We start from the raw sequence: 42,047 nt of genomic DNA, 5'->3' as shown, positions 1-42,047 counted from the left end.
ACTCCCCCATGGGGGAGTGAAGAAAAAGGAGACTTTCGATTGTAAGACTTAATGCCACTATTCTGTTTGAAGATTTAAATGCAATCACCCAGTAATGTATAGGTTGCATTTACAAAGTCAATTGAGGCGAGAGACGAATGAATTGAACTGTAGGATCAACTGATTGACGAATATAAGGAAAAATGCTAAAATGTTAGAACGTGGTGGCTTCTCACCACAACCGCACTTATTAGGTATGAACTGGTTTCTTGCCGTTTATGCGGCAGCGGGCCGACCTACGCAGGCGAGTCTGGGACTGGGAGGTGTAGAAAAATGTATGTAATTATCGAAACAGGAGGCAAACAGTACAGAGTCAAGGAAGGCGATGTCGTCAATGTTGAAAAACTTGATGCAGCTGTCGGCCAGGTTCTCGACCTGAATCAGGTACTGCTTGTTGAAAAAGATGGTAATGTAACGGTTGGAGCTCCAGTTGTTGCCGGCGTGACAGTTGTCGCAAAAGTTCTGGAACAGGGCAAAGGCGACAAAGTCATTGCATTCCGTTATAAACCCAAAAAACACGTTCGTGTTAAAAAAGGCCATCGTCAGCCTTACACGAAGCTTTCAATTGAAACAATCAATGCTTAATGGTTGAAAATTAGAATACGATCAGCATGTTCTTTTTAGGAGGTGATCTTCATGGCCCACAAGAAAGGTGTAGGAAGTACACGAAACGGCAGAGACAGTAATGCGCAAAGACTCGGAGTCAAACGCTCTGACGGACAGTACGTTTTGGCAGGAAATATTCTTGTTCGCCAACGTGGAACCAAACTCCATCCTGGCAAAAACTGCGGCATTGGCAAAGATGATACGCTGTTCGCGCTCACAGATGGTTACGTAAAGTTCGAACGCAAAGATAAATTCCGCAAGCAGGTAAGTGTTCATGCGGAAAACGGGATTACTCAAGCCCAATAACAGATTACACGTCATACCCCTGGGTTAGCCCGGGGGTATGTTTTATTGTTAATTATCTTTGGTGAGGAGAAGAAAAATGGTCAATCTTGATAAAAAGATCCTTTATGAGCAGTTGGATAATTTCCAGATCCTTCGGCATGATTTTCTGAATTATTTTCAGGTCATCAAGGGGTATTTGCAGCTGAATATGCCGGACAAAGCGTTGGCTTATATTGATGAAGTCTTGGTGGAGATTCGGCCGCAGCAAGATATTTACAAGATTGGCCAAAAAACACTGCTTGGTATTCTCCTGGGATGGTATTTTAAGCTGCGTCTGAAAGGTGCAGAATTTGTGTTGGATTTTCCTCCGGAAATGAAAAATGAAGAATTTTGGCTTGATCATTGGCAGGAAGAATATGCCCTGAGTTTTTCTGGATACACTAAAGACTGTTTAGACCTATTCGTGCAGGGAGATCAGGATGTTGAAACATTAACGGCAAAGATCCAGTTCGGCGTTGTCGGCGGAGGATTTTCCTGCGAATTCAGACTATATAAAGAAGACAATCTTTTTGAGCAGAATGTATATTCCCCAGTCTACCAGAAAGCATGAGTTACTTTCTGATAGGTCTAAGCGCAGCTAAGGCTGACGTCAAAGGCTTGGCGCCAGCCAAGTTTTCTTTAGAAAAATCCGAATGAAGGGGTTAACGAATGTTTTATGATCGCGCAAAAATATATGTAAAAGCTGGGGACGGCGGAGCAGGAGCTGTATCTTTCCGCAGGGAGAAGTATGTCCCGTTGGGAGGGCCTAATGGCGGAGACGGTGGCCGTGGCGGGGATATCATCCTCGAAGCGGATGAGGGCCTGCGGACCCTGGTGGATTTCCGCTATCGCCGCCATTATAAGGCAGACCGCGGCGAACACGGGCAAGGCAAGGATATGCACGGGAAAGGAGCAGAAAACCTGGTGTTGCGTATACCGGCGGGAACGATAATCAAAAATGAAGGTACAGGCGAAATTATGGCTGATCTTACCCGGCATGGGCAAAGGGTCACCATTGCCAAAGGCGGCCGCGGCGGCCGTGGAAATGCCCGTTTTATGAGTAATACAAACAAGGCTCCTACAGTGGCGGAGCGCGGAGAACCAGGGGAAGAGCTTTGGCTTCTGTTTGAACTGAAGCTTCTGGCAGATGTCGGCCTGGTCGGATTCCCAAACGTCGGAAAATCCACACTGATCTCGAGGGTATCGGCTGCCCGTCCGAAAATCGCAGACTATCATTTCACGACCCTGGTACCGAATCTTGGCGTCGTTCAGGTAGAGGATGAGAGTTTTGTCATGGCGGATATCCCGGGAATTATCGAAGGGGCTCATTCCGGCGCAGGACTTGGACATGAATTTCTGCGTCATATCGAGCGTACCAGACTGCTTCTTCATATTCTGGACATTTCGGGTTCCGAGGGCAGAGACCCGCTGGAAGACTTTAAAATCATCAACCAGGAACTCAAACTGCACAGTCCGGCTCTTGCTGAAAGGCCGATGCTGGTTGTTCCGAACAAAATTGATGTTAACGGTTCCGAGGAGAATCTCCGGCGTCTCCGCGAGGAATTTGGGGATGCCTATGAAATCTACCCAATTTCGGCGGTAACCGGAGAGGGAATCGATAAATTACTGCATAAGATGATACAAATTCTTCCTGAGGTACCGCTGATTGGACTTTCAGCTGATCCTGATGAACATCGCATGGTTCAGGTCCAAAGCGAGGACAGATTTGTCATTACGCGTGAAGACGGCATGTATATCATTACAGGCAAAGAGATTGAAAGACATGCGGCGATGGCCTACCTCGATACGGATGACGGTGTCATGCGCTTCCAGAATATCCTTAAAGTGATGGGAGTCGACGATGCACTGAAGGAACAGGGGATCAAAGAAGGCAATAAAGTATCGATCGGAAAGTTGGAGTTGGAATGGTCGGAGGGAGGACAATAGCATGCTGACAGGCAAACAGAAAAGGTTTTTAAGGGCTATGGGGAATGAAATGGAACCTATTTTAATCGTTGGCAAAGATGAAATTACAGATAATATGATTAAACAGGCCGCCGATGCGTTGGAGGCAAGAGAGCTGATTAAAGGACGGGTGCTCCAGAATTGTGCCGATGCCCCGAAAAATATCGCCTCCGGGCTGGCCGAAGCTACCCATTCAGAATTGGTTCAGGTGATCGGGCGGAATTTCCTGCTCTATCGGAAGGCCAGCGAAAAACCAAAAATAGAGCTGCCCTGACATATTTTCTTGGTAAATGAGGACAATTTGCAGGCGGGATATTTCTCAGCATATTTTACTTAAGTATTCTCCTGAGATCAGTCTCCGTTATAGACAGTGTTACGGAGACTTGTCTAATAATAAAAATTTAGGAGATAAATAATGGAACGGAGTGTTCGCGAGTCAATCGCTGGCGGATGCCGGATTGGCATCATGGGAGGAACGTTTAATCCAATTCATTACGGCCATCTGGTGGCTGCGGAGACAGCCAGGGTCGAATTTGCGCTTGATAAGGTCTTATTCATCCCCACAGGCATTCCTCCGCATAAAGTCCATCATCAGATTGCAAATTCGGATCTGCGTTTTGCGATGGTCGAAATGTCTATCCGCGACAATGAGAATTTTATCGCATCCAGAATTGAGATCGACAGAGAAGGCCCTTCATACACCTATGACACTTTAAAAGCCTTGCATCTGTTGTTCCCCGAACAGGAACTTTTTTTTATCACCGGTTCCGATGCGCTCCGGGATATTTTGAGCTGGCGGGAAGCAGAAGGAATTATTGGAATATCCAAAATTATCGGGGCTTCAAGACCGGGGTATGAAATTGGTGGTTTTTTGGGAGAATTATTTGACAGATATCCTTATGCCCAAAACAGAATATTCGAGATGGAAATTCCCGCTCTGGCTATATCTTCGACAGATATCAGAAAAAGGATCTGGAATAACAAGTCTATTCGTTATTTGCTTCCAGAAGAAGTACGGCGTTTCATCATAGAAAATAATATTTACATCAGTAAATAAACATTTGACTTCCGATAGGATTGTATACTATAGTAATAGTTGTTTCATACTATAAACAAAATTATTTTAGAGGTGAATTCCATGACAAAAACCCTGTACGTGGGCAATCTCCCCTGGAGTACGACTTCAGAGGAACTGACTGAGTACTTTGCTCGGTTTGGCAATGTAATCGGCAGCAGAATCATTACCGACAGAGAAACCGGTCGCTCAAGAGGCTTTGGCTTTGTAGAAGTTGCTTCAGAGGATGCCGAGCGCTTAGCAGAAGAACTTAACGGTAGTGAGTTCAATGGCCGTTCATTGACAGTAAACGAAGCGAGACCTCGCCAAACTGTCTAATGTTTTTGGTTGGGGGTTTCTGTTAAGATAAATTCTGATCTTTAATGAGTCGTAGGACTCTATATAAATAGCATGAAGAATCCTGGTTTATCTTACATTCTCAGACCCTGGACCCGAGAGAATACGGTACAGCAAACTGTACCGTATTCTTGTATGACGCCCATGGATGGCAAGGAGCGGTAAAATAAGAGAGGTTGAACGTTGTGAACGACCGGCTGGAATATTTCAGAACTTTAGCCTCACAAAAACTTTCGCTGGAAAGATTTCAGCACACGCTTGGGGTAGAGGCTCTGGCCGTGGAACTTGCCCCGAGGTTCGGTGTAAAAGAGGGAGATGCGGGCTTAGCTGCCCTTACCCATGACCTGGCTAAGGAGTACACTTATTTGGAGCAGCTGAAAAAAGCCCGGGAATGGAACCTTATTCTTTATCCGGAAGATATGGAAATTCCCCAGGTCATTCACGGAAGAGTCGCAGCTTATATGCTGCAGATTCTTTACGCGATAAAAAACGAGGATGTCCTGAATGCGGTTGCGAATCATACCTTGGGGAGACCGGGGATGTCCCCTCTGGAAATGTTGATCTACAGTGTCGATCTCACGGAACCCGGGAGGAATTTCCCCGGTGTAGACAAGCTTCGCCAGAAGTTGTATCATGACCTTAAGACAGGTACACTGGCTTGTGTGGAGCATACCTTGTACTATCTGAAGGAGAACAATAAACCGATTCATCCGCTGACAATTCTGACGTATGAAGATTTGAAAAATGGAAAAGCGTCTAAAGGAGGTTAGAATTTGGAAATAAGTCATGACCAGCTGCAGAAAGTAGTTGACTTTATTGACGATAAAAGAGGCGGAAATATTCTGACCCTTGACTTAAAGGGAATATCCGTCATTGCAGATTATTTTATGATTGCCACGGGAAACAGCACGACTCAGACCAAAGCAATTATCGAGTACCTTGCAGAAAAATTGCCCGAGGTCGGGATTCCGGTTTTAAGGATAGAAGGGCTTCCTGAAGCTCAGTGGGTGCTGATCGACTGTGGTGATCTGGTTATACATATTATGACACCAGATACCAGAGAGTTTTATAGTCTGGAAAGACTGTGGGGCGATGCCCGGGAAGTCGTATTATATAATTAGATTTTAATTTGGATATCCAATCTAATATTTTTACGCTTTGAAGGAAAGCAGTACCTGAAAGGGATGGATCAGAGAGACGGCGGTTGGTGTGAGCCGTTTTCACCAGGCGGGGAACTCGTTCCTGAGCAGTGTCCGGGCAGCAACGGATGCCGGTGAGAACCGTTATAATCTTTAAGCGCACAGAATTAGGGTGGTACCGCGGGAGCAAACTCTCGTCCCTTGGGGATGGGGGTTTTTATCTATTTTTGGACTAGTAATATCTACCAGAAGAATGAACATTTGAAACATAAGGCAGGACAACTAAAGGCTGTTCTGTTGGAAAGAACTTTGGAGGTCGGATCTATGCAGGAAAGATATTTATTCAACGAGATTGAGTCAAAATGGCAGAAAGCCTGGCTGGAGAACAAAGCAGGAAAAACTGAGGAGAATAGCGGTAAAGAAAAGTTCTATGCACTTGCCATGTTTCCATACCCATCTGGAAACTTACATATGGGACATGTCCGCAATTATTCGATCGTTGATGTGATTGCCCGCTTCAAAAGGATGCAGGGCTATGATGTGCTGCACCCGATTGGCTGGGATGCCTTCGGCCTTCCCGCTGAAAACGCCGCGATCAAGCATCAGACACCGCCGGCAGAGTGGACCTGGAAAAATATTGCGAACATGAAGCGACAGCTTCAGGAAATGGGTATTTCTTACGATTGGGATAGAGAAGTTGCAACCTGCCACCCCGAGTATTACCACTGGACGCAATGGATTTTTAATCAGTTCTATCAACATGGTTTGGTCTATAAGAAGAAAGCCGCTGTAAACTGGTGCCCGTCCTGCGCGACAGTGTTGGCTAACGAACAGGTCGTGGACGGTGCCTGCGAGCGTTGCGACACACCTGTTACCAAAAAAGATCTTGAACAATGGTTTTTCAAGATTACGGATTATTCGGAACAGCTCTTAAACGACCTTGATAAGCTCACCGGCTGGCCGGAAAAAGTAAAAACCATGCAGCGCAACTGGATTGGCCGCTCTGAAGGGGCCGAAGCCAATTTTAAAATTGAAGGCACCACAGATATGATCACTGTATTCACAACCAGAGTCGATACGATTTTTGGCGTGAGCTATGTGGTTCTTGCCCCCGAACATCCGCTGGTTACACAGCTCGTCAAAGGAACACAGTATGAACAAGGCGTGCTCACTTTTATCGAGAAGATGAAAGGTTTGAACGAAATTGCGAGAACCTCATCGGAAGCAGAAAAAGAAGGGATGTTTATCGGACACTACTGCATCAACCCATTAAGCGGAGAAAGGATCCCGATCTGGATTGCCAATTACGTTCTTCTCGAATATGGAACCGGGGCTGTTATGGGGGTCCCGGGACATGATGAAAGAGATTTTGCCTTTGCCGGGAAGTACGGTCTGCCGATTGCGAGAGTCATTCTTGATCCTAAAGTTTCCGCTGCAGATAAAGATATGCCGATGAAAGAAGCTTATATTGAAGACGGGACCATGGTCAACTCCCTTGATTTTGACGGACTGGATAACCGGACGGCCTGGGGCAAGATGGCTGCCAAACTGGAAAAGCTGCAGCTTGGTGAGCGTAGAATCAATTACCGCCTTAGGGACTGGCTGATTTCCCGTCAGCGCTATTGGGGTGCGCCAATTCCGATGATTTACTGTGATACGTGCGGCGTTGTGCCTGTGCCGGATGATCAGCTGCCGGTGATGCTGCCCGATGATGTCGTGTTCAAGGCCGGTGAGAATCCGCTGACCACTTCCCAGAGCTTTGTGCAGACAACTTGTACGAAGTGCGGAGGCCCTGCCAGAAGAGAAACCGATACGATGGACACCTTCATGTGCTCTTCGTGGTACTATCTGAGGTATTGTGACCCGCGGAATCCGGATAAGGCTTTTGACGAGAAAAACGCGGCCAAATGGATGAACGTCGACCAGTATGTCGGCGGTGTTGAGCATGCGATCCTGCATCTGCTCTATTCACGCTTTTTTACTAAAGCCCTGAGAGATTTTGGCTACCTCCAGGTGGATGAGCCGTTTGCAAATCTGCTTACCCAGGGAATGGTCTGCATGGACGGTTCCAAGATGTCCAAATCCAAAGGAAATGTCGTCAGCCCTGAGGAGATCATCAGCAAATATGGTGCAGACACGGCCAGAATGTTCATTCTGTTTGCTGCCCCGCCTGAACGGGATCTGGAGTGGAGCGAACAGGGTGTTGAAGGTTGCTACCGCTTTTTAAACCGTGTCTGGCGGCTTATTGTCCAGTATCAAGCTGCCTTGGCTTCTGCAGGAAATGGCAGTACTGCACGTGAATCCTTCACGGAGCTCGATGCCAAAGCCAAACAAATGCGTTTTACCACACACAGTACCATCAGAAAGGTTACCAATGATGTCGGCAGCAGATTTAATTTCAATACCGCGATCAGTTCCATTATGGAATTGGTTAACGCACTTTACCTGTATAAAGAAGAAAAGGATGCCAACCTGGCCGTTGCCAGAGAAGGCATTGAAACACTGCTGAAGATCTTGGCACCGTTTGCCCCGCATATCACCGAAGAGCTCTGGGGAGAACTTGGAAACACCGAAAGCATTCATAAACAGGCCTGGCCCATTGAAGATGAGACGGCGCTGATCGAAGAGGAGATCACGATTATTCTCCAGGTAAACGGAAAAGTTCGCGACAAGGTTCAGGTCCCAGCCGAAATTTCTAAAGAGGAACTGGAAAAGATGATTCTGTCTTCAGAAAAAGTCAAACAGCACCTTAAAGGAAAAACCGTCATCAAAGTGATCACGGTTCTGGGTAAACTGGTGAATATCGTTGTGAGGTAAGACAGTTTAAGAAAATAGCTGTTCAAGAGGGACAGACAAGCCTTCAAAATATAGAGACTTGATCGTATCACTGCTCTGATAAACGCGGTATTCCCTGATGTCCAGTTCGGCAAAGCAGTATAAATAGACTTCTTTGCGCCAGGGATTCACAATCCAATATTCCGATATACCGGCCTGCAGATATAAATTTAGTTTTTTCAGCAGGTCTTTTTTTTGTGTGGAATCGGACAATACTTCAAGAACTAGGGTAGGTACGCCGGTATACCTGCCTTTTTCATTGATATTTTCAGTATCGCAAATCACAATCATATCAGGCTGGACAACATTTTTATTGTCACTGACTGAAAGGGTTACGTCGAACGGAGAAGTCAACGGACGGCATTTCTTGCCTTTGAAATAGTTGTACAGGACATTGGATATTTCCATGATGATGCACTGGTGGTCATAAGTAGGTGAAGCCAAAAGGTAGACCTCTCCGTCAATATACTCGTAGCGGTTTTCACTTGATTCAGAAAGCATTAAAAAGTCTTCATACGTGATCTTCTCTTGGTCCCAGAAATAGATTTCAGCTTTTTCAGCAACGACTGAAACATCTTTTCCGGGCTCCTCATAGCGTCTAACAACTACTGTTTTTTTGCCGTTTTTCGTGATGATAATGTCTTCAAACCAGGCTAGCTTCAGATAGCGGCCAAAATTATTCTGGGCTTCAGTTGAGGTAATTTCCATTAGAGCACCTCCGCGTTAGCTAATATAAAAAATTAGCTAATACAATTGTAACATATTTACCAGTTGTGTCAAATTAAAATAATACAGTTAAAACCAGCCACGATTCGAATAGAGAATCGTGGCTGGTTTGCCACGGACAATGACACGAAGTGCCTGGTGTCAACACGTTAGGGATAACAAAGTGTTCAACTGGCCTAATGCTGCGGTGCAATTCAGAAGATCAGAATGAGGAATCAATAATAAGGGTATGGCCTGTAAGGCCCGTACGGGTAGGGGCCATAAGCAAAACGGGAACCGTAGGCCAGGCCTGCGCCGTAAGCAAAAGGAACACTTAGTGCTAAAGCGGCTATAGCCAGGAACGGAAGAAACAGAAATCCTGGGTTATTGGAATGAAACAGAATACCGTCCTGACGGACTTCAACAATTTGTCCGTGGTAGCTTTTACCGTCAAAGAGACTTACTGTGGCCTGATTCCCTGCATAAGGAGCAACAAGCTCATAATTCAGATGGGTTCCTCTAAATAATGTCATTGGGAGTAAGAGCACCTCCTTGTAAAAATTTGCCAGTTTCGGCTGATATATTCTATGTTTTGGAATAGAAATGGGAACATTCTCATGATCAGGTTTAAAGTTTAAGCGCGCTGATTAACTTGGAAACGGCAAAAAAGTAATCCACACAAAGGAATTTGAAAATAAATGGAGAATAATGGAAAAAGAGGAGGTATGGACGATTGGAGAAAAAGCTGAGGCTGCTTTGGTGGGGCATTTTGGGTGTATTACTGGTTCTGGCCGCTGTGAAACTGTTTTTGCCAGTAAACAGTCCGGTTGAAGTTAATCAGGCAGAAGAAAACAGGGAGATTGTAGTTTATATTTCGGGTGCAGTTGTGCATCCCGGTCTTTTGCACCTCTCTTTGAATGCCAGGTTGGATGATGCGCTGCAGGCAGCGGAACTGACAGCTGAAGCTGACCTTGAAGTATTGAATCCTGCCCAAAAGCTCAAGGATGGACAAAAAATAATTGTGGCCTCAAAGAGTACCGGAACGGGTCAATTAACCGGAAAGACCGAAAACAGCGCAGCTCAGCCGGGTACAACAGGTGGATTATCGACAAAGGTCAATATCAATACCGCAGGTATTAATGAACTGGATACTATTCCGGGGATCGGTCCGGCCTTAGCCCAGCGAATTATTGATTATCGTACGGAAAACGGGTGGTTCTCCGCACCGGAAGAGATTCAAAATGTTTCGGGGATCGGTTCAAAGACCTATGAGAAAATGGAGAAGTATATCTCTGTCGGTTCGTAACGTGATAAAGCAGTATGTTTGAGGCAAGTCTGCGGGCCACAATATCCGCATGCCATGAATGGCACAATCCGCAAATAGCTGCGCTGCGTTATCCTATTCCGCTCATAGCGGAACTGTAGCTCTCGGACTGAGCATAGGGTGTTTGCATACCAAAATGAGAAAAAGGTCATGAAGGGGCATGAAAGCGTCATGAAAGATAAACTGGTCAGTCAGGCTATAGCTGTGCTGACAGGTGGATTGCTGGCCGTTCAAAGTGAAAAAGAAGTAAGAATATTCATATTGGCCATTTGCTTGCTTTTAGCTATAGGAATTGTGGTTATATGGAAACCGCTCGATTTTTTTGGTAGGGCTTCCAAACCTGAAGCGGTACTGCTGGCCTGCGGGCTTTTAACAGGTTTTTTGTATGGGATGCCGGCAGAGAACAATATCGCTTCTCCGCTGCTTATAGAAAGAATTGAGATACAGGGCAGATTATCGGATTGGCGGATTAATGATAAGACCGGCCAGGGTATTTTCATCCTGGAAGATGTCTATCCCGGAACGGAAGAACGCTTGGGGGAAAAATACAATTTTCGTGTTTATCCCGAAAAAGATGGGGTATATATGAAGGGATGGGATCGAGTTAAGCCCGGAGACACCATCTTGGTCACAGCCAGACTGGAACATCCCAAACCTCCGGGAACAGAGGGCGAATTTGACCTTCCGCTTTATTATGCCGTAAGAGGCTTAAGCGGTACGATTACAGCCTTCGGGGAAGCTGATGTACTGGAGGAAGGTGTTCCGGGTTTTACCTGAAGGATACGTCAGCATGTACATGATATTCTGACCGCGTCCTGGCCGGAGCAAGCCGGTATTCTTGAAGGAATTTTGTTTGGGGATTCCAGCGGGATATCTGCGAAAACACTGGAGATGTACAAGGCCGCAGGAGTCATGCATGTTTTTGCGGCTTCGGGATCTAATGTGGCCTTTGTGATGGCCCTGGCATGGCTGTTTCTGTTTGGCCTGCCCCGGAAAGCCAGGATTGTCGCAACGATTGGAGTTATCTTGTGTTATGCAGTCTTATGCAACGGTAATCCGCCTATCTTACGGGCAACCATTTTAGGAACCTCAGTCTTAATCGGCCGCTTAGGCAGTGGAAAGATGTCGCCGCTTAGATGGCTTCTCTTTGCTGCGTTGATTCTTTATTTATGGAATCCTTTATTTTTGCGTGATATAGGTTTTCAGCTTTCCTTTGCTGCTACTTGGGGAATGCTGGTTCTATCACCCCAGTTGATGAAAAATGCCTGGTTCGGCAGGCTGCCTGAATTACTGAGACTGCCTGCAGCAGTATCATTTGGGGCTCAGATTGCCGTGATACCCATTATGATGAATGTTTTTCACAAACTGTCTCTGGCTGGGCTGGTCACCAATATATTTATCCTTTTTATGCTCGGCGCAGTTCTGCAGATCGGGCTTATTGGAACGGTACTGATTTTTGTTCCGGGTATCCCATCCGTTTTTTTTCAAGCTGCAGTATGGCTGCTTGAGATCTCTGACCGTATATTGACGCTGATTGCATCTTTCCCTTGGGCCTATTTCTGGGTATTAAACCCCGGCCTGGCCTTTTGGATAGCCTGGTATGGATTTTTGGCAGCGATGCTATTCGGTACAGAAAGAATACAATTCATTTCGAACGTACAGGTCAGAAGACTCAGAACGACAGCGAAGAGATTACAATTTCTGCCCTACCTGTACAGAATGGTTGACACGCTCAAACTTGGAAAGAACGAAAATAAGCCACACCATATGGGATATTCTAATCTGTGGTCTGCAAAGTTCCTAGATTCTGCCAAACAACTAATTCCTGCGAAACTGTTAAGTTTTATCAAATTTAGACATGTCTTTGCTTTGCTTATGATGCTGCTGCTCTGGCACCCCTGGTCGGCCGGCAATGCCCTGGAAATTTCGTTTATTGATGTGGGCCAGGGGGACTGTATCCTAATTCAGACAGCCCGAGAGAACCTGCTTGTCGATACCGGTCCCCGTAGGGAGAACTACAATGCAGCGGAAAAAATTGTGCTTCCTTATTTGATGGAAAAAAGGATAGGTCAACTGGATTTTCTTTTTATCACGCACGAGGATGCTGATCATTTGGGAGGGGCGCAATATCTGCTGGCCAATTTGCCTGTGGCAAAAGTCGCAGTACCCGAAGCGGGTGATAGAATAACAAATGAAGAATGGCAGTCGGGAATTCCAGCGGAATACTACCGGAACGAAGAAAAGTTTGTAACGCTCAAGGCAGGGGATTATATCCATTTTTCTTCCGGTTTGCAGATTGAGATTATGGCCCCGGTCGAAGAAATGAACAACACCGGCGCTGATTCGAATAATAATTCTCTGGTGATACAGATGGAATATCTGGGAAAGAAAATCCTATTGACGGGAGATATGGAAGCAGAAGAAATGGAATCCATCTCAGACAGAGGAACTGACTGGAATTCGAATTTTATAAAAGTTCCACATCATGGCGGAAAAGGCTCTCTGGATACAGCTTGGTTTGACAGTACCAATCCCCGGGCGGTGTTTGTTTCTGTAGGCAAAAACAGCTTTGGTCATCCTTCCCGGGAGGTTATCAACTACTGGGAAGAAAGAGGTGTACCTATATATCGGACAGATATGGACGGGACAATACAATTGATGATCAATAAAAAGGGCTGTCAGATAACGACAGGCAGGTGACAGCTGCAAATTTCTTTTTTATCCAAATTTATGCTATAATCAACAACTGAACGAATAATTCACACGTTGAAAAGGAGTTATCGATCATGGAAAAACCGATTGTAACAATTGAAATGGCCAACGGGGATGTCATTAAGGCCGAGCTTTATCCTGAAATAGCCCCAAATACTGTCAATAATTTTATTTCATTAATTAAAAAGGGCTTCTATAACGGTCTGATTTTTCACAGAGTCATTCCTGGTTTTATGATTCAGGGAGGATGCCCGCAGGGTTCGGGAATGGGCAATCCAGGCTACAGTATTAAAGGGGAATTCTCCGGTAACGGCTTCAAGAATGATCTGAAACATAGCCGTGGAGTCCTGTCTATGGCCCGCTCCAGAATGGAAGATTCAGCCGGTTCTCAGTTTTTTGTCATGGTTAATGATGCACCTCATCTTGACGGTCAATATGCAGCTTTTGGCAAGGTGATCGAAGGCATGGAATCTGTTGATCATATTGTTTCTGTCGAAAGTAACTATCAGGACAGGCCCAATCAGGAACAGGTAATGAAAAGCGTAACCGTCGACACCAAAGGTGTAGATTACGCTGAACCAGAAACCGTCTAAATATTTTGGTCTGAAACATCAAATTAGTCCAGTAAAGACTAATTTTATACGGAAATACAAAAAATATCAAAGAACATGAATAAAAAGAGGAAGTGCATGGAAATAATACCAAATGAACATCTCTTTTCTCCTCCTCTTTCTTTCCCCTTCATCCGTTGAGGGGGACTTTTTTTGTTGTAAGATCCCAATGATCTTTGGTTGAAAAGTTATTTGTTCTGCGTTATAGTAGAGATAATTCAAAATAATTACTAAATAGGTCATTTTGGGAAGAGAGAGGAAGATATTTTAATGGATTTTGCAGAAAATCATGTAAAAAGCTATGAAGAAATCTTGGAAGCCTACGTGATGGTATTAGCCGATTTAAAAGAAATAATGCAGGAAGACATCATGGTGCTGATAACAAATAGGACGGACGCGCTCTGTCATTACTCCGGCTATAAACTTCATACGAAGGTGGATCAAAGTTTTAAGGTTAGTGATCACGCTCACCTTGTTGAAGCGATGAGAACAGGTAAAACCAGATCGGATATTATGTCCAAAGAGAGATACGGTATTCCGTTTGCGTCATTCACATACCCAATTAAAGCACCCGATGGAGAAATCATCGGCTGTGTCGGAATCGGTAAAAGCCTAGAAAAAGAGGGTAGAGTTGAAGAAATTTCTCAAGGTTTAGCAGCAACGCTTCAGCAAGCAAACGCTGGATTGCAGGAAGTTGCCTCAGGATCACAAGGGCTTTCTTTCAAAATCAGCAATGTGGTAAAATCCGCAAATGAATCCGCCGTGAAAATTAAAGAAATTAATAAGGTCATTAGCGCTATTTCGGATATATCCTCACATTCCAACCTGCTGGGTTTGAATGCTGCAATTGAAGCGGCTCGCGCCGGTGAACAAGGTCGCGGCTTTGCAGTGGTTGCAGAAGAAATGCGCAAACTTGCTGCCCAAAGTAACGACTCAGCTAAAATGGTTACCGAAATACTTACCCAGATGAGAGAATCTATTGAAGGCATTATTATGGAAATCAACCAAATTGGCGGTATTGCTGAAAATCAGGCCGCAGCGACTCAGGAAATCACCGCTGCAATTGAGGAAGTAAGTGAAAATTCACAAAACCTGGTTGAATTATCAAAAATCACATTGGGTGGCAAGTAAGAGAGTTTCTTCTTAACTTCAAGGAGAAAATAGGATATGACATTAGATATCATCAAACTGGATATAAAGAACCGCGATATCCCCTCCGTTTATCTCTGGTACGGCGAGGACCGCTATTCTCTAACCGAGGCTTTAAAACTGCTAAAAAACTATTATTTGCTGGATGATCCTTCCGGCAGCAATACAGAACTTCTTAACGGAAAAGAACAAACCCGGGAAGAAATGATCCAGGCTGCCAATATGACAGCCTTTTTTTCCGGAAAACTCGTGGTTGTTGATGATCTTCCATATTTCAGTACGGGCAGGAGCAAAGGCACTTCCGAATCGGAAAACAGCGCCGAAGAAACAGAACGATCCGATTCAGGGAGAGGCAGCGACCCGGATATCCTGCTGGAATACTGTCTGAACCCCAATCCGTCCACCTGCCTGGTCCTGATATCGGAAAAAGTGAACAGAGGCAGAAAACTGTTTAAGGAAATTAATAAAAATGGAAAAGCAGTGGAATTTGCATTTCCGAAGGGCCAGTCGGAATGGACGGCCTGGTTGCAAAAAGAAGCGCTTCAAAACGGAAAGAACCTGAGTGTTCCCGCCGCTTTGTTTCTTCTGGAATGGGCTGGCCATCAGACGGGGGTACTCAGTCAGGAACTGGCCAAATTAGCTTTATATACTGGAGAAAAACAAAACATAGAAATTGAAGATATCCGGAAGATATGTCTGCCGATGATCGAGACGACGGTCTTTGCGATGCTGGATGCCATCGCGGCAGAGAATACCAAAGATGCCCTGACCAGGCTTTGTGAAGTGCTCAGTCAGGAACATTACCTCAAGGTGCATACTATGATCGTCCGCCATATCCGGCTGTTGCTGGTAGCGAGCATTTGGCGGGCCCGCAGGGGCACAGTCAATGATTTTATGGACACTGCAGGGATCAGGACGTTCTTTGAAGGGAATAAGCTTTTTCAGCAAGCGGACTCTTTTTCAGCCAACAGATTGGCTGAAGCCATGGAAGATTGTCTTCAGACTGAACTGGCGTTAAAGAGCAGCGGAGGGAGCCCTCAGCTGCTGCTGGAAATAATGGTTATACGATTATGTAAGAAATAACGTAATTATAAAAAGAGGATGCCTCAGGGTTCTGAGATATCCTCTTCAATGTCTATGGAGCGTGAAGCGTTTAAATAGCCTTCACGGATGCTGCGACGTCCATGGAGGGACTAGTGCAGCGTTGTTAGCTGGCTTTATTATTCAAAGCCTGAAATTTTTTGGCCATTCTGGATTTTTTGCGAGCTGCTTTGTTTTTGTGGATCAAACCTTTGGCAGCAGCTTTATCAAGTGCACGGGAAGCTTTTTGCAGAGCTTCAACAGCATTTTCAGGATTATTGTTTACAACTTCCTCAAAACGACGAATAGCGGTTCGTAAGGAAGATCTGGCAGCAGTATTCTTGGCATTCTGTAATTTGCTTAGTTGGACCCTCTTAATTGCTGATTTAATATTTGGCATACAGTCACCCCCTTCGAAACATCTAACTACCGCACGTTTTTTAGACAAAAGTTATTTTATCATATTTTAGCAAGACTATGCAACTAAATTCTAAAAAAAGAATACCTTGCCTTTACTATTGCCATGTCAATCCTAAATCTTATACCATCCTGAAATATATTTTTACTTTTACTATAGTGATACAGAACAAATATATTTCTAATGATATTTCTAATTGACGAATCTCAAAGCCCTGTGATAATATAGATTCAAATCAACACCATTATTGTATAAAAGTAATGATGGGGTAAAGTAAACGGTATGAGCTTTCCAGGGAGGAAACGTCTTAGACTGAAAGCGTTTCTATCGCATTGATCGTTGAAGGTTCACCCCTGAACTTCCGGACTGAAACCTTTGGGTAAGTAGGTCTGGACGGAGGCTCCCGCCGTTAAAAGGGAGGGGGTATAAGGAAGAATAAAGTCCTGTACCTATTGAAAAGTGGGGTCTGCTTAGACCCAAATAGGGTGGTACCGCGAAGCACTTTCGTCCCTTCAGGGATGAGAAGTGCTTTTTTAATTGGCTGCAAGGAGCGGCTAGCAAGGCCACGGATGGCCACGGACCACACTAAGTTTCAGTAGGGAAAGATTTCTTTATTCGTACTCTTAAGAGAGGGTTGGAGTGATCCAGCTAACTGGGGTGGTACCGCGGAAGGCCACAGCTTTCGTCCCGGCGAAGGCTGTGGCTTGTTATTTTCTGGTGTATCAGAAAAATATGAATGTAGGAGTGAAGGATGATGAAAAGAAAGTTCAAAGGTTTCACAGGGAGTATGGTAGTAGCTTTATTATTGGCGGTCAGCCTGATATTGGGGGGGTGCAGCTCCGGGAAAAGCAGTAAGGCAGGCAGTGAGACAGCAGAACCTTACAAAGTGGGTGCGGTTCTCGATATCAGCGGGACTTCCTCTTCTTTGGGCACACCTGAACGCGATACGCTGCTAATGATGGTGGACAAAATCAATGCCGAAGGCGGTATTCAAGGCCATCCGATTGAACTGATCATTGAGGATAATAAAAGTGATGAGATGGAGGCTGTACTTGCTGCAAATAAGCTAATAGAAAAAGGCGTCCTTGCAGTTTTGGGCGGCAGCTCCAGCGGGACCTCGATGGCCATCATGAAAACTGTCCAGGACGCGCAAATTCCGATGATTTCTCTGGCAGCAGCCAGCAGCATAGTTGAGCCGGCGGCTGAAAGACAATGGGTATTTAAAACAGCCCAGAGCGATATCGTCATGATCAATAAAATCATTGAATATCTCAAGAAGAATAACATGACGAAGATTGCCTTTATGTATATGAACAATGCTTATGGCGACAATGGCAAGAAAGCCATCAGCGCAGCAGCTCCCCAAAATGGGATCACCATCGTCGCCGAAGAAAAATTTGATGCGACAGACAATGATATGACACCGCAATTAACGAATGTTAAGAGCAGCGGGGCTCAGGCAGTCGTCGTATGGGCGATTCCGCCTTCGGCCTCCATCCTGACGAAGAACTATAAGGATCTTGGACTGACGATTCCGCTCATTCACAGCCATGGCGTCGGCAATCAGAAATTTATTGAACTTGCCCAGGACGCCGCTGACGGAGTGATCCTTCCAATCGGCAAGCTTCCAGTGACCGATCAGATTGCGGATTCTGATCCGCAGAAAGCAGTGCTTACAAGTTATATCAATGATTACCAAAACAAATACAATACCGCGCCCAATTCATTCGGCGGTTATGCGGCAGATGCTTTAAGTCTCCTGGTCAAGGCGATCGAAAAAGCTGGTCCGGATCGCAGCGTCATTCGGAATGAACTGGAAAAAACGCAGGGACTTGTCGGTGTATCCGGGGTATTTAATATGTCCGAACAGGATCATAATGGCTTAAGCGAAGATTCCGCCGTTTTGGTGCAGATCGAAGACGGCAAATGGAAAATATTACAGTAACGAGGGCAAAATTACAGTAACGGAGTGAAACCTGATGGGAGAACAACTACTGCAGCTATTATTCAGCGGGCTTACGCTTGGAAGTATTTATTCTATTATTGCCCTTATCCTGGTCATTACCTATAAAGTAACAGGCATATTAAATCTAGCCCTTGGGGAATTCCTGGTTATCGGGGCACTTTTGACGGTTAGTTTCAAATCGATGGGGATGCCGCTAATAGCGGCCTCCCTTCTTGCCATCATTATTGTCGCCTTGTTGGCGGGGGTACTCGAAAGGCTGACGGTCAACAAAGCCAGGGGAGCCAGCAGCCTGACGATGCTGATCATTACAATTGGTATTTCGATATCCTTAAGGGGACTGGCCCTTCTGATCTGGGGAACGGATACCTACTCTCTGCCCTCCTTTACGGCTAGTGGACCAATCATGGCAGGCGGGGCGGCACTCAATCCTCAGAGTATCTGGGTATTTTTGCTGGCAGCGGCAACACTGATCTGTGTCAACACTTTTTTTGGACGGACGTACTGGGGAAAAGCAGTTAAAGCTTCCGTCCTCAGTCCCATCGGAGCCCAGCTGCAGGGGATCAATCTGAGTACGATTTCCCTAGCCGCATTTGTTTTTTCAGGGGCTTTGGCTACCGCCGCAGGAATCTGCATTGGACCGGTGACGATGGTCACGTATGATATGGGTTTTATGTTAGGCGTCAAAGGTTTTATCGCGGCAACAATTGGCGGATTGGGCAGTATATCCGGAGCTGTTCTGGGGGGATTAATCCTGGGGCTTTTGGAAGCCTACAGTTCAGGACTGATTTCCTCCGGGTTGAATGATGCGATCTCTATTGTGATTCTTCTTGCAGTCCTTTTAATCAGGCCGGAAGGGATCCTGGGTGCAATCAGCGAGCGTAAAATTTAATCTTAAAACAGGGTTTCCTTTTGGTATAGATTTGATTTCTTTTGAGTAAGATTTACAGCGTCATATGGTAAGGAGCGTATCTTTGGTGAAAAAGATTATATTTAAATTCAGCGGAGCTGTCATCATGCTGGTATTGTTGATTATCCCGCTCCTGCTTAACAGCAATTATCTTTATGGATCACTGATTGTTATCGGCCTGTATGCGATCGTTGTCCAGGGCTTGGGAATGCTGATGGGTTATGCGGGGCAGGTGTCGTTCGGTCATGCGGCGTTTTTTGGTTTAGGCGCTTATACGGCCGCGATATTAACCACGCGTTTTCATTGGCCGTCACTGTTAGCCCTTCTGGCAGCAATTCTTCTTCCCGGAATTGTTGCGGCCCTAATTGGCCGACAGACCCTTAAGTTACGCGAGCTATACCTTGCCCTCGCGACGCTCGGCTTTGGGATTTTAGTCCATATATTATTTACCGAAGGCGGAGAAATAACCGGAGGGCCATCCGGGATCAGCGGTATTCCGCATCTGGGCATTGGCAGTCTTATTTTAAACAGTGACAGGAAATTTTATATCCTGATCTGGATCATTCTGGTCCTGATACTGCTGGGAATACGAAATTTAGTCCGTTCCAGAACAGGCAGGGCCTTATGTGCGATCCGAGAGAGTGAGTATGCGGCAGAAAATGCCGGTATTGACTGTATTAGGCTTAAGCTGCAGGCCTTTATTTTCAGTGCGCTGCTTACGGGTTTGGCAGGGGGCCTTTATGCTTTTTATGTGACCTTTATCAGTCCGTCACCATTTACTTTTCATGCTTCCGTCCAGTTTGTACTGATGGCAGTGATTGGCGGCCTGGGTACCTTTTGGGGGCCTTTGCTTGGGGCTGTGGTCGTCGTGGCCTTAAACGAGATCTTAAAAGAGTTGATACCGCTCATCGTTCCCGGAGCCGGCGGTGAATACCAGATCATTATTTACGGAATCATCCTGGTTGCACTCATGATATACCGTCCGCAGGGGTTAAGCAGTATCGGGGAATTCTTTCAAAGTTCAAAAAAGAGTCTGGTTCAAGATGGAAATGAAGTCAATTAACCTATATACAGAACGATGATTCAAATATGAAATAAGAATTATAGATTGAGTATCAATCCTATAGAAGGAGGGAAAAGGCCATGCTTCTGGAGTTACACAGAATTACAAAACATTTTGGCGGCATTATGGCTGTCAAACATGTGTGCTTTGGGGTTGAAGAAGCAAAAATTACAGCGCTTATAGGACCTAACGGGGCAGGAAAAACGACGATTTTTAACTTGATTACCGGAACGTATCAACCGGATGAAGGTGAAGTGTTATTGGAAGGAAAAACGATCACTGGAATGAAGCCGTATAAGACAGCTCAGGCTGGAGTAACCAGAACTTTTCAGAACCTGCAGCTTTTCGGCAGCATGACCGTGCTGGAAAATGTTATGACTGGTGCTTACCTGCAGGGGAAAAAGGGCTTTGTCAAGTCGTTTCTTTCTTCCCCTGAACGGTCTACCGAAGAAAAAAAAATCAGGGCTGAATCCCTGAAACTGCTTGAAGAGGTTGGTTTAGCGGAGTCAGCTGGTTTGCCGGCAGCAGTTTTGCCGTTCGGACAGCAAAGACTGTTGGAAATTGCCAGAGCCCTTGCTTCTCAGCCCAAACTGATCCTGCTTGATGAACCGGCTGCAGGATTAAATGCTGCTGAATCTGAAATCCTGACAGAATATTTGAAAAAACTTCGCAGTCAGGGTATGACCATGATAATGATTGAACATGATATGGAAACGGTCATGGAAGCTGCTGATGAGATTGTTGTCCTAAATTTCGGGGAGGTGATCACCCAGGGAACCCCGGCAGAAATTCAGGCTCACCCGGAAGTGATCAAAGCCTATCTCGGAGAGGATGAGCAAATTGCTTAGTGTAAATGGTCTCGATGTTTATCATGGCTATGTGCATGCGCTCAAAAATGTATCCCTGAATGTCAGGCAGGGAGAATTGCTGGCGGTTCTTGGAGCCAATGGTGCAGGCAAAAGTACCCTGCTAGGGACTCTCGCGGGGTTATACAAGCCTGCTGCAGGAGAAATCATTTTTCAGAACAAAAAAATAGCCGGCCAGTCACCGGAAAAAATCGTCAGAGCCGGTATTGCTCTTATACCGGAGAAAAGAGAGATATTCAGCGGGCTAAGCGTGATGGATAACCTGATGATGGGGGCTTTTCACCGTTATCGTCAGGACAAGGCGGATATCCCAAACGATGTGGAGGAAGTCTTGGAATTATTCCCTCTGCTGCAGGGAAGAGAAAAGGATTTGGCCGGTTCTTTAAGCGGTGGTCTACAGCAGATGCTGGCAATAGGCAGGGCCCTTATGGCCAGGCCCTCACTGCTGCTGCTCGACGAACCTTCCATCGGGCTGGCCCCGCTTGTCGTACGCGAGATCATGGCGATCCTGGTCGGGATGAAAGAGTCCGGCGTCACAGTCGTACTGGTCGAACAAAATACAAAAGCCGCCTTGAGAGTGGCGGACAGTGTACTCGTCATGGAGCGGGGTAAAATTGTTCACCACGGAAGCTCCAAAGAAGCAATCTCGGATTCTCTGCTTCAGGAAGCTTATCTGGGCCGGACCCGGATGTGACCAGCCAATAATGCGGGATCTCGATCTTCTTTGACGATTCGTTTTTGTCGCCCCGAAACGTAAAATATGTCAGACTGGACTACGTTGATCTCGTATAAGATTCTGAAAAATATTCGTCTGGTTTTTCCTACACTGAAGAAGCGGTGTTTTAAGTGCGTAAATGACATCTGCCAGTATATAGCGGTACTTATAAATGATAGCAGAAAAATTAGATCTCAAATTCTTTACAGGATTGCTTAATGGACGAGATATTAACGGCATGGTGCTGTCCGCGCCAAGTGGAGCTGGATGCGGAACGCGGCTGTTTGTGCCATGGATGGCACAACAGCTGAAAAGCGGATGGCACCACGCCGTTAGCCTCAGCTTAAAAAAATAATGCTAATGATGGTCTGTGTTAACTATTATCAGCATTATTTCAGTTCAAGGTTACTTATTTTAAAAAATTCAGCTTAACGGAGCCAAAGCATTTAGATCCGTTCTACCCTGACGCCGGTATCGTGGTCATTCAGGTTCACCTTAGTCAGGTCTGCGGTACTCGGTGTTTTTTCGATGCTTTCAGCGAGCGTTTCTACTTTGATGTATTCTTGATAGCTTTGAATCGCACTCGTGACTTGGTCATCCCCATCGAAATAGATCCGGATGCGGTCCATCATTTCAAAATCATTGCTCTTGCGCATCTGCTGGACTTTGGAAACGAGCTCTCTGGCCAGACCTTCATCGATAAGCTCTCTGGTCAGCGTGGTATCAAGAATAACGAACAGGTTGTTTTCCATTGTGACCGTGAACCCTTCTTTGGCGGAAATCGACACGATGACATAGTCCTTGACGATATCTAGCTGTTCTCCATCCACATCCACTGAGAGCGATTCTCCAGCCTCCAGGGCAGCCACAGCCGTTGAAGCCTCCAGGCTTTCCAGTGCTTTGCCAAGGAGTTTGATTTTCGAGCCGAAGACGGGTCCAGCAGTTTTGAAGTTTGGCTTCAGAATGAAATTCATAAAATCGCTTAAGTTATTCGCAAAAATAACTTCCTTTACATTGAGCTCTTCCTGAATCAGTGGAATTAAATCGGCGATCAGGACTTCATATTTCCCGTCAACTAGGATTTGCTGGATCGGCTGACGGACTTTGATCCTGACCTGTTCCCGGGCAGATCTGCCGAGGGTGACTAAATTCCTGACCAAATCCATTCTGTTTTCGACGTTCTGATCGATCATAGTCGAGACATATTCCGGATAATCTGCCAGGTGGACCGAAGTCTCACCGGTCAGGTTACGGTAGATTTCTTCCGCCAGATAAGGTGCGAACGGTGCTGAGATTTTGGCGATGCCGACCAGGATTTCATACGTGGTGTTATAGACGGCCTTCTTGTCGTCCGATAGGCCGGAATCCCAGAATCTGCGGCGGGATCGCCGGATATACCAGTTGGAGAGGTCCTCGCTGACAAATTCTTGTATTTTTCGGACCGCTTTAGTCAGATCATAGACAGCGAGATTGGTTTCAACGTCATTGAGCAGGGCGTGATATTTGGAGAGGATCCACCTGTCGAGCTCCGGCCGCTTTTTGTATTCGATAAAGAAATCTCTCGGGTCGACCTCATCGGTATTCGCATAGAGCGCAAAAAAGGTATAGACGTTGCGGAGTGTCCCGAAGAACTTGCTCTGGACTTCCTTAAGGCCTTCGATGTCAAAGCGTTTAGGTGTCCAGGCCGGAGACACATAAAGCAAATACCATCTGAGCGTGTCGGCACCGTACTGGTCAAACAGTTCAAACGGGTCTACCGTGTTGCCTTTGGATTTGGACATTTTCTGTCCCTGCTTGTCTAAAACCAGATCGTTGACCAGAACCCGCTTATACGGGGAACGGCCCATCACAAAGGTCGAGATCGCGAGCAGGGAGTAGAACCAGCCGCGGGTCTGATCGATCCCTTCACAGATAAAATCAGCCGGGAACAGTTCATGGAAGTTCTCTTTGTTTTCAAACGGATAATGATGCTGAGCATAGGGCATCGCGCCGCTGTCAAACCAGCAGTCAATGACTTCACTGACCCGGGTCATCGGTTTGCCGCACTTTTCACAGCGGATATGAACATCATCGACGTAAGGTCGGTGCAGTTCGATGGTTTCATCAATCTTTTCGATTGCTTTTTCCACAAGTTCTTTGCGGGAGCCGACCGAAGCAGTATGGCCGCATCCGCAGCGCCAGATATTCAGCGGAGTCCCCCAGTAGCGGTTACGGGACAATGCCCAGTCATTGACATTTTCAAGCCAGTTGCCAAAACGTTTTTCACCGACAAAGTCGGGATACCATTCAACTGTTTTGTTATTGGCGACAAGCTGATCTTTTAGTTTGGTCATCGCAATGTACCAGCTTGGTTTGGCGTAGTACAGCAGAGGGGTCTGACAGCGCCAGCAGTGCGGGTAATTATGCTCCAATTTTTCCTTTTTAAACAGTTTGCCCTCGGCATGCAGCCACTTGATGATATCCAGGTCGGCATCCATCACAAAGCTATCCTTCCAAGGCGTTGCGATAAATTTGCCCGATTCGTCCACCGGTTGAAAAACCGGCAGGTTGTAGCGCTTTCCGGTGTTATAATCGTCTTCACCAAAAGCGGGTGCGGTATGGACGATCCCGGTACCGTCCTCTGTCGTGACATAATCGGCAGTCGTCACAAAAAAAGCCTTTTTGTCGGCGGTTAAGAACGGCATCAGCTGCTCATACTCCATATATTCAAGCTCAGTGCCTTTTAATTCCTGCAGGACTTCATAATCGTCGCCGAGTACTTTCGGTGCAAGCGTCTTCGATAGATAATAAATCTCATCATTGCTGCGGACTTTGACGTAGGTTTCGGTCGGGCTTACCGTCAGTGCAGCATTGGAGGGCAAGGTCCATGGTGTGGTCGTCCAGGCCAGAAAATACTCGTCATATTCTTGGCGTTTGAATTTGACAATGACTGTATTCGTTTTAATTTCTTTATAGCCCAGCGCGACTTCGTGGGAAGCAAGTCCGGTTCCACATCTGGAGCAGTACGGAAGAATCTTGTGACCTTCGTACATATATCCTTCTCTGAAAAATTTGTCCAGAATCCACCAGACACTTTCAATATAATTGTTATCCAGGGTAATATACGGATGATCCAGATCAATCGAATAACCCATCCGGATCGTCATTTCGCGCCACTGTTTTTCATACGTAAACACAGAGTCGCGGCATTTTTCATTGAACTGGGCGATCCCATACGCTTCTATACCTTGTTTGTCGGAAAGATTCAACTGTTTTTCAACTTCGATTTCCACCGGCAGTCCGTGCGTATCCCATCCCGCCTTCCGTTTGACCTGAAAACCTTTCATGTTCTGATACCGGCAGACGGAATCCTTCAGTGTTCTCGCCATGACATGGTGAATACCCGGCTTGCCGTTGGCTGTAGGCGGACCCTCATAAAACACGAACGGTTCCGCGCCTTCGCGGTTTTCGATTGTCTTCTGCAGAATATCAATCGAATCCCAGTAATCTGATATTTGTTTTTCCCGTCCAGCAACGGGGTTTTCAGCTAAAGATTTAAATTTTTTCATAGAGATTCTCCTTTATCAATTCATTAATGACTAATTAGTTCCTCGTCAACCCTCAAGTTATCATATGAAAAAAGTAAAAATCCCTAAGTATGAATAACTTAGGGACGACTAAACCGCGGTACCACCCTGATTATATGTCTGAGGTACATGAAATTACGTCAAACACATCACTCTTACCCGTTAACGCAGGGCAGGCGAAACTTCTTACTGGAACCCTGTTAATTGATCACTTGACAGTGACAAGGTACATATTTCTGAAGTTCAGCTCCCGGGTGATTTTCACTTGAAAGTCGGACGCAATCTCTCAGCATTTGATTGCTTTCTGTGGACTTCCTTTTAAGCTACTGTCCCATTCCTTGCTGTTTGATACTTGAATTGTCTTCAAATTATATCTATTATATGACATCCCATGCAAAAATGCCAAGTACATCTTAAAAATTCTGCACTGTATAAATTCAGCGTTAATGCAGGTGTAAAATATTAAGGATATTTCAATGTTCTAAGACAGGTTTGTCCTTCATATTCCTAATTATGGAAAGGAGGAGATTATCCTGTTTTTTTGGAATACCCGTCTGAAAGCTGTTGGGGTCATACTACTCTTGGCGCTGCTTGCATTTTCTGTTTACTTTTGCATTTCCAACGATAGTTTTCAGTATACCATAAAAATATTGTCTGAAAAAAGTTTTCCGTTTGAGCTTATACTTCTGGAAGGCGCCCCGGGGATGTCTTATCCACAACGAACCTATATCAGTGATACACGGAATGCTGCTGCAGGGATCGGAATGTATTTGCTGACCGGAGTCAACATATCCGACGCTCGGACGTATTTTTTAAGTTTCTATGCACCTCCTTCCGAAGGGCCGACCTGGCTGGGCTGGGCCTATTATCCCAATGATCCTGAAATGGAGGGACCACTGCTCGAACCCCTCGATAATCCGTTTTATCATGATCCTGAACCGATTAAAAGTGCGCAGGATGTCCTGGTAAGCATCTATCACACCCACAGTGCAGAGTCCTATTCGGGGGATGGCGGTGCAGACCGGTCAGCTGGAGGTGAAAACGGAGATATTGTGGAGATTGGACAGCTATTGACTGAAAAATTGAACCAGGCAGGAATCAATACGGCACATTCCGAGGAGGTTAATGATGCTGTCTATATCCAGGCCTACAATCATTCCTATCTCGCAGCAAAAAAAATGCTCGAGAAAAACCCAACAACCCGTTTGCTGATCGATCTTCACCGGGACGGACTTCCTTCCCAGGTGGGCAAAGATACTGCAAAGATTAACGGACAGGAGTGTGCCAGAGTCATGATTGTGATCGGTCAGAAAAATCAAAACTGGGAAAAGAATGATGCAATTGCGCGTGAAATTATTAAGATTGCGGAAAAAAAATACCCGGGACTGTTTTTCCCGAAAATCCGCTATGCCTCAGAAGCACGCTATAACCAGTATCTCACGGACGGAGCAATCCTGCTGGAAATTGGCAGTCAGCTAAACACGTTGGAGGAAGCACAGGCTGCAGCCGGACCGATAGCCGAAGTATTGAAGGAATATCTCGGTAAATGATATAATTTGCAGTGAGTGCATTTCTTTGTATATAGAAAGGTCCTTCAGCATCATTATGACAAACAATCAAAAAATGATGAAAGCGGCAGGCTTCATGATGGCTGCCAACCTTGTTTCCAGGCTTCTCGGTTTTGTCAGGGAATCCCTGATGGCAGGCCTGTTTGGGAAAACGGCGGCTACAGATGCGTATAATACGGCTTTTATTCTTCCGGACCTGCTCTACTGGCTGTTGGTCGGAGGGGTGTTGAGTGCTGCCTTTATCCCTGTCCTATCCGAATATATTGCCAAAGAAAAGGAAAAAGAAGGATGGAAAGTCGTCAGCTCGGTAACCAATGCGACATTTCTTCTGCTCTGTATCCTGGTTATCGCAGGCATGCTGCTGACTCCGAAGTTTATTGAGATGCAGGTACCCGGATTCAGTCCGGCGAATAAGGAACTTACCATCTATCTTACCCGCATCTTACTGCTGCAGCCGGTCATTCTGGCTTTGAGCGGGATTACGATGGGTATCCTGAACTCGTACAAAATATTTTGGCCGTCCGCGCTGGGGACGGTCCTTTACAATGCCAGCGTCATCCTATTTGGGGCGCTTTTTGCTAATTCCGGTGAGGCCCGGAGTATCTCCGGTTTTGCGTTTGGGGTCGTGATCGGCGCTACGGTAAATTTTCTTGTCCAGGTCCCTTCCCTGCGCAGGGTTGGCTTCCGCTACTATCCAATGATCGATTTGAAACATCCCGGGGTCCGGAAGATCATGGTCTTGGCTGTCCCGATGATTATCATGTACACCTTGAATCAATTCCAGGTCATTGTGAATTCCAACCTCGGTTCTGCGCTTGATCCGGGAAGCTTGACTGCGATCTGGTACTCTTACCGTCTTTTCCAGGTCCCGGTCGGCATCTTCGCGCTGGCCATCGGTGTCGCTGTTTTTCCGACCTTAACAGAGCAGGCTGCTCTGAAAAAGGCCAAAGACTTTCTGGAGACGATCTCGAGTGCAATTCGTCTGATTATCTTTATTACGGTTCCGATATCCATTGGGATGGTCGTCCTGCGCTTCCCTTTGATTCGGGTTCTGTTCCAGCATGGTGAATTCAGTGCAGGGGATACGGATATCATGGCTGTGCCGCTGCTGTATTTTTCGCTGGGGATCACTGCTCAGGCTATTATTCAGATTCTGCCGCGTGCTTTTTATGCGATGCAGAACACCTGGATTCCGGTTATTCTTGGTCTTATCGCCATGGCTGCCAGCATAATCTGGATGTACATTTTAGTCGGGCCTTTGGCTTGCGGCGGCTTGGCCCTGGCTGTAACCCTCGGAGCCATTATGCAGATGCTCCTGCTGTTTATCGTACTGCGCCGCAAACTCGGCAAAATTGACGGGCGCAGAATCGCAGCCGTGTTTAGTAAAACACTGGCAGCCGCTTTGGCCATGGCAGCTGTCGTCATGATTTGGGCGAATCTGCTGACCCTTTGGGTCGGAATTGGCAAAATGGGATCGACGATTGTTTTAATCAGCGGAGCACTCGTAGGCATGCTCGTGTTTTTTATAGTTGCCCGTCTGCTGAAGATGGAAGAGTACCAAATGGCCATCGAGATGCTGATCAAACGACGCAAATAAGGAGGGCTGGGGGGCAAAAGGACTCCCCCTGTCCCCCCGGCATTCCGGAGCCGCCTTGCTTTTCAAGGCGGTAGTTTGGTATAATGATATGCTGGCATTATATTCGGGGAGAGAAGAATATCCATGGCAAACGCTTCATCTAAAATCAGAAATTTTTCGATCATTGCCCATATCGATCACGGCAAATCTACTCTTGCCGATCGGCTGATTGAGTATACCGGAACCATGTCCACCCGGGAACTCAAGGAGCAGGTTCTCGACTCCATGGATTTGGAACGGGAGCGTGGTATTACCATCAAATTGCAGGCAGTTCGTTTGCGCTACAAGGCAAAAAACGGAGAGGTCTATGAGCTGAATCTGATCGATACTCCCGGACATGTTGACTTTTCTTACGAAGTTTCCCGGAGTCTGGCTGCCTGCGAAGGGGCTTTGTTGGTGGTCGATGCGGCCCAGGGTATTGAGGCGCAGACTCTTGCCAACGTCTATCTTGCTTTGGAAAATGACCTGGAGATCATTCCGGTTATTAATAAAATAGATCTGCCAAGCGCAGAACCTGACAGAGTCAAACAGGAGATTGAAGATGTGATTGGGATTGACGCGAGTGAGGCGATCCTCGCATCGGCCAAAGTGGGGATTGGGGTCGAAGAGATCCTGGAAGCCATTGTCCAGAGGATTCCTCCGCCTAAGGGCGATGATGAAGAACCTTTAAAGTCATTGATTTTTGACTCAAAGTTTGATTCCTACAAAGGTGCGATCCCTTATATTCGATTATTTGACGGTAAAGTCTCCAAAGGAACGAACATCAGGATGATGTCCACCGGAAAAATGTTTGAAATCACCGAAGTTGGTGTTTTTACCCCAGGAATGACGATTGTCGATGAGCTGAGGGCAGGCCAGGTTGGCTATATCGCGGGCAGTATCAAGAATGTCGGGGATACCCGGGTCGGGGATACCGTGACGGATAACGACCATGCGGCGGCGGAACCGCTGTCGGGCTACCGCAAAGCGGTATCGATGGTTTTTTGCGGCCTTTATCCGGTTGAAACTTCCGACTTTGACAGGCTGAAGGATGCGCTGGAGAAACTTCAGTTGAATGATGCGAGTTTAATGTATGAAAATGAAACGTCCGCAGCGCTGGGTTTTGGTTTTCGCTGTGGTTTCCTGGGTCTCCTGCACATGGAAATTATCCAGGAGAGACTCGAGAGGGAATTTGGCCTCAGTATTATTACGACCGCACCGAGCGTTGTTTATAAAGTAAATACCACAGCCAAGGAACAGGTCTTTATCGATAACCCTGCGCTTCTGCCGCCTGAAGGAAAGATCGAATCGATTGAAGAGCCTGTGGTCAAGGCTACGATTATGGTACCCTCCGAGTACGTAGGCACCATCATGGAACTGAACCAGGAGAAAAGGGGTACGTTCCTGAACATGGATTACATCACCGCTTCGCGCGTAAGTCTCTATTATGAGCTTCCGTTAAGCGAAATTGTATATGATTATTTTGATCAGCTTAAATCCCGGACCAAAGGGTATGCGTCTCTGGACTATGAACTGATCGGATACAAGGAAGCGGATCTTGTGAAACTCGATATCATGCTGAACGCTGAAATTGTTGATGCACTCTCCTTCATTGTCCATAAAGACAAAGCATATTCTCGTGGACGCAAACTTGTTGAAAAGCTGCGCAGCCTGATTCCGCGGCAGATGTTTGAGATACCTGTTCAGGCCGTGATCGGTGCCAAGGTCATTGCCAGGGAGAATATCCGGGCTATGCGCAAAGATGTTCTGGCCAAATGCTACGGTGGTGACATTTCCCGGAAACGCAAACTGCTGGAAAAGCAAAAAGAAGGCAAGAAACGCATGAAACAAGTCGGCAGTGTGGAAATACCCCAGGACGCTTTCATGGCAGTGCTCAAGATGGACGATTAATTTTACTTTGCTCGGGTTAGACCCAAGGCAGCACCTCCTGCGCTGTGCTCCGCTTGGCGCTGGACATCCATTACGGTGACTTAGTCTGCAGCTTGGGAACGTAAATATTAAAAATCGCTGTATTAGGTGATTCGTATGACTTCTTTATATGTTCATGTTCCGTTTTGTGTAAAAAAATGTTCCTACTGCGCATTCTATTCGGTACCTTATACTGCTCCCATTATCGCAGACAGTAAAATATTCGGTAGCGTAGATGGGGCTGACCATATGTTATTATCAGACCCGGCCTCCGATTTGGTCTTCGTCTATTTGCGCGGACTGGAGCGGGAGCTTGAGTTGCGAGCTAAGGAAGCCTCCCAGGGGGTTTCTTCTCTTTTTATTGGGGGCGGAACGCCCACAGTTCTGAATGCCAGTCAGCTTGATCGGCTGCTGAATCTGATTTACCGGTATTATTTTAAGGCCCTGAGCCGGACAGACTCGACAGAACTATCTGATCCGATAAGGGATCCCCGTATCCATACTTCCAGAACCGGTCAGGTCCTAGAAAAAACAATTGAGTGTAATCCCGGCACACTTGACCGGGAGAAATTGATGCTCTGCCGGACGTACGGGATCAACCGGATATCGCTCGGCGCTCAGAGCTTTGATGACCGTCTGCTGAAAAGCATCGACAGAATCCATACCGTGGAGGATATTCACAGGAGCGTCACCCTTATCAGACAATCGGGGATAGATAACCTGAACCTTGACCTGATTTTTGGACTTCCGGGACAGAGAATGGGAGATTGGCAGGATACGCTTCGCCAGGCCATCGCATTGTCGCCTGAACACCTTTCACTCTATGCACTTACGCTTGAGGAAGATACCCCGCTGCATAAAGAATATGCATACAGTCAGGCAGGCAGTCCGGACTGCAAGGAAACCTTGGATGGCTTGAACAGCCGGAATCGCCTGGATCGTCTGCCGGATGACGACTTGCAGGCCGATATGTACGAATGGGCGGTTTCTTATCTTCAAAGCTGCGGCTATGGCCGCTATGAAGTTTCCAACTTTGCGAGGCCCGGTTTTGAATGCAAACATAACCGGTCTTATTGGCGAGGGCAGGATTATATAGGTCTTGGACCGGGGGCAGTCTCATGTCTGAACAACGTTAGAACCAGGAATCCAGAGGATATTGCCGGTTATACCCGGATATTGGAATCTGGACAAAGACCTTTGGACCCTTCGGCAACCGAAGTACTGACCAGAGAGCAGCAGATCTCTGAATTTATGATGCTGGGGCTGCGTACGGCAGATGGAATCGACACCGCAGAATTTTCTGCAAAATTTCAAACGGAAATTCAGGATATTTATGGACAAATTTTGCAAAACTATATTGATAGAGATATTTTCCGACTTGCCGAAGGCAGGTTGAAAATTAACCCTGCCTGCTTTTTCGTGCTCAATGCGGTTCTGGTGGATTTCATTTTGTAGCTAAATTTAACGATGATCTAAGCTGAATTGCAGCTACATTGTACACGATTCGATGATTATTCCTCTTGACATTATTTTACCATCATGCTAAATTATGTTCAGATGATTAGCACTCACCTTAGTAGAGTGCTAACAAATCAATCGGAGGTGGCACTTTGATGGAAATGGATGAAAGAAAACACAAGATTTTAAAAGCGATTGTGCAGGATTATATTGCCACCGCGGAGCCTGTCGGTTCCAGAACCGTTTCCAAAAAGTTTGAGCTGGGGGTGTCTCCGGCGACGATCCGCAATGAGATGGCAGATCTCGAAGAGTTGGGACTTATTGAACAGCCCCATACATCTGCAGGAAGGATTCCTTCCGACTCAGGCTATCGCTATTATGTCGATTATCTGATGGACCCTTTGAGCCTGAACCATGATGAAAAGAAAAATATCAACCAGGAGATCACCAGCAGACTCAGCGAAGTGCAGGAAGTCATCGAATACACCGGAAAGCTTATTTCCCAGGTGACGAACCTGACCAGTATTGTACTTGGACCAAAAAGCCGAAACGGTATTCTAAAGAATTTGTATTTTCTCCCCTACGAGCAGGGGAAGGCCATCATGGTGACCGTGAAAGAGAATGGTTCGGTAGAGAATAATATTGTCGATATCGGTTCGGATACAAGCCCGGAGGAACTTCAGATTCTGGCGAATATTTTCAACCAGAAAATGAGCGGAACCAGGGTACAGGATTTGAAAAAAGGCCTGATCAACGAAATATACAGCGAGCTTTCCAGAAAACGCCGCATTATTGATGGAATGATGGGTATTTTGGAAAGAATGTTTGATGATAAGGATGGAGAGTCCGAAGAACGGGTCTACCTTGGCGGGACATTAAATATGCTTGATCAGCCTGAATTCAGGGATATCAATAAAGTTCGAAGTCTCTTTTCCGTATTTGAGGAGAACAATAAGCTGAAGGAGCTTCTAAGTCATGACCAAAAGGGATTAAGTATCATGATCGGAGCGGAAAATGCTGATCAGGTATTTAAAAATTGCAGTATCATATCTGCAACCTACCAGATTAACGGGAAACAGATTGGTTCAGTGGGAGTTTTGGGTCCGACCAGAATGGATTACGGCAAAGCGATTGCGATTGTAGATTATATGACAAACAGCTTGACCGAATTGCTGACAGAGAGGCACCGGAGGACCCGGACTTAGATCAAGAAGGGAGGCAACTGCGTGAACAAAGAAAAAACAAATCAAGCGTCTGCAAACGCTCAGGAAGATAAAGAAAACCAGAACATTGGGCAGGAGAATGAAGAATGCCTGACTGAGGAGATTGATCCTGTCGATCATTTGCAGCGCCTGCGTGAGGAAATTGAAGAGCATAAGTTCAAAGCGGAAGACTATTATGCCCAGATGCAAAGACTGAAAGCTGAATTTGACAATTTCCGCAAAAGAACTCAGAAGGAAAAAGAAGACACTGCCCGATATGCTTCGGAAAGGGTCATTCAGTCCCTGCTGCCGGTCCTGGATAATTTTGAAAGAGCGATTGCTTCCAGTCGAAAAAACAAAGATTTTGAAGCATTATCCCAGGGTGTGGAAATGATCGAAAGAATGTTTGTGAAAGTTCTGGAAGATGAGGGGCTCAGAATCATTGAAACCGTCGGCCAGGAATTTGATCCGAATCTCCACGAAGCCCTGCTGAAAGAAGAATCCGACCAGCCGGAGAATATGATTCTGGAAGAACTTCAAAAGGGATATTATCTGAAGGATAAAGTGATCAGGCCTAGCCGGGTCAAAGTTTCAGGCTGATAGTATTAAGCTAAATCTCAGTCTGATCAAAGAGTATATGAGTTGAAAGAAACGAAAAATACGATATGAGAATTTGCAAGGAGGAAATCAAATGGGTAAAGTAATTGGTATTGACTTAGGAACCACCAACTCTTGTGTTGCAGTACTTGAAGGTGGTGAACCTGTTGTAATCCCTAATCCTGAAGGAGCACGTATTACACCTTCAGTCGTCGGCTTCTCCAAGAACGGCGAGAAACTGGTAGGTCAGGTGGCTAAACGCCAGGCTGTTTCCAATCCGGACAACACGGTTAGTTCAATTAAGCGTCATATGGGCACTAACTATAAAGTGACTTTGATGGATAAATCCTATACACCGCAGGAAGTATCTGCAATGATCCTGCAGAAGCTCAAAGCTGATGCGGAAGCTTATCTGGGGTCTTCAGTCACTCAGGCTGTCATCACCGTTCCGGCGTATTTTACCGACGCCCAGCGTCAGGCTACCAAAGATGCCGGCACGATCGCCGGTCTTGAAGTTCTGCGTATTATCAACGAACCTACTGCAGCAGCACTGGCTTATGGACTTGACAAAGAACATGACCAGACCGTACTCGTTTACGACCTTGGCGGCGGAACATTTGACGTCTCGATCCTCGAACTGAGTCAGGGAATGGTCGAAGTTAAAGCGACAAATGGGAACAACCTTCTCGGCGGTGACGACTTTGACCAGCGTTTAATGGATTACATTGTTGCCGAATTTAAAAAGAGCAACGGTGTTGATCTTGCCAAAGACCGGATGGCCCTGCAGCGTCTGAAGGAAGCTGCTGAAAAAGCCAAAATTGAGCTTTCCGGCGTTGCCCAGACTAATATTAACCTGCCGTTTATCACAATGTCTGCTGAAGGGCCGCTTCATCTGGATATGAATATCACCCGCGCCAAATTTGAAGAGCTTGTAGCAGATTTGATCGAAAAAACAATGGGACCTACCCGTCAAGCGATGGAAGATGCCAAACTTTCCTTCAACGAAATCGATCAGGTGATTCTTGTCGGGGGATCTAGCAGAATCCCTGCAGTCCAGGAAGCCATTAAGAGAATTAGTGGCAAGGAACCACATAAAGGTGTTAACCCGGATGAAGTCGTTGCGCTCGGCGCGGCTATCCAGGGCGGGGTTCTGGCCGGTGAAATGAAAGATATTGTTCTGGTTGACGTTGCCCCGCTTTCCCTCGGGATTGAGACCCTGGGCGGTGTATTCACCAGGATCATTGACCGGAACACGACCATTCCGACCACCAAATCTCAAGTCTTCTCGACTGCAGCCGACAGCCAGACTTCGGTAGATATCCATGTGCTTCAGGGTGAGCGCGAGATGGCTGCTTACAATAAGACACTCGGCCGCTTCCAGCTTACCGGAATTCCGCCTGCCCCAAGAGGTGTGCCGCAGATCGAAGTCAAATTTGATATTGACGTAAACGGTATTGTACACGTTTCGGCGAAAGATATGGCAACCGGTAACGAACAGAAAGTAACCATCACGGCTTCAACCGGCTTAAGCAAAGACGAAATTGAAAAGATGCGTCAGGATGCCGAGGCCAATGCTGAGAAAGACAAACAGGCCAGAGAACTGATTGATGCCAGAAATCAAGCAGATTCACTGGCATACCAGGCTGAAAAGACCCTGAAGGACTTTGAAGGCAAAGGCGACGACACCGAGCGGGATGCGGTCAAGAAGGCTGCTGAAGAACTCAGAGCCACGGCCGGCAGCGATAATGTCCAGGAAATTAATGCAAAATCGGAAGCGCTGACCAAAATCCTCTATCCGTTTGTGGAAAAAATGTATCAACAGCAGGGAGCACCCGGTGCAGGTTCGCAGGGACCTGACGCAGGACCAAATCCAGGACAGCAGGATACCGGAGCCGGCAAGGAAGATGACAATGTTGTCGATGCTGAATATACCGAAGTGGACAAGGATAAATAAACAGAATCAGTATTAATCAGATCATTTGTTTAATCGATTAATCATGAAGAGTCTGCAGATAATAACGATGTTGAAACACAAAAAGTACCGGTATTTAGCCTCAAAGCTAAATACCGGTACAACGCGCCTTAAATCTTAACATATTAATGATAATGGTAGTATAATGATACATTAGAAAGAGTCTATAGGTAATCAAAAGGGTCTAAGGGTGCAGTAGTATCTTTGGACCTGCTTCGGCATTCGGAGGAATGCAGGTCTTATTTATGTCTTATGCGGTCTTGTATTGATATTTAGGGAGGAGTTTCGGCTTAAATTATGAAACGCGACTACTATGAAGTTCTGGGTGTCAGCAAATCTTCCAGCGTGGATGAAATTAAAAAAGCTTACAGGAAGATAGCAAAGGAAAACCATCCCGATGTCAAACCGGGAGATAAGCAAGCGGAAGAACGCTTTAAGGAAGCTACCGAGGCTTATGCGGTATTGAGCGATCCGGATAAGAAAGCAAAATATGACCAATATGGCCACTCCGGGGTGGACTTTAACGGACAGGGCTTTGGAGGATTTGGCGATTTCTCTGATTTTGCTGATTTCGGCCTTGGAGATGTTTTTGAAATGTTTTTCGGCGGTGGTATGGGCGGAGGTTCCAGAAGAAAAGGCCCGGTGAAAGGCGCCGATTTGAGATATGATCTGTCCATCACGCTGCATGAAGCTGCCTTTGGCATGAAGAAGCAGATCGAAGTTCCGGTCTCAGTATACTGTACCGAGTGCGGAGGAAGCGGCGCGGCTCCCGGCACGAATCCGACCACATGTTCACAATGCGGCGGTACTGGGCAAATCAGGGCAACTCAGCGTACACCGTTTGGGCAGATCGCTACGACCAAGACTTGTGTTGCTTGTGGCGGAAAAGGGACAATGATCAGCTCTCCGTGCAGCAAATGCAACGGCAAGGGTAAAGTGAAAGAAGTTAAAAAGATCGAAGTCAATATCCCGGCAGGCACTGAGGATGGATTAAGTCTGCGTTACAGCGGTTATGGCGAGGCTGGAGAAAGAGGAGGACCGTCCGGAGACCTATATGTTGTTCTGCTCGTTAAGAAGGATGAATTCTTCCAGAGAAACGGCAATGATATCTACGTTGAAATTCCGATCACTTTTGTTCAGGCCGCCCTGGGTGATGAAATCGACGTGCCTACCCTTCACGGAGATGTCAAAATAAAGATACCCGAAGGAACCCAGACATCGAAAGTCTTCAGAGTCAAAGGAATGGGTGTTCCTTACCGGAGGGGCAGCGGGTGCGGTGACCAGCATGTCAGGGTGATTGTAGCAACGCCTACCAAACTCACGGAACGTCAGAAAGAGCTGCTCAGCGAATTTGGAAAAATAACGACCGAAGGTCAGCAGCTTGGAAAAAAATCGCTTTGGGACAAGGTGAAGGATAATGTCCGGGATGCTATCGGTTAATTGCAGTTTAACGGTGAATAAGATCTGAGAAAAGGGAGTTTGCAATGAATTGGACTGAGATAGCGGTAACAGTATCATCTGAGGGAGAGGAGGCTGTTACCGATCTTTTTTATCGGATAGGCAGCAAGGGTGTGGTTGTCGAATCGCCTGAGCTGATTAAAGGGTATGTTGAATCCGGGATCTGGGATTATCACATCTATGCGGATTTAGAAGTAACAGGAAAGTGTGTGGTCAAGGGTTATTTCCCGGAGGATGAAAGCTTAAGTCCCAGGATCGCCTCCTTACGGGAAGAACTTCTGCTTTTCAAGGAATTATTTCCGGACTGGATGGTGGAGACGAATTCCGTGATGGTGAAGGAAGAAGACTGGGAGAATGAATGGAAGCAATACTTTAAACCAGTCCGAATCGGCAAACGCTTCCTGATCAAACCGACCTGGGAACAGGCGGACACGCAGGATCAGGTGGTCATCATTGAGATTGATCCCGGGATGGCTTTTGGGACGGGTACCCATCCGACAACCGCTCTCTGCCTGGAGGCGCTGGAAGACTATATTCAGGAAGGTTCGGACGTCTTTGATATTGGCACCGGCTCCGGGATCCTGGCTGTGGCGGCCGCCAAGCTCGGGGCAAACGTCCAGGCCGGAGACATTGACTCCCTGGCTGTGCGGATTGCGCGGCAAAATGCAGCGCTGAATCACATGGAAGATAAAATTAAGGTTAAAACGGGAAACCTCGGTGAGGTCTTTACGGGGAAAGCTGATGTCGTCATCGCTAATATCATCGCGGATATAATCATTGAACTCCTGCCTTCCCTGCCTCAGCTGATGAAACCGGAGGGTATCCTTCTTGCTTCCGGCATCATTGATACCCGGGAAAACAATGTTCTGGAAAAAATGAATGCGGCAGGCCTCCACTGTATTGGAAGGCTTGAAGATGCAGGCTGGGTACTGCTGAAAGCTACGTTTACTTGAGTGTATCGAGAGAGGGAATCCTATGCACCGTTTTAAAATCTCGTCCCGCGAAAAGGACACTTTTAACATAACCGGAGAAGAACTTCATCACCTGACTCATGTGGTGCGGCTTGAATGCGGCGCTAAAGTCATGGGCTTTGATAATTCCGGCGGTCAGTGGGTCGGGGTCATTGAAGAACTAGCCAGGGACTCAGCCTGCTGCAGAATTGTTGAAGAGGAATTCCCTGACGTGGAAGCAAAGGCAAGGGTATACCTTGTCATGGGACTGGCCAAGGGAGAAAAGATGGAGTGGGTCATCCAAAAAGGGACTGAGCTCGGAATGGCCGGACTTATCCCTTTAAGGACGAAACGGTCTGTCCTGCAACTGGAAGGAGCTAAAGCACGGGACAGGGTGGTCCGTTGGCAAAGAATCGCGGCTGAGGCTGTGAAACAATCTCACCGGGTTATCGAACCGGAAATTATGGAAGTAGCCGATTGGACGCAACTGAAGGGACTGCTGCCGGCAGAGACGCAGTGGCTGATTCCTTATGAAGATGAAAAGACGCACTCCTTAAAGGAAGTGCTTCAGGGATATGAACCCAGATACCCGATTGCCGTGCTTATCGGGGCCGAAGGGGGCTTTGCGCCGGAAGAGGTGGCCTGGGCCGAGGAAAAACTCCAGGCCAGGAGTGTCTCTTTGGGACCACGTATTCTGCGGACAGAGACGGCAGCTCTGGCAGCCCTTGTAATGGCTCTCGCTTACTTCGGCGATCTTGGATAGATGCTTTGATCATATGGTCATTTATGTTAGTTCATAAGCCAGAAGAATTTTTATATTTTCTATTTGGGCAGTTATTTGATGGATGTTGTATTTGTTAAGAGGAAAAGAAGCCAAGCGTATGAATAAAGAAGATAAGCAGATGATAACCGAAAACATGAAAAACGCAGAAGGCTTGAAGGTAAGTTTTCTGACGCTTGGCTGCAAGGTCAACCAGACTGAAAGCGAAGCACTTTCTCAGCTGCTGGCCGGTGAAGGTTATAAGACCGTCCAGGAGGCTGATTCTGCCGACGTGATCATTATTAATACCTGCACCGTAACCGGTACAGGGAGCATGAAATCCCGCAAGCTCATCCGTAAGATGGTCAAGGATCATCCGGGGGCGATCATCGCTGTCATGGGCTGCTATGCCCAGCTAAGTCCTGATGAGGTTGCAGGGATCGATGGAGTTGGTCTGATCATGGGAACTCAGGACCGGAGTTCCCTGCTTCAGTTTTTACGCGATATTCAGGACGAACGTACTGCTGGTGCTTCAGCAAAGAAGCCGGCCGAATCTTTAAAACCTCTCCGAAAGGTCAAAAGTTTTGAGGAAAGCGTGAAATATGAAGAGCTTCCGCTGATCAAAAGTGAGAGCCGGACACGGGCCATGCTGAAGATTCAGGATGGCTGCAGCCAGTTTTGTACATACTGCATCGTACCCTATACCAGGGGGCCGTCACGTAGCCGTGATCCTGAAAATGTCTACCGGGAGGCCAGGGAACTTCTGAAGGCAGGATACAAGGAAATTGTACTGACCGGTATTCATATCGGCGCCTTTGGCAGGGACTTTGCCGATAAGAATATGAATCTGGGACTTCTGGTCAGTGAGCTGGTGAAACTTCCGGGGATGAAGAGACTCCGGCTTGGCTCGATTGAACCGATGGAGTTTTCGCTGGAATTACTGGAGGTTATTGCTGCCAATGCAGCAGTATGCCCCCATTTCCATATTCCGCTTCAGAGCGGTTCCAACAAGATCCTGGGAAAAATGAACAGACCTTATACGATAGAGGATTATGCTGCTTTGCTGAAGCAGATAAGGGCCAGAGTTCCAGACGCGGCAATCGCCACCGATATTATGGTCGGCTTTCCCGGAGAAACAGATCAGGATTATCAGGACGGCCTGCGTTTTATTGAGAGCTGCGAATTTTCCGGTATTCATGTTTTCCCTTATTCCCGGAGGCCCGGTACGCCCGCGGCGGATATGCCGGAGCAGATACCCAACCGTATCAAAACAGCCAGGGTCAGGGAACTGATTCAGATCGGTCAAAAGAGCCGAAGAAAATACGAGAGAAAATTTATTGGAAAACAGCTTGAAGTACTTTTGGAGAATGTGGATCAAGACGGAAGAGCCCGCGGACATACCCGAAATTATCTGGAACTTCGAATTCCGTCCATCCTGGCTGAGAGCAATCTCATCACTTATACTGTCCGTGAGGAGGATCTGGTTTCTGTCCCGGGAAACGCTGCTAGCAGAGAAATCAATGAAGCTGAATAAAGCACAATTTGTCAAATGGTGTTTAATCTTCTAATATTTTATAATATAATAATTAACAAATAATCCTCTAAATACAAGGAGCCACAATGAAGAAGATCGGGAATTGGAAGAAGCCCCTTATTATTGTTTTAATTGTAGTCATTGCGCTGGGTGTATTATTATTAAAAGCACCATTGTACGCACAAGTCCGAAGCTATGCGGTGATGTGGGCTTACACCAAATATGAAAATTCCAAGAGCCTGATGGATAAACAGCAAGTCTCTGTTCAGATCCCGGGCGGTTCCAGTACGGAAGAAAAAGACTGGTACCCGTTTGTCATGGTATTTAACGATAATAAAGGTTTTTCGCAGTACACCGGAAGAGACCTTTCCCTGTCGATACTCTATAATTTTGGCGCGTTCAGCTGGAATTACGGTTCGTCCACGCTTTACAAGGATGACTCGCCTTATTATGCGAGCTTTTATGGCGGATATCTGATCAAGGACAACTCCGGGCAAAGCAAGTATGGTTTTTCGGTGGATGGGAAGCTGAATAACAACGAAATAATGGCTGTAGCGAAATATGATTATCAGAAGCTGATCCTGGACGGCCTGGGATGCCCTGCCAAGCAGCAGAAAATGAACGTTCTTTCTTCCGAGGTTAAGAGCGGGGTTACGTATGCAGGTTATGAAGGCTGGGAACAAATCGATGCAATCATCTTGGTAAACAGTCCGGCCCACAAATATGAGGGCAGCCGGCGGGCTTACATTCAGTACGGTAATCCGCTCAAAAAAACCAGTCTGGAGGATTTCCCACTGATTGAATCCCGTGCAAGAATTTATGCGAGATATTTTAAGGAGTTTGACAGTACAGTCTTTTTGTATATTTTGACTCCTTTTGCAGATACGCTGGAGCAATGCGACCAACAAATTCTCAGTAAGACAGTGATTGCAAAAAGCGAATAACCCGGAAGCAAAGGACATTAATCTAACCAGTAGGAACATGTAGGTTTAGAGTTGATAGGGTATTAAGGATACAAAATTGGAGGTTCGGTTCGTGGACAATTGTATTTTTTGCAAAATCGTGAACAAGGAAATTCCTTCAGCAATCGTCTTTGAAAACGAAGATATCCTGTGCTTTAAGGATATTAACCCCGTGGCGCCTGTTCACATTCTGGTTATTCCGAAAAAGCACTTAACCAGTCTGAATGATCTGACAGAAGATGACATGGCTGTGACCGGCAGGATTTTTGTCCTGATCAAGCAGCTTGCAGCAGAATCCGGGGTCGCGGAATCGGGCTACAGGGTTGTTGTGAACTGCGGACCTGACGGAGGTCAGGAAGTCGGACATCTGCACTATCATCTGATCGGCGGCAAGCCGCTGGGCAAGAAAATCGGCTAAACATCTTTTGGAAAAACCGTCAGATTAGGACTGAGTTGTGTTTTGATATGCCAAAAAAGCAGGCTCCTTCCAGCTTGACGTGTCCATATTCATCCTTTATAATCTCATCTTTGACACTTTAAAGAGCAAAAAAGCCTGGAACCCCTTGCAAACAAGGGAAATCCGGGCTTTTACATTTTTAAAAAAGTGAGTAATGTTTTTATGACTTTGTACTTTTGAGAAT

The 42,047-nt window shown here is 46.4% G+C and carries 39 protein-coding genes and 3 other annotated features; of the genes, 35 read left to right on the top strand and 4 right to left on the bottom strand.

Features of this window, described 5'->3' with window-relative positions; genetic code table 11:
- The first annotated feature begins 312 nt into the window (after positions 1-312).
- From rplU to leuS, 10 genes are all read left to right on the top strand, one after another.
- Complete coding sequence (rplU, locus tag OKX56_RS11325) at positions 313-624, top strand: 50S ribosomal protein L21 (protein ID WP_019226555.1); 312 nt, start codon at positions 313-315, stop codon at positions 622-624.
- 51 nt (positions 625-675) lie between these two features.
- Positions 676-951, top strand: a complete 276-nt coding sequence (gene rpmA / locus OKX56_RS11320) for a 50S ribosomal protein L27 (protein WP_015044630.1) — start codon at positions 676-678, stop codon at positions 949-951.
- A 76-nt stretch (positions 952-1,027) separates the two neighbouring features.
- Entirely contained in the window at positions 1,028-1,540 is a 513-nt protein-coding gene (locus tag OKX56_RS11315) for a Spo0B domain-containing protein (RefSeq protein WP_019226556.1), read from the top strand.
- 98 nt (positions 1,541-1,638) lie between these two features.
- On the top strand, positions 1,639-2,916 hold the full coding sequence (obgE, locus tag OKX56_RS11310; protein ID WP_019226557.1) for a GTPase ObgE: 1,278 nt from the start codon (positions 1,639-1,641) through the stop codon (positions 2,914-2,916).
- A gap of 1 nt (position 2,917) precedes the next feature.
- The gene (gene yhbY, locus OKX56_RS11305) at positions 2,918-3,208 is read left to right on the top strand and encodes a ribosome assembly RNA-binding protein YhbY (RefSeq protein WP_019226558.1); all 291 of its coding nucleotides are present in this window, start codon (positions 2,918-2,920) and stop codon (positions 3,206-3,208) included.
- 141 nt (positions 3,209-3,349) lie between these two features.
- Positions 3,350-3,991, top strand: coding sequence for a nicotinate-nucleotide adenylyltransferase (gene nadD, locus OKX56_RS11300; protein WP_019226559.1), 642 nt, complete (start codon positions 3,350-3,352; stop codon positions 3,989-3,991).
- An 81-nt stretch (positions 3,992-4,072) separates the two neighbouring features.
- Complete coding sequence (locus OKX56_RS11295; RefSeq protein ID WP_019226560.1) at positions 4,073-4,327, top strand: RNA recognition motif domain-containing protein; 255 nt, start codon at positions 4,073-4,075, stop codon at positions 4,325-4,327.
- A gap of 203 nt (positions 4,328-4,530) precedes the next feature.
- Positions 4,531-5,115, top strand: a complete 585-nt coding sequence (yqeK, locus tag OKX56_RS11290) for a bis(5'-nucleosyl)-tetraphosphatase (symmetrical) YqeK (protein ID WP_019226561.1) — start codon at positions 4,531-4,533, stop codon at positions 5,113-5,115.
- A 3-nt stretch (positions 5,116-5,118) separates the two neighbouring features.
- Positions 5,119-5,466: a ribosome silencing factor gene (gene rsfS / locus OKX56_RS11285; protein WP_019226562.1), complete on the top strand. Its 348-nt coding sequence runs from the start codon at positions 5,119-5,121 to the stop codon at positions 5,464-5,466.
- Between the two features lie 28 nt (positions 5,467-5,494).
- Positions 5,495-5,689, top strand: a binding site (T-box leader).
- A 119-nt stretch (positions 5,690-5,808) separates the two neighbouring features.
- Positions 5,809-8,301 (top strand): leucine--tRNA ligase, encoded by a 2,493-nt coding sequence (gene leuS, locus OKX56_RS11280; protein WP_019226563.1) that lies wholly within the window; start codon positions 5,809-5,811, stop codon positions 8,299-8,301.
- Between the two features lie 6 nt (positions 8,302-8,307).
- Here the strand turns inward: leuS and OKX56_RS11275 are convergent, their stop codons facing one another.
- Both OKX56_RS11275 and OKX56_RS11270 read right to left on the bottom strand, forming a co-directional pair.
- On the bottom strand, positions 8,308-9,027 hold the full coding sequence (locus OKX56_RS11275; RefSeq protein WP_019226564.1) for a type II toxin-antitoxin system Phd/YefM family antitoxin: 720 nt from the start codon (positions 9,025-9,027) through the stop codon (positions 8,308-8,310).
- 233 nt (positions 9,028-9,260) lie between these two features.
- Positions 9,261-9,557 (bottom strand): hypothetical protein, encoded by a 297-nt coding sequence (locus OKX56_RS11270; RefSeq protein ID WP_025205217.1) that lies wholly within the window; start codon positions 9,555-9,557, stop codon positions 9,261-9,263.
- Positions 9,558-9,757: 200 nt separating this feature from the next.
- On the opposite strand from OKX56_RS11270, the gene OKX56_RS11265 reads away from it, so the two are divergent.
- From OKX56_RS11265 to holA, 6 genes are all read left to right on the top strand, one after another.
- A complete protein-coding gene (locus tag OKX56_RS11265) occupies positions 9,758-10,330 on the top strand; it encodes a helix-hairpin-helix domain-containing protein (protein ID WP_019226566.1) in 573 nt (190 codons plus the stop codon).
- A 168-nt stretch (positions 10,331-10,498) separates the two neighbouring features.
- Positions 10,499-11,125, top strand: a complete 627-nt coding sequence (locus OKX56_RS11260) for a DUF4131 domain-containing protein (RefSeq protein WP_019226567.1) — start codon at positions 10,499-10,501, stop codon at positions 11,123-11,125.
- A 72-nt stretch (positions 11,126-11,197) separates the two neighbouring features.
- On the top strand, positions 11,198-13,048 hold the full coding sequence (locus OKX56_RS11255; RefSeq protein ID WP_019226568.1) for a ComEC/Rec2 family competence protein: 1,851 nt from the start codon (positions 11,198-11,200) through the stop codon (positions 13,046-13,048).
- Between the two features lie 86 nt (positions 13,049-13,134).
- Positions 13,135-13,653 (top strand): peptidylprolyl isomerase, encoded by a 519-nt coding sequence (locus tag OKX56_RS11250; RefSeq protein ID WP_019226569.1) that lies wholly within the window; start codon positions 13,135-13,137, stop codon positions 13,651-13,653.
- 288 nt (positions 13,654-13,941) lie between these two features.
- Positions 13,942-14,802 (top strand): methyl-accepting chemotaxis protein, encoded by an 861-nt coding sequence (locus tag OKX56_RS11245; protein WP_019226570.1) that lies wholly within the window; start codon positions 13,942-13,944, stop codon positions 14,800-14,802.
- 36 nt (positions 14,803-14,838) lie between these two features.
- Positions 14,839-15,903 (top strand): DNA polymerase III subunit delta, encoded by a 1,065-nt coding sequence (gene holA, locus OKX56_RS11240; protein WP_019226571.1) that lies wholly within the window; start codon positions 14,839-14,841, stop codon positions 15,901-15,903.
- A 124-nt stretch (positions 15,904-16,027) separates the two neighbouring features.
- Here the strand turns inward: holA and rpsT are convergent, their stop codons facing one another.
- Positions 16,028-16,300 (bottom strand): 30S ribosomal protein S20, encoded by a 273-nt coding sequence (rpsT, locus tag OKX56_RS11235; RefSeq protein ID WP_019226572.1) that lies wholly within the window; start codon positions 16,298-16,300, stop codon positions 16,028-16,030.
- A gap of 269 nt (positions 16,301-16,569) precedes the next feature.
- Positions 16,570-16,833: a binding site (T-box leader), on the top strand.
- 239 nt (positions 16,834-17,072) lie between these two features.
- Here rpsT and OKX56_RS11230 point away from each other — a divergent pair.
- The 6 genes from OKX56_RS11230 to OKX56_RS11205 all read left to right on the top strand — a co-directional run bounded on the left by OKX56_RS11230 (position 17,073) and on the right by OKX56_RS11205 (position 22,190).
- Entirely contained in the window at positions 17,073-18,263 is a 1,191-nt protein-coding gene (locus OKX56_RS11230) for an ABC transporter substrate-binding protein (RefSeq protein ID WP_019226573.1), read from the top strand.
- A gap of 34 nt (positions 18,264-18,297) precedes the next feature.
- Complete coding sequence (locus OKX56_RS11225) at positions 18,298-19,173, top strand: branched-chain amino acid ABC transporter permease (protein ID WP_019226574.1); 876 nt, start codon at positions 18,298-18,300, stop codon at positions 19,171-19,173.
- 85 nt (positions 19,174-19,258) lie between these two features.
- The gene (locus OKX56_RS11220) at positions 19,259-20,254 is read left to right on the top strand and encodes a branched-chain amino acid ABC transporter permease (RefSeq protein ID WP_025205218.1); all 996 of its coding nucleotides are present in this window, start codon (positions 19,259-19,261) and stop codon (positions 20,252-20,254) included.
- Between the two features lie 80 nt (positions 20,255-20,334).
- Positions 20,335-21,102 (top strand): ABC transporter ATP-binding protein, encoded by a 768-nt coding sequence (locus OKX56_RS11215; RefSeq protein WP_019226576.1) that lies wholly within the window; start codon positions 20,335-20,337, stop codon positions 21,100-21,102.
- The gene (locus tag OKX56_RS11210; protein ID WP_019226577.1) at positions 21,095-21,814 is read left to right on the top strand and encodes an ABC transporter ATP-binding protein; all 720 of its coding nucleotides are present in this window, start codon (positions 21,095-21,097) and stop codon (positions 21,812-21,814) included. Before OKX56_RS11215 ends, OKX56_RS11210 begins: the two co-directional genes overlap by 8 nt.
- Before the next feature lie 193 nt (positions 21,815-22,007).
- Positions 22,008-22,190: a hypothetical protein gene (locus OKX56_RS11205; protein WP_156804699.1), complete on the top strand. Its 183-nt coding sequence runs from the start codon at positions 22,008-22,010 to the stop codon at positions 22,188-22,190.
- A gap of 91 nt (positions 22,191-22,281) precedes the next feature.
- Here the strand turns inward: OKX56_RS11205 and ileS are convergent, their stop codons facing one another.
- Positions 22,282-25,383, bottom strand: a complete 3,102-nt coding sequence (gene ileS / locus OKX56_RS11200; protein ID WP_019226578.1) for an isoleucine--tRNA ligase — start codon at positions 25,381-25,383, stop codon at positions 22,282-22,284.
- A 97-nt stretch (positions 25,384-25,480) separates the two neighbouring features.
- Positions 25,481-25,749 (bottom strand) — a binding site (T-box leader).
- Between the two features lie 356 nt (positions 25,750-26,105).
- Here ileS and spoIIP point away from each other — a divergent pair.
- The 13 genes from spoIIP to OKX56_RS11135 all read left to right on the top strand — a co-directional run bounded on the left by spoIIP (position 26,106) and on the right by OKX56_RS11135 (position 41,824).
- Positions 26,106-26,951, top strand: coding sequence for a stage II sporulation protein P (gene spoIIP, locus OKX56_RS11195; RefSeq protein WP_242871518.1), 846 nt, complete (start codon positions 26,106-26,108; stop codon positions 26,949-26,951).
- Positions 26,952-27,006: 55 nt separating this feature from the next.
- The gene (gene murJ / locus OKX56_RS11190) at positions 27,007-28,566 is read left to right on the top strand and encodes a murein biosynthesis integral membrane protein MurJ (protein ID WP_025205219.1); all 1,560 of its coding nucleotides are present in this window, start codon (positions 27,007-27,009) and stop codon (positions 28,564-28,566) included.
- A 123-nt stretch (positions 28,567-28,689) separates the two neighbouring features.
- Positions 28,690-30,495, top strand: a complete 1,806-nt coding sequence (lepA, locus tag OKX56_RS11185; protein ID WP_019226581.1) for a translation elongation factor 4 — start codon at positions 28,690-28,692, stop codon at positions 30,493-30,495.
- A 135-nt stretch (positions 30,496-30,630) separates the two neighbouring features.
- On the top strand, positions 30,631-31,968 hold the full coding sequence (gene hemW, locus OKX56_RS11180; protein ID WP_019226582.1) for a radical SAM family heme chaperone HemW: 1,338 nt from the start codon (positions 30,631-30,633) through the stop codon (positions 31,966-31,968).
- A gap of 158 nt (positions 31,969-32,126) precedes the next feature.
- Positions 32,127-33,176 (top strand): heat-inducible transcriptional repressor HrcA, encoded by a 1,050-nt coding sequence (gene hrcA, locus OKX56_RS11175; protein WP_019226583.1) that lies wholly within the window; start codon positions 32,127-32,129, stop codon positions 33,174-33,176.
- A gap of 21 nt (positions 33,177-33,197) precedes the next feature.
- Positions 33,198-33,773 (top strand): nucleotide exchange factor GrpE, encoded by a 576-nt coding sequence (gene grpE, locus OKX56_RS11170; RefSeq protein WP_019226584.1) that lies wholly within the window; start codon positions 33,198-33,200, stop codon positions 33,771-33,773.
- Between the two features lie 91 nt (positions 33,774-33,864).
- Entirely contained in the window at positions 33,865-35,724 is a 1,860-nt protein-coding gene (gene dnaK, locus OKX56_RS11165; protein ID WP_019226585.1) for a molecular chaperone DnaK, read from the top strand.
- Between the two features lie 315 nt (positions 35,725-36,039).
- Entirely contained in the window at positions 36,040-37,182 is a 1,143-nt protein-coding gene (gene dnaJ / locus OKX56_RS11160) for a molecular chaperone DnaJ (protein WP_019226586.1), read from the top strand.
- Between the two features lie 44 nt (positions 37,183-37,226).
- Entirely contained in the window at positions 37,227-38,153 is a 927-nt protein-coding gene (gene prmA, locus OKX56_RS11155; RefSeq protein WP_019226587.1) for a 50S ribosomal protein L11 methyltransferase, read from the top strand.
- Positions 38,154-38,175: 22 nt separating this feature from the next.
- Positions 38,176-38,913: an RsmE family RNA methyltransferase gene (locus OKX56_RS11150; RefSeq protein WP_015044595.1), complete on the top strand. Its 738-nt coding sequence runs from the start codon at positions 38,176-38,178 to the stop codon at positions 38,911-38,913.
- A gap of 118 nt (positions 38,914-39,031) precedes the next feature.
- Positions 39,032-40,444, top strand: a complete 1,413-nt coding sequence (mtaB, locus tag OKX56_RS11145) for a tRNA (N(6)-L-threonylcarbamoyladenosine(37)-C(2))-methylthiotransferase MtaB (RefSeq protein ID WP_176714411.1) — start codon at positions 39,032-39,034, stop codon at positions 40,442-40,444.
- Positions 40,445-40,530: 86 nt separating this feature from the next.
- Positions 40,531-41,388 (top strand): hypothetical protein, encoded by an 858-nt coding sequence (locus OKX56_RS11140; protein WP_019226589.1) that lies wholly within the window; start codon positions 40,531-40,533, stop codon positions 41,386-41,388.
- A 91-nt stretch (positions 41,389-41,479) separates the two neighbouring features.
- A complete protein-coding gene (locus OKX56_RS11135) occupies positions 41,480-41,824 on the top strand; it encodes a histidine triad nucleotide-binding protein (RefSeq protein WP_019226590.1) in 345 nt (114 codons plus the stop codon).
- Positions 41,825-42,047: the final 223 nt, after the last annotated feature.

It is taken from the genome of Dehalobacter sp. (assembly GCF_030063005.1).
Lineage (GTDB): Bacteria > Bacillota > Desulfitobacteriia > Desulfitobacteriales > Syntrophobotulaceae > Dehalobacter > Dehalobacter restrictus.
This window is presented reverse-complemented; position numbering and strand designations above follow the sequence as displayed.

Bases quoted from the DNA above. Each gene is read 5' to 3' on its own strand.
- rplU (WP_019226555.1), top strand. From the start codon at position 313: ATGTATGTAATTATCGAAACAGGAGGCAAACAGTACAGAGTCAAGGAA.
- rpmA (WP_015044630.1), top strand. From the start codon at position 676: ATGGCCCACAAGAAAGGTGTAGGAAGTACACGAAACGGCAGAGACAGT.
- OKX56_RS11315 (WP_019226556.1), top strand. From the start codon at position 1,028: ATGGTCAATCTTGATAAAAAGATCCTTTATGAGCAGTTGGATAATTTC.
- obgE (WP_019226557.1), top strand. From the start codon at position 1,639: ATGTTTTATGATCGCGCAAAAATATATGTAAAAGCTGGGGACGGCGGA.
- yhbY (WP_019226558.1), top strand. From the start codon at position 2,918: ATGCTGACAGGCAAACAGAAAAGGTTTTTAAGGGCTATGGGGAATGAA.
- nadD (WP_019226559.1), top strand. From the start codon at position 3,350: ATGGAACGGAGTGTTCGCGAGTCAATCGCTGGCGGATGCCGGATTGGC.
- OKX56_RS11295 (WP_019226560.1), top strand. From the start codon at position 4,073: ATGACAAAAACCCTGTACGTGGGCAATCTCCCCTGGAGTACGACTTCA.
- leuS (WP_019226563.1), top strand. From the start codon at position 5,809: ATGCAGGAAAGATATTTATTCAACGAGATTGAGTCAAAATGGCAGAAA.
- OKX56_RS11275 (WP_019226564.1), bottom strand. From the start codon at position 9,027: ATGGAAATTACCTCAACTGAAGCCCAGAATAATTTTGGCCGCTATCTG.
- OKX56_RS11270 (WP_025205217.1), bottom strand. From the start codon at position 9,557: ATGACATTATTTAGAGGAACCCATCTGAATTATGAGCTTGTTGCTCCT.
- OKX56_RS11260 (WP_019226567.1), top strand. From the start codon at position 10,499: ATGAAGGGGCATGAAAGCGTCATGAAAGATAAACTGGTCAGTCAGGCT.
- OKX56_RS11250 (WP_019226569.1), top strand. From the start codon at position 13,135: ATGGAAAAACCGATTGTAACAATTGAAATGGCCAACGGGGATGTCATT.
- OKX56_RS11245 (WP_019226570.1), top strand. From the start codon at position 13,942: ATGGATTTTGCAGAAAATCATGTAAAAAGCTATGAAGAAATCTTGGAA.
- holA (WP_019226571.1), top strand. From the start codon at position 14,839: ATGACATTAGATATCATCAAACTGGATATAAAGAACCGCGATATCCCC.
- rpsT (WP_019226572.1), bottom strand. From the start codon at position 16,300: ATGCCAAATATTAAATCAGCAATTAAGAGGGTCCAACTAAGCAAATTA.
- OKX56_RS11230 (WP_019226573.1), top strand. From the start codon at position 17,073: ATGAAAAGAAAGTTCAAAGGTTTCACAGGGAGTATGGTAGTAGCTTTA.
- OKX56_RS11225 (WP_019226574.1), top strand. From the start codon at position 18,298: ATGGGAGAACAACTACTGCAGCTATTATTCAGCGGGCTTACGCTTGGA.
- OKX56_RS11215 (WP_019226576.1), top strand. From the start codon at position 20,335: ATGCTTCTGGAGTTACACAGAATTACAAAACATTTTGGCGGCATTATG.
- OKX56_RS11205 (WP_156804699.1), top strand. From the start codon at position 22,008: ATGATAGCAGAAAAATTAGATCTCAAATTCTTTACAGGATTGCTTAAT.
- ileS (WP_019226578.1), bottom strand. From the start codon at position 25,383: ATGAAAAAATTTAAATCTTTAGCTGAAAACCCCGTTGCTGGACGGGAA.
- spoIIP (WP_242871518.1), top strand. From the start codon at position 26,106: ATGTCTTATCCACAACGAACCTATATCAGTGATACACGGAATGCTGCT.
- murJ (WP_025205219.1), top strand. From the start codon at position 27,007: ATGACAAACAATCAAAAAATGATGAAAGCGGCAGGCTTCATGATGGCT.
- lepA (WP_019226581.1), top strand. From the start codon at position 28,690: ATGGCAAACGCTTCATCTAAAATCAGAAATTTTTCGATCATTGCCCAT.
- hemW (WP_019226582.1), top strand. From the start codon at position 30,631: ATGACTTCTTTATATGTTCATGTTCCGTTTTGTGTAAAAAAATGTTCC.
- hrcA (WP_019226583.1), top strand. From the start codon at position 32,127: ATGGAAATGGATGAAAGAAAACACAAGATTTTAAAAGCGATTGTGCAG.
- dnaK (WP_019226585.1), top strand. From the start codon at position 33,865: ATGGGTAAAGTAATTGGTATTGACTTAGGAACCACCAACTCTTGTGTT.
- dnaJ (WP_019226586.1), top strand. From the start codon at position 36,040: ATGAAACGCGACTACTATGAAGTTCTGGGTGTCAGCAAATCTTCCAGC.
- prmA (WP_019226587.1), top strand. From the start codon at position 37,227: ATGAATTGGACTGAGATAGCGGTAACAGTATCATCTGAGGGAGAGGAG.
- OKX56_RS11150 (WP_015044595.1), top strand. From the start codon at position 38,176: ATGCACCGTTTTAAAATCTCGTCCCGCGAAAAGGACACTTTTAACATA.
- mtaB (WP_176714411.1), top strand. From the start codon at position 39,032: ATGAATAAAGAAGATAAGCAGATGATAACCGAAAACATGAAAAACGCA.
- OKX56_RS11140 (WP_019226589.1), top strand. From the start codon at position 40,531: ATGAAGAAGATCGGGAATTGGAAGAAGCCCCTTATTATTGTTTTAATT.